This is a genomic window from Dyella sp. Tek66A03, from assembly GCF_052567735.1.
The window spans coordinates 1-56308 of record NZ_CP199584.1; the positions used below are offsets into that span (position 1 = coordinate 1).

The following is a 56308-nucleotide window of genomic DNA, read 5'->3' on the forward strand; positions in this document are numbered from 1 at the left end:
ATGAGTGACCTGTGGCGGCGCTGTCTCGAGCGTCTCGAGGGCGAATTGAACGCCGAAGACCTGCATACCTGGCTGATGCCATTGCAGGCGCGCGACGACACCCATGGTTTGCAGCTGTTCGCGCCCAATCCCTACACCTTGGAAACGGTCCGCGAGCGCTATCTGGCCCGCATCGAGACGGTGATCAGCCAACTCACCGGCCATGAACTGACCGTCCGGCTGGAAGTCGGCTCCAGTTCGCCGCGCGCCAATGCCAGCGGCAAGGTCGCGGCGCCCGCAGCGGCGCCGATCAAGTCCGCAGCCGCAGTGGCGGAACCGCCGGCGCCCAGTTTCAACCACAACCTGGATCCGCATTACACCTTCGAAACCTTTGTCGAGGGTAAGTCCAACCAGTTGGGCAAGGCGGCCGCCATGCAGGTGGCGATGAATCCGGGCCGGGCCTACAACCCGTTGCTGCTGTATGGCGGCACCGGCCTGGGTAAGACGCATCTGATGCACGCGGCCGGTAACCTGATGCGCGAGCAGAACCCCGACTTCAAGGTGCTGTACCTGCGTTCGGAGCAGTTCGTCGGCTCGATGATCGAAGCCCTGCGCACCAAGAGCATGGACGAGTTCAAGCGTCGCTTCCGTTCGGTGGATGCGTTGCTGATCGACGACATCCAGTTCTTCGCCGGCAAGGACACCACGCAGGAAGAGTTTTTCCACACCTTCAACGCGCTATTCGAATCCAAGCAGCAAATCATCCTGACCTGCGACCGCTACCCGAAGGAAGTGGACAAGCTGGAGCCTCGCCTGAAGTCCCGCCTGGGTTGGGGCTTGTCGGTGGCGATCGAGCCGCCGGACTTCGAGACGCGTGCGGCGATCCTGTTGTCGAAAGCGCACGACAAGGGCGTAGCGCTGAGCGAGAACGTGGCGATGCTGCTGGCCAAGCGCATCCGCTCCAACGTGCGCGACCTGGAAGGTGCTCTCAATACGCTGGCGGCGCGTGCCAACTTCTACGGCAAGCCCATCACCATCGATTTTGCCGAGGAAACCCTACGCGACCTGCTGGCCACGCATGCCCAGGCGATAACGGTGCCCAACATCCAGAAGATCGTGGCCGACTACTACCAGGTGCGCCTGCAGGATCTGCTCTCCAAGCGCCGTGTGCGTTCGCTGGCGCGCCCGCGCCAGATCGCCATGTCCCTGTCCAAGGAGCTGACCGAGCACAGCCTGCCCGAAATCGGCGATGCGTTTGGCGGTCGCGACCACACCACGGTGCTGCACGCCTGCCGCACGATCAAGAAGTTATGCGAGACCGACACACGGATGCGCCAGGACTGGGAACAACTGATCCGCATCCTCACCGGTTGAACAGGCGCCTGTGCACAAAGCGCTTGAAAAGTACTGTGGCAAGCTGTGGATAATAGGTGGACGATTTGGTCGATTGAGTTATCCACAATCGACCCACAGTCATCCGGCTCTTTGGAACACATGGTGAAAATCGCCTAACAAGATGATTTTCATAGGTTTTTTTGGTTTTAAAAGTTATCCACGCCGCCTACTACCACTACAGAACTTCTTTTAAAAACAGAAAAGCAGGTTTAGGGGAAGCGCAAATATGCAATTCAGCATTCAACGAGAAGCTCTGCTCAAGCCACTGCAGCAGGTTGTAGGCGTCGTAGAACGACGTCAGACGCTGCCTGTTCTCGCCAACCTGCTAGTCAAAGTCGCCGACGGCAAAGTGTCGATGACGGGTACGGATCTGGAAGTGGAAATGATTGCCACCACGACGGCTGAAAAGCTGGTCGACGGTGAAATCACCATTCCAGCGCGCAAGTTTTTCGACATCGTGCGCGCGCTGCCCGATGGCGCTCACATCGAACTGAAGCTCAACGGCGATCGCGTGGCGATGACCGCAGGACGTAGCCGCTTCACCTTGGCTACGCTGCCCGCCACCGAGTTTCCGACCATTGATGACATAGAGCTGGTTGAGCGGGTCTCGCTGCCGGAAGAAGTGCTGCGCGATCTCATGGAACGCACCGCGTTCGCCATGGCCAACCAGGACGTGCGCTATTACTTGAACGGCATGCTGCTGGATCTTCAAGAGCACACGTTGCGCTGCGTCGCTACCGACGGCCATCGACTGGCGCTGAAGGAAACCAAGCTAGAGAGCTCGGTATCCGTGCGTCGCCAGATCATCATTCCGCGCAAGGGTGTGAATGAGCTGGTGGGTCTGCTCGAAACCGGCGAAGGGCAGGTTGAGCTGGAATTCGGGCGCAATCACCTACGTGTGCGCCGTGGTGAGGTGGTGTTTACCTCGAAGTTGATTGACGGTCGCTTCCCGGACTACGAAGCGGTGATTCCGTTGGGCGCCGACAAACACGCCACTTTGGATCGCGAAGTGTTGCGTGGGGCCCTACAGCGCGCGGCGATTCTGTCCAACGAAAAGTACCGCGGCGTAAAGCTGGAATTGTCGCCAGGCAAGCTCCGCATCGTGGCTCACAACCCGGAGCAGGAAGAGGCCGTGGAAGAGGTCGAAGCCGATACGGTGGTTTCGGACCTGGCCGTAGGCTTCAACGTGGGCTATCTGCTCGATGCCCTGGCGGCGCTGCGCGGCGATCGCGCCCGTTTGAACCTGCGTGACGCCCAATCCAGCTGCCTGGTACAGGAAGACGACAATGACCAGGCTCGTCACGTGATTATGCCGCTGCGGCTCTGATGTCGATCGGTCAGCTGTCGAACAAGTCCGATATGCAGTGCAACGCCGGAGCCGTCGAAAGACGCTCCGGCGTTCTTGCGTTGGGAGTCCGCTGACATGTGGCTGGAATCCCTGCGCATTCGTGGTTTGCGCTGCCTGGACGATGTCACGGTGCCGTTGGCGCCTGGCGTTACGGTATTTGCCGGCCCCAATGGGGCCGGCAAGACGAGCTTGCTCGAGGCGGCCTTTTTGCTTTCGCACGCGCGCTCATTTCGGATTGGGGCACGCGAGGCGCTGCTAAAGCGGGATGCCGACGCACTTTCGATCTTTGCCGAGCTGCGCCATGCGGACGGTCGCTCACGACGCGTGGGTCTGGGGCGTCAGGGCGTCCGGTGGGAAGCGCGGATGGACGGCGAAGGCATCACCTTGAGCGAGTTGGTGGGTGAGTGCGCCGTGGTCTGCTTCGAGCCTGGTTCGCACGCCTTGATTGCTGGCGGCGCCGAGGAACGTCGTCGTTACCTCGATTGGGGCGTGTTCCACGTGGAACATGAATTCATTGTGGCGTGGCGGCGCTATCAGCGGGCGCTCAAGCAGCGAAATGCCTTGCTGAGGTCCAGCCAGGTCATTCCAGAGACTCAATTTCTGCCGTGGGAAGCGGAGCTGGCCGCTGCCGCTACCCTGATCGACAGGCAACGCGAGCTTTATCTGGCGGCGCTTCGACCCCATCTCATGGCAAGCATCGAAGGACTCTTGCCCGAACTGGGCCTGGTGGAACTCCGTTACCGCCGCGGCTGGGCAGATGGGTCCGATCTAGCGGACTTGTTGGCCTCCCAGCGGGGTAGGGACGTTGCCAGGGGGCATACCACCCAAGGCTCCCACCGCGCGGATTGGTCCATCGTTTTTGAGCACGCACCGCTACGGGAGCATTTGTCCCGAGGCCAGGAAAAGTTGACTGCGCTGGCCTGTGTTCTGGCCCAGGCGTCGCTTTACGCCGAGAGGCGCGGTGAATGGCCGGTGGTTTGCCTGGATGACCTCGCTTCCGAGCTGGACAAGGCCCATCAGTTGGCCGTGGTTGATCAGCTGCGTGCCGTCGGGGCTCAAGTGCTGGTCACCGGCACCGAGATTCCGGACGCACTCCAGGATGGTCCAAGACAAGTGTTCCACGTGGAACAAGGGCATCTCAGCCCCCTGCTATAATCTGTCGATTGTGTCCCCAGCCCGGCTTTTATGGCGCCGTACCGGGTGGGATTAGGCGCCCCAGGAAACGGTCACCGAATGAACGCATCCTACGATTCGAGCAACATCAAGGTTTTGAAAGGTCTGGAAGCGGTGCGCAAGCGCCCCGGCATGTACATCGGTGATACCGATGACGGCACTGGCCTGCACCACATGGTGTTCGAAGTCGTCGACAACTCGATCGACGAGGCCCTGGCGGGCTATTGCGACCATGTCACGGTCACCATCCTCGATGATGGCTCGGTCAGCGTCACCGACAACGGTCGCGGCATCCCCGTGGACACGCATCCGGAAGAGGGGCGCTCCACCGCCGAAGTGGTCATGACCGTGCTGCATGCGGGCGGCAAGTTCGACGCGAACTCGTACAAAGTGTCCGGCGGCCTCCACGGTGTCGGCGTCTCCGTGGTGAACGCGCTCAGCTCACACCTGTGGCTGACCATTTTCCGCGACGGCAAGGAGTATCAGCAGGAATACGCCCACGGCGAGCCGCTGTACCCGATCAAGTCGGTAGCCGATTCCAGCAAGCGCGGCACTACCGTGCGCTTCCTGCCTAGCACCGGCACGTTCACCAACGTGGAATTCCACTACGACATCCTGGCCAAGCGCCTGCGCGAGCTGGCCTTCCTCAATTCCGGCGTCACTATCGACCTGACGGATGAACGGGGCGAGGGAAGGCATGACCGTTTCGCCTACGAGGGCGGCATCCGGTCCTTCGTACAGCATCTTGCGCAGCTCAAGACGCCGTTGCACCCGAACGTGATCAGCCTCACCGCGAACCAGGACGGCGTCGCGATCGAGCTGGCGATGCAGTGGACCGACTCCTACCAGGAGACGATGTTCTGCTTTACCAACAACATTCCCCAACGTGACGGCGGCACCCATCTCACCGGTTTCCGCGCTGCACTGACGCGCTCGCTGCAAGGCTATATCGAGAAGGCCGGTCTGGCCAAGAACGCCAAGGTCGCGCTGTCCGGCGACGATATGCGCGAGGGCCTGATCGCCGTGCTTTCGGTGAAAGTGGCCGATCCGAAATTCTCCTCGCAAACCAAGGAAAAGCTGGTTTCTTCCGAGGTGAAAACCGCGGTGGAGCAGGCCGTCAACGAAAAGCTGGGCGAATTCCTGCTGGAACACCCGAGCGAAGCCAAGGCGATTTCCTCCAAGGTGGTCGACGCGGCCCGCGCCCGCGAAGCGGCCCGCAAGGCCCGCGAAATGACCCGCCGCAAGGGTGCGTTGGATATTGCCGGCCTGCCGGGCAAGCTGGCCGACTGCCAGGAAAAGGATCCGGCGCTGTGCGAACTGTTCCTGGTCGAGGGTGACTCCGCCGGTGGTTCGGCCAAGCAGGGCCGCAACCGCAAAACCCAGGCCGTGCTGCCGTTGAAGGGCAAGATCCTCAACGTGGAGAAGGCCCGTTTCGACAAGATGCTGGCCTCCGCCGAAGTCGGTACGCTGATCACCGCGCTGGGCACGGGCATCGGCAAGGAGGAGTACAACCCGGACAAGTTGCGCTACCACCACATAATCATCATGACCGACGCGGACGTGGACGGCTCGCACATCCGCACCCTGTTGCTGACCTTCTTCTACCGCCAGATGCCCGAGTTGATCGAGCGTGGCCACGTGTATATCGGCTTGCCGCCGCTGTACAAGATCAAGCAAGGCAAGCAGGAGATGTACCTGAAGGATGACGCCGCGCTCAACGCCTACCTGGTCTCCAGCGCGGTCGACGGTGCCGAACTCACCTACAGCGCTGACGTCCCATCCATCTCGGGCGAAGCACTCGACAAGCTGCTGCGCGACTACCAGACAGCCCTCGATCAGATCGAGCGACTAGGACATCGTTTCGACGCCACCATGCTCAGGGCGTTGCTCGAGCACGCACCGATCGAGCCGGCATTGTGGACGGATGCCACCGCCATGCAGGGTTGGCTGGCTGGCGTTGAATTACGCCTCGCCGCCAGTGGCCTCGGCAAGCCGCGCTATCGGCTCGCCCTGCGTCCTGCGCTCGAAGACCATCCGGCTGCCGTCGAAGTGATTCGCGACCAGCATGGCTTGAGCCATACCTGGTTGCTGCCGCAGACGTTCTTCGCCAGCGCCGAGTTTCGGCCGCTCCTGCACGCCAGCCAGCAACTTGCCGGTCTGGTGCAGAACGACGCCGTGGTTCGTCGCGGCAATGCTTCCCGCGGCGTGGTGAGTTTCGCCGAGGCGCGCAACTGGTTGCTGGAAGAGGGCAAGAAGGGGCGTGCCATCCAGCGCTTCAAGGGCCTGGGTGAAATGAATCCGGAACAGCTGTGGGAAACCACGGTCAATCCGGAAACGCGCCGCATGCTGCAGGTAGGTATCGAGGATGCGTTCGCGGCCGACCAGATGTTCTCCATGCTGATGGGCGAAGCGGTTGAACCTCGTCGCGAGTTCATCGAAGCCAACGCGCTGAAGGTTGCCAACCTGGATATCTGAACCGACGGTCGGTGGTCGCGTAGCCCCCGGGGCTGCGCGGCGACCGGCCGTTTCTTTCGACGGCGTGTACTAATGCGTTAGTACACTAGACTAAAGTCGAATACGGCGCCGCCGATAGCGGGTTTCCAGGCCAAAAAGTCATGCGCGGCATGGCTTCCGCAGGCGGAAATCACATCCAGACCGTAGCGTATGGCTCAACTTATTGATTTTTAACAATCTTTGTTGTGGCGCTGCGACTTGTTATCTGCTGCCGAGTCAGGTTACGCTCAGCGATCCCCCGCGCCATTGGCGCGTGAACACCTACACTGAGGACTGCTATGAAGCGTGTGACCCTGTTCAAGATGCTCGCCAGTACGGCGCTTGCGCTGGCCGTCGTGAGCAGCCCGGTCATCGCCCGTGACAACAGCCCTGCCAAAGACAAGAAGGAAGCGCTGTACCCGAACGCCACTCGCGCCGAGCCGAAGCTGGACCTCACCAGCGAGAAAGATCAGAAGGCCATCAACGAAGGCCTGGACGCGGTCAACAACCAGGACAAGGACCAGGCCGAGAAGCTGCTGCAGCCGATCGTCGACGGCAGCAAGAGCAAGTACGCCCAGGCGCTCGCGCTGCAGGGCCTGGCCAACGTGCACTACCAGGACGGCGACATCAAAGGCGCCATCGAGCTGCTGAAGCGCGCGCTCGACAACGGTGTGATGCCGAACGACACCTACTTCCAGCTCCAGTACATGCTTGCCCAGTTCTACCTGGCCAGTGAGCAGTACCAGCTCGCGCTGGACACGATCACCAAGTGGCGCGCCGACGGTCACAAGGAAACGGCCGAATCGTATGCGCTCGAGGGCAACGCCTATTACCGCCTCGAGAAGTACCCGGAAGCGATCGCCGCCATCAAGAAGGCTCAGTCGCTGACCGACAAGCCCAATGACAGCTGGAACCAGCTGCTGCTGGCCGCGTATTCGGAATCGGGTCAGACCGACCAGGCCGCCGAGATCGCGCAGAAGCAGATCGCCGCCAACCCGAATGACCCGGCCGCGATGAACAACGCCGTCGCGCTGCTGATGCAGTCGCAGAAGTACCCGGAAGCCATCGCGCTGATGGAGAAGGGCAAGGCCGCCGGCGCGTTCAAGGACGAAAAGCAGTACACCAACCTGGCCAAGCTGTACCTGATGACCGGCCAGCAGAGCGGCGACCAGAAGGGCCCTGCGACCAAGGCTGTGGCAACGCTCGAGGAAGGCATGAGCAAGGGCGTGGTCACGTCCAGCGCGGATAACTACACGCTGCTGGGTACGGCCGCCTATATGGCCGAGGACAACAGCAAGGCGCTCGCCTCGTACCAGAAGGCGATTCCGCTGGCCAAAGACGGCGAAGCGAACATCCGCGCCGGCCAGCTGCTGCTCGAGAGCAACAAGTTCACCGAGGCGAAGAGCCTCATCCAACAGGGCATCGACAAAGGCGTGCAGCACAAGGGCACCGCCTATATGTTGCTGGCCGAAGCGAACCGTGGCTTGAAGGACAAGCCCGGTACGATCGCAGCCATGGAGAAGGCAGCACAGGATCCCGAAACCTCCACCAAGGCCAAGGCCTGGCTGAAGGCTCAGGGAGCTAGCAAGTAAGGCGTGGCGGTATGGCGCTTGCGGGGCAGATGGACGTCTATATCAATGCCTCACAAGATCTATACAAAAGCCATGTGCTGTTGTACCGTTGAAATCTTTCCGTGCTCGCGTCCAGTGGCATTGTCATCCGGTTTTGGATCGATATTGCCGCTAGGAGCCGTGACCACGTCTCACCGATCAATTAGCTTCAGATAGTGACAGATGGCCTCAAGTAACGAAGCAACCGGCTCCGTGCCGTTCAATTGGAGGCGTACCTGGGCGCTGGCAGTTGCCATCGCGCTGCATGCGTTCGCGTTCCTGTTGCTGGTGGCGCCCATGGCCCCACCGAAGCAGGCGCAGAAGGAAAAAGAACGCACTGTCCAGGTGAACTTTATCGAGCCCCCGCCGCCGCCGCCGCCCCCGCCGCCGCCGCCGCCGGAGCCGCCGAAGCAGCCTCCGCCGAAAATCATCAGCCAGGTGAAGCCGCCGCCGACGCCGCCGCCTCCGACACCGCCGCCGGCAGTGGAAGAAGCGTCGAACAATGCGCGACCGTCGGCTCCGCCCGCTCCGCCTGCTCCGCCAGCTCCTCCGGCGGACATCACGGCCAGTCAGGACATCAGCTATAACAGCCGTATTCAGCCCAAGTATCCGCCGCAGGCTATTCGCCAGCGTCACGAGGGCACTGTTACGCTGATGATCCTGGTGGATGTGGACGGAACGCCTAAGGACATCAAGGTGGAATCGTCCAGCGGTTATCGCGAGCTGGATCAGGCCGCGATTGAAACGGCACGCAAGTGGCGCTTCAATCCGAACATCAGGAACGGGCAAAAGACGGAAGGTTACGTCCGTGTTCCGATCAACTTTAATCTCAATACGCTGTAACTTCGGTTACGGTTAATCAGTTCACGCTTGACTTTCCAAGGGTAGCGTTATGTTCCAGCAGACTCCTTCTCCGACCCCGGGCGCGGGTGGCACCACCAACGCCGAAGCCATGAAGTCGATGGGCTTCGACCACCTTATCCACAACTTTGACTTCCTTGGCTGGATCGTCTTCGTTGTGCTGACGGTGATGTCGTTCGCCTCTTGGTACTTCATCATCGCCAACGCGATCCGCAACGCCATGGTTCGCGGCCGCGCTGACAAAGTCATCAGCGGCTTCTGGGCCAATGGCTCGACCCAGGACGCCATCCGTGAGCTGGAAGCTCAGCCCAAGGGCGAACCGTTCTCAAAGATCGCCCTGGACGCCGCCTCTGCGGTCGCCCACCACCAGCAGGCTTCGACCGGCACCGGCCGTCTGGCCGAATCGCTGAGCCGCTCGGAGTTCATCGACCGCGCCCTGCGTCAGGCCGTGGCTCGCGAGAGCCTGCGTCTGGAAGGCGGCTTGACCCTGCTCGCCACGGTCGGTTCCTCGGCACCGTTCATCGGTCTGCTGGGTACCGTGTGGGGCATCTACCACGCCCTGATCTCGATCTCGGCTACCGGTAACGCCTCGATGGAAGCGGTGGCAGGTCCTGTGGGTGAAGCGCTGATCATGACCGCGTTCGGTCTGTTCACCGCCATCCCGGCCGTGCTCGCCTACAACTTCTTCAACCGCTCCAACCGCCTGACCTACGCTCAGTTCGACGAGTTCGCGCACGACCTGCACGACTTCTTCGCCACCGGCGCACGCGTCGAAGGCAAGTGAGGAACTGACCCATGGCAATGACCACTGGAGGCAATGCCGGCGGTCCGATGTCGGAGATCAACGTCACGCCACTCGTTGACGTGATGCTGGTGCTGCTGATCATCTTCATGATCACGGCTCCGCTGATGTCCCATCGAATCACGGTCGCGCTGCCGACTGCCAATCCGAAAGTAGCGACGGATACGGAGCAGGTGCCACCGTTGGACTTGGCCGTGAAGCCGGATGGCTCGATGTATCTCAATGACGTTGAAGTCAATGAGCTAGAGCTAAAGCAGCGCTTTGTGTCTGCGGCGGGTGGTTCGCCGCAGCCGGAATTGCAGATTCGAGCGGATAAGACCACGGAATATAAGCTTGTGAAGAAGGTCCTGGCCGACGCCAAGGAAGCGGGCATGGTCCATGTCGGTTTCATCACGACCGGCAAGGAGTAACAGTCATGGCATTCAGTTCTGGAAGTGGTAAGGGCCCGATGGCTGACATCAACGTCACGCCGCTGGTCGACGTGATGTTGGTGCTGCTGATCATTTTCATGATCACGGCGCCAATGCTTACCCATAAGGTGAAGATCGATCTTCCGCAGCCGAACCCGAACGTGGTTCAGCCGGAAAATCCGCCGGATCCGATCCGTTTGAAGATCGACCAGTCGGGTGCGTTGTACTGGAACGATACGCCGGTTGACGAGCTGGGCCTCAAGGCGCAGATCGCGGTGATCGCTTCGCAGAGCAACCAGCCTGAGCTGCAGATCAATGCGGATGATGGCGTGGCATACGAGCATGTAGCCCGCGTGTTGTCTGACGCGAAAAGCTACGGCTTGACCAAGATTGGTTTTACCGAAGGTCAGTGATTCCGGCAGGAATCACCGTAACACTACCCGGAGAACCCCCGCCTTGTGCGGGGGTTTTCTTTTGGGTTGATGCCTGTAGCGCTGATCGCTATTTGGACGTCTAGACGCCCGCAGTCTGTGGCGCGCTCAGCGCAGTATCTGCAGATACTTTCGCACGGTGGTCGTCAGCCCTTCGTACAGTGCCTCGCCTATCAGCGCGTGTCCGATGGAGACTTCGGCAAGACCAGGAATGGCGGCCTTGAACGTACCCAGATTCGCCTGGCTCAGATCGTGGCCGGCGTTCACGGCAAGTCCGGCATGTTGTGCGCGGCGGGCGGTGTCGGCGCAACGCTCGAGCTCTTCTTGAACCTGGCCCCCGGCAAAAGCGTGCGCGTAAGGACCGGTGTAGATCTCCACGCGTTGCACGCCAATGGCGACGGCCGCTTCGAAGCCGCTGGCGCCGGCGTCGATGAACAGACTCACGCGGCAACCGATATCGCGCAGCTCGGCGACGATCGGGCGCAGCGTCTCGATATCCCGTTCGAGCTCGAAACCATGGTCGGAGGTGATCTGCCCGTCGCTGTCGGGCACCAGGGTGACCTGGGTAGGACGCACCTCGCGAGCGAGGGCGATCAATCCCGGATAGCTGCCACGGGCGCCGGCAAACGGATTGCCTTCGATGTTGTACTCGACGCGGCCGCGAAGCATGCCGGCGAGACTGCGAACATCCTCGGGCCGTACATGACGCTGGTCCGGTCGCGGGTGCACGGTGATGCCGCCGCAGCCTGCATCAATGCAAGTATGCGCGGCGCGCGTGATATCGGGTTCGGTGTCGCCGCGCGAATTGCGCAGCACGGCGATCTTGTTGAGGTTGACGCTAAGCAGGGTCATGGAAGAGACGGTACTTATGGACAGGCCGAGCGAGGGACCACGTTGTCGGCGGGTTGCAAACAGTGCGCCGATCAGCGTGTATCGGCAAGTGTCCACAGCCTGATGCGCCGCGGCTCACCCTGCCACGCGAGTGAGCCGACGTGCTGATGGTCGAGCGCGAGCCGGTGCAACTGCCATTGACCGGCATCGTGGCCTTCAAGGCGCCCCAGCACGGGCGCTTCCGGCAAACCGCCGATGCTTAGCCGGTGCAGGCCAAAGGCCAGGCCACGGCCGAGCGCTTTCAGCACAGCTTCCTTGGCCGTCCATAGTTCAAGGAAGGCTCGGTCGCGTAGCGCGTCGGGCAGGGCTTCCAGGCCAGCCGCCTCCTCCGGACTGAAATAGCGTCGCGCGATAGGCAAGGCGCGCGGATGCGCGCGAAGGCGCTCCAGGTCTACACCTGGAACAATGCCCCTGGCGATCGCTATCAGAGCCTGGTCGTGGCTGTGCGACCAATTGAAGGCGAAAGCGCCGTCATGAAGCGCGGGGGCAAGGAGCGGCCGGCCGTGGGTGGATTCCTCCAGCTCAATGGCTGCCGCCGGAACCCCCAGATAAGCGCCCAGCATGGCAAGCAGCGGCGCCCGCCCCTGATGGTGGTCGTAGGCTAGCCGCCACACGTGTATCTCGTCATCACCCAGCCGCTCTGCTACTTTCGTCGGCGTCTGGCTGTCCGTCGTCATCATTCGTCCATGGTGCCGGGTGTGTGGTGGCACTTACAAGCGCGTCGCCGCCTGCTGTCGCCACGTGCCAAGGCCCATCCTCATGACAGGGATGCCTACATCACGGAGTACCGCGCTTGATCGCCGGCTGGATATTGCTACTGGTTTCGCTGCTCTATGTCGGCCTGCTCTTCGTGGTGGCCTACGTGGGAGACCGGCGGCCGCTGTATCCCCGCCAGCCGCGTTTGCGGCCCTTGGTATACAGCCTCGCGCTCGCCGTGTACTGCTCCTCGTGGACGTTCTATGGTGCGGTCGGTACGGCAGCGCGCGAGGGCCTGAATTATCTGCCGATCTACCTCGGCCCGATCCTGCTGTTCGTGTTTGGCTTCGGTTTGCTGCGCCGCCTGGTGCTGGTGGCACGCCAGCGCAATATCACCTCGATTGCCGACTTCATTGGCGCGCGTTTTGGCAAGTCGCACGGCCTGGCCGCCCTCGTCGCCACCATCGCCGTGATCGCCGTGGTGCCTTACCTCGCGCTGCAGTTCAAGGCGGTAGCGATGTCGTATGCCGTGCTTGGCGGATCGGGCGCGCCACAGTTCGGCGATAGCGCGCTGTGGTGCGCGATCCTGCTGGCGACCTTTGCGATCCTGTTCGGCACGCGCACCATCGATGCCACCGAACATCATCACGGCATGATGCTGGCGATCGCGGTCGAATCGCTGATCAAGCTGCTCGTCTTTATCGCGTTGGCCTGTTATGCGCTGTGGCGCGGCCCTGGGCTGCATGCCACGATCCAGCTGCCACTGCAGCAATTTTCCCAGGGCGTGTCACCGGGTTTTCTTGCCCAGACGCTATTGGCGTTCTGCGCCATGTTCTGTCTCCCCCGCCAGTTCCAGATTGGCGTAGTGGAATGCGAAGACCCGCGCGATCTGACCCGGGCACGCTGGTTGTTTCCGATCTATATGACGATCGTCTGCCTGGCGGTAGTGCCCATCGTTGCCGCAGGCCTGCATCTGCCCCAGGTGCGGACGGGACTGGAAGATGCCTGGGTGCTGAACCTGCCGATCGCGCACGGTGACCGTGGCATGGCGCTGCTGGCTTTCGTAGGTGGATTCTCGGCGGCGACCGGCATGGTCATCGTCTCGTGCGTGGCACTGTCCACCATGATCAGCAACGACCTGATCATGCCGATGTTGCTGCGCATTCATCGCTTCAAGCTCGAACAGCGTGCGGATCTGTCGCAGCTTGTACTCCTCGTGCGGCGCATCGCGATCATCGCGTTGGCGGCCATGGCGTACGTGTATTACCGGGTGGTGGCCGATACGGCGAATCTTGCCGCTACCGGTCTGTTGGCGTTTGCGGCGGTGGCGCAATTCGCGCCGGCGATTGTGGCGGCGTTGTATTGGCGTAGCGCGAGTCGCAAAGGCGTGGCGGTGGGCCTCGCCGCTGGCTTCTTGGTGTGGGTCTACACCTTGCTGATGCCAGCGATGGGGCACCGGGCGCCGTGGCTGGAGACGGGCCCGTTGGGACTCAGCTGGTTGCAGCCGCAGGCCTTGTTCCACCTGAGCGGTTGGGACCCGGTGATGCACGGCACGTTCTGGTCGCTGCTGGTGAACGTGGCCTGCCTGATCTTTGTCTCGCTGCGTTTCCGCCCAAGCCTGGAAGAGCGCCTGCATGCGGCGATGTTTGTCGATCCCTACGCCATCGATAGCCGTGGCGCGGGCGATTGGCGCGGCCGCGTGGCGGTCGGCGACCTGCGTACGATCGCCGAGCGTATTGTCGGCGAGCGCAGCAGCCAGCGTGCCTTTGAGGAATACGCGGAGCGGCGCGGCCGTCCGTTGCAAGCGGGCGAAGCCGCAGATCGCGCGCTGATCCAGTACACCGAACGCCTGCTGGCATCGGCCGTCGGTGCGGCAAGCGCACGTCGCATCCTGATGGGTGCGTTGTCCGGCTCGGGCCTGGATATCGCCGAGGCGATGGCGTTGATGGACGAAGCATCGCAAGAGCTTCGCTTCAATCGTGAGTTGCTCTCCACCACCTTGGAAAACGTGTCCCAAGGCATCAGCGTGGTCGATGCCGGCATGCGCCTGGTCGCGTGGAATCGCCGTTATCTGGAAATGTTCGATTATCCCGATGGCATGGTCTACGTCGGCGTGCCGGTGGCCGACATGATCCACTGGAACGCCGAGCATGGCGAATGCGGTCCCGGTGAAGTCGAAGCGCATGTCGCCAAACGTATCGGCCATATGCACGCCGGCTCGCCGCATCTGTTCCAGCGTGTTCGTCCGGACGGCACCGTGATCGAGATGCGCGGCCGCGCGCTGCCCGGCGGTGGCTACGTCACGACCTATACCGATGTCACCGCTTACAAACATGCGGAGCAGGCGCTGATCGAAGCGAATGAAACGCTGGAGCAACGCGTCGAACAACGCACCGCGGAGCTGAGCGAGGCGCTTTCCGCCACGGCCCACGCACGCCGTGAGGCGGAAACCGCCAACGCCTCGAAGACGCGCTTTCTCGCCGCGGCGAGCCACGATCTGCTGCAACCTCTCAACGCCGCGCGATTGTTCACCTCGGCCCTGCGTCAGCATCCCGGCCTCGATGCCGAGGCCGGACAACTGGCCGAGCGCATTGACGCATCGTTTCGCGCCGCCGAGGATCTGCTCGATGCGTTGCTGGACACCTCGCGTCTCGATGCGGGCAGTTATCGCGCTGACATTGGCAACTTCGCGCTGGCCGACCTGTTTGACTCGCTGAAAGAACAGTTTGCCGTTGTCGCGGAACAGCGCGGTTTGCGGCTACGCGTGGCGCCGACGCGCCTGGCTGTGCGCAGCGATTCGCAACTGCTGCGTCGCGTCCTGCAAAACTTCATTTCCAACGCACTGCGCTATACGCATGAAGGAGGCGTTCTGCTCGGCGCCCGTCGTATGGGTCACGAGGTTCGCATCGAGGTCTGGGATACCGGTCCGGGCATTGCGCCGGGGCAACGCGCGCGGATTTTCGGTGAGTTCCAGCGACTGGATCGACCCTCGCCTTGGGGCGAAAAAGGCCTGGGCCTGGGTTTGTCGATCTGCGACCGCATCGCTGGCATTCTCGATCATCGGCTCGAGCTGGATTCGCGTGAGGGTAAAGGCAGTCGCTTCGCCGTGCGCGTGCCGCGCGTGGAGGCATTCGTGCCACGACGTCGCACGGTCGCGTACCAGGTATCCAGCGAACAATTGCCGTTGACCGTGCTGTGCCTGGACAACGACGCTTCGATTCTCGATGGCATGCGCGCGCTGCTGCAGCGCTGGGGAGTCGACTGCCGTACGGCGCTCGACGTGGCGCAGGCGGAACAGGAATTGCGACGTGGCCGCATCGATCTGATACTCGCCGACTACCATCTGAGCGACGACATGGATGGCCTGCAGGCGCTACAGCATCTGCAGGCCACGATCGGCGAACTGCCGCCGGTGGCGATGATTACGGCGGATGGCAGCAGCGAGCTGAAGCAACGCGCTCGCGTGCTTGGTTATCCGCTGCTGCACAAGCCCGTGCGTCCCGCCGCGCTGCGCGCGCTGCTGAGCGCCCTGGTGCGCCGGCAGACGCCGGCCTGACGGGCGGAACCCGTTCAACAGCTTCGCGTGGACCGCGCCTGGAACGCCTAGCTTTCCTCTTCCTCGGGCATGGGCGGCATGGTCTCCTGGTCCAGAGCGAGATGACTGGCGGCCAGGGCGACCTGGGTGCGGTTGTTGACGCCCAGTTTGCGCATGATGGCGGTCATGTGCGCTTTGACCGTGGCCTCGGAAACGCCCAGGTCGTAAGCGATCTGCTTGTTGAGCAAGCCTTCGGCGATCATCGTGAGCACGCGAAATTGCTGCGGTGTCAGGGTGGCGACGCGCGCGGCTACCGCCGCTTCGTCGGGTTTCAATTCCGCACCACCGGCGAGGAGCTGATGCGGCAACCAGACATCGCCATCGAGCACTTTACGGATGGCGGTGATGATGTCCTCACCTGGTGTGGACTTGGGGATATAGGCCGATGCGCCGTGGGCCACCGCGCGTCGCGCCACCGAAGCGTCCTCGTGCCCGGATACCACGATGGTCGGTAGGCCAGGAAACTGCCCGCGAATGTGCACCAGCGCGGAATAACCGCGCGCGCCAGGCATATGCAGATCCAGCAAGAGCAGTTCAGCGTCAGGGTATTGGTCGATCAGGCCGAGCAGGTTGTACACACTGTCGGCGCTATGCACCCGCGCGTCAGGCACCGCGGCAAGCACGGCGCGTTGCAGTGCGTCGCGGAACAGCGGATGGTCGTCGGCGATCAGTACGTCAGGCATGACATATGGCATCAGGTCTCATTTGATCAACCGTTCATCGACCAGGTTCTTCACCACACCCGGATCGGCCAGCGTGGAGATATCGCCGAGCTGGTCGGGCAGGTTCTCGCCGATCTTGCGCAGAATGCGACGCATGATCTTGCCCGAGCGCGTCTTGGGCAGGCTCGGCGCCCACTGCAGGTAATCCGGCGTGGCGATCGGGCCAATCTCCTTGCGCACCCAGGCGATCAGTTCCTTGCGCAATGCGTCCGTGCCGGTCTCGCCCGCGATCAGCGTGACATACGCATAGATGCCCTGTCCCTTGATCTCGTGCGGACATCCCACCACGGCCGCCTCGGCCACCTTCGGATGCGCGACGAGGGCGCTTTCCACTTCGGCGGTGCCGATGCGGTGGCCGCTTACATTGATGACGTCATCGACGCGGCCGGTGATCCAGTAGTAGCCGTCTTCGTCGCGGCGCACACCGTCACCGGTAAAATAGTTGCCCGGATAGGCGCTGAAATACGTGTCGATGAAGCGCTGGTGATCGCCATAAACCGTGCGCATCTGGCCTGGCCAGGAGTCGGCGATGACCAGGTTACCCTCGGCGGCGCCCTTGAGCACATTGCCGCCGGCGTCGACCACGGCGGGGATGATGCCGAAGAACGGCAAGGTGGCCGAACCCGGCTTGGTGTCGATGGCGCCCGGCAGCGGCGTAATCAAGATGCCGCCGGTTTCGGTCTGCCACCAGGTATCCACGATCGGGCAACGCTCGTCGCCGACGACGCGGTAGTACCACTCCCAGGCTTCCGGGTTGATCGGCTCGCCGACCGAGCCGAGCACGCGCAGCGATGCGCGCGAGGCTTTCTTCACCGGCGCTTCACCCTCGCGCATCAACGCCCGGATCGCGGTGGGCGCGGTGTAGAACAGCGTCACCTTGTGCTTGTCCACCACGTTCCAGAAGCGGCTGGTATCGGGATAGTTCGGTACCCCGTCGAACATCAAGGTGGTCGCGCCATTGGCCAGCGGCCCGTAGACCACGTAGCTGTGGCCGGTAACCCAGCCGACGTCGGCCGTGCACCAGTAGACGTCGTCTTCGCGCAGGTCGAACACCAGTTCATGGGTGTAGCTGGCGTACACCAGATAACCGCCCGAGGTGTGCAGCACACCCTTCGGCTTGCCGGTGGAACCGGAGGTGTAAAGGATGAACAGCGGGTGCTCCGCTTCCACCGGCGTGGGTGGGCAGTCGGCCGACTGACCTTCCATCAGGGTGTGGTAGTAGCGGTCGCGCGGCGACTGCATCGGTACCGCCGAGCCGGTGCGACGCACCACGATGACGGTTTCGACGCTGTTGGTGCCGGGCCGTTCCAGCGCCGCATCGACATTCGTCTTGAGCGGGATGTGCTTGCCGCCACGTAGGCCTTCGTCGGCTGTGATCACCACCTTGGCGGTGGAGTCGGCGATGCGCCCGGCCAGCGAGTCGGGCGAGAAGCCACCAAAGACCACCGAGTGAATGGCGCCGATGCGCGCACAGGCCAACATGGCCACCGCGGCTTCCGGGATCATCGGCAGATAGATGGCGATACGGTCGCCCTTGCCCACGCCCAGGTGCTTTAGCGTATTGGCAAACTTGCACACTTCCTCATGCAGCTGGCGATAACTGATGTGGCGTGAGTCGTTCGGATCGTCGCCCTCGAAGATGATGGCGGTCTTGTCGCCACGCTCGGCCAGGTGGCGGTCCAGGCAGTTGGCCGAGACGTTCAGCTCGCCATCCTCGTACCAGCGGATATGCAGGTTGTTCGGGTCGTAGGAGACGTTCTTGATCCGGGTCGGTGCCTTGCTCCACGCCAGCCGTTCGCCCACCTTGCCCCAGAAGGCCTCCGGATCGCGCACGGATTCGCCGTACATCCGTTCGTAATCCTCCTTGCGAATCCGAGCCTTGGCGGCGAAATCGGGCTTGACGGGGTAGAGCTTGGTCATCGTGGGGCTCCTGCGGCCGGCCGTGCCGACTGCCTTGTCAGTGGTATCCGCCGCTGTCGAGATCGCCGGCGGGAGCGGTCGAGTGTAGCCGTTGCCCGGTGATCGGGACGTGGCGGCAAGGGGTGCTCTGATCTATTTCTTGGGGGTGTCACCGGTTCTGTCTGCGCGCAGATGCGTGCTGCGTCGGCGAAGGCAGGCCGGCTGGACATCATGCCACCCCCATGAAACAGATCAGAGCACCCCTTATGTCGACTTTGGTCGAGGTTCGACCAATGGAGAATAGGCGGCCGCGATGCAGCATGGACATGCTCGGCTTGTCATCGACCTGGGGAGGCACGCCATGACATCACCGACCACCATACGCCGCAGCCGGATCCTGGCGCTGAGCATCGCCTGTGCGATGGGTTTGCCGCTGGGAGTACATGCGCAAAGCACGAGTCACGAGAAGCAGCTTGAACAGCGGGTCAACCAGCTGGAGAAGGAACTGGCCGAACTCAAGGCCATGATCCAGGAGCAGAAGGCGGCCACCACGCAGGCCACCCAGACGGCCCAGGCTGCACAGGCCACGGCTGACCAGGCCAACACCACCGCGACCAAGGTTGCGGCGGCACCCCCCGAGAAGCCGCAATTCACCACGGCGCCGGGCCTTTCGGTGGCCTTGCATGGCTTCATCAGTGCGACGGCGTTTGGGCAGGACCGAACCTTCGTCAACTATGGCAACGGCCAGAACGCCATCATCCCGGCCCCGGCGACAGCCGCCAACAAGGCGCTTGGCTATAACGGTACCCTCAGTGGCGTGGACGTGCGCAACACGCGCTTCTGGCTCGACTTCACCGGCGCCAAGTTCACGGAAAACTGGAACGGAAGCGGCCGTCTGGAAATGGACTTCTTCGGTGGCAACAACGGCACCGGCGCCTATTCCCAGCAGCAGCCGTTGCCGCGCCTGCGCCAGGCGTATATGGATATCACGAATCCGAGTATTGGCAGCACCATCCGCATTGGACAAATGTGGGACCTGTTGTTCCCTCTGGAAAACACCGCGACGTCGTTGTCGCATATCGCCTTCCCGCTCGGCTATGGCGCGGGTGTGATTGGCTGGCGCTATCCCGGGGCGATCTGGATGCAGGATCTCAATCACGGCACCGACGGCGTGAAGTGGCGCGTTGACCTGGCGGTCCTGGAGGGCAATTGGAACGGTCCACAGCCACCGGCGCCGGCAGCCGCCAACAACAACATCAACTTCCTGACCGCCGGCAATGCCAACTTCAGGCCTCAGATCGAGGCACGCCTGCACGCGCAGGGTGGCAACTGGCTGGCCTACTTCACGACGCACTACTCCGAAATCAATCTGCGCGGCGTCGGCAATACGGTCCAGCATCCCATCAGGGACAACCTCAACAGCATTGCCTACGAGCTGGGCGGGCAGTGGAAGCCCGATGTGTGGACCTTCAAGGGATTGATCTATACCGGCCAGGCGCTCGGCCAGTTGTTCGGAGCCATGTCGCAGTTCGGCAACATCAAGGAATCCGGCGGCTTCGTGCAGGTGAGCTACAACTTCACTCCGAAGTGGAGTGTCAACGGCTTCTACGCGGCGGCCCGGCCCAACCAGGATGACGTCGTCCGCTGGGTTACCACCAGTCATACCGCCGGCCAGGCCCTGCTAAGAAACAACCAGTCAGCACTGAGCCTGCAGTACGCCTCCGGCAACTACGAACTCGGCGTCGAATGGCTCTACGACAGCGTGCGCTATCAAGTAGGTTCTGAAGGCCTGCGCGAAAACACCAGCGGCAATCAGGTCAGCCTGAGTGGCTTGTATCGCTTCTGACAACCGTGGCCGCGGCGCAGGGCGTGCCGCGGCCTGATCAACCGGGCAGAGGCCATGGACCAAGCCTCGACCTCACAACGGCGAGGGAGAGCCAGGGCGACCAGGCCGCTCCGGTGACTTGCATCCTGAAATCCTGATCCACCTTTTCGACCGGGCAGTTCACACGAGGGAAACACCATGGCAACGACTGCATACGATGCGCCGGGGGCGCTCAACACCGGTCACCGACGAGTGATCCTGGCCTCAAGCCTGGGCACGGTGTTCGAATGGTACGACTTCTATCTCTATGGCTCGCTCGCCGCGCTCATCGGCAAGCATTTTTTCACCGGCCTCAACGAGACCAGCCAGTTCATCTTCGCGCTGCTCGCCTTCGCCGCTGGTTTCGCGGTACGCCCGTTCGGCGCGATCGTGTTCGGTCGCCTCGGCGACATGATCGGGCGCAAGTACACCTTCCTCATCACCATCATCATCATGGGTTCGTCGACGTTTCTCGTCGGCGTCTTGCCCGGCTACAACACCATTGGTGTCGCCGCTCCGGTCCTGCTGATTGCGCTACGTCTCTTGCAAGGCCTGGCACTGGGTGGCGAGTACGGCGGTGCTGCCACCTATGTCGCGGAGCATGCGCCGCAGGGCAAGCGCGGTCTCTACACCAGCTTCATCCAGATCACCGCGACGTTCGGCCTGTTCCTGTCGTTGCTGGTGATCCTGGGTACGCGGCTTGGCCTGGGCACTGAAACGTTTGAAAGCTGGGGCTGGCGCATTCCGTTCCTGATCTCGGTGTTCTTGCTGATTGTGTCGGTGTATATCCGACTGCAGCTGTCGGAATCGCCGGTATTCCAGCAGATGAAGGCCGAGGGCAAGCAGTCCAAGGCGCCACTGACCGAAGCTTTCGGGCAATGGAAGAACTTGAAGCTGGTGATCCTGGCACTGCTAGGCGCCACGGCGGGCCAGGCGGTGGTCTGGTACACGGGGCAGTTCTATGCGCTGTACTTCCTTACCCAGAGCCTGAAGATCGACGGCACCACGGCGAACCTGCTGATTGCCGCGGCACTCATCATCGGCACGCCGTTCTTCGTGTTCTTCGGTTGGCTGTCCGATCGCATCGGCCGCAAATCCATCGTCCTGGCGGGTTGTCTGCTGGCGGCGCTGACCTACTTTCCGATCTTCAAGGGGCTGACCCACTTCGGCAATCCAGCCATCGAGCAAGCGGCTGCCACCTCGCCCGTCAAGGTCGTGGCCGATCCCAGGGCATGCAGCTTCCAGTTCGATCCGGTCGGCAAGTCCAGGTTCACAAGTTCGTGCGATGTTGCCAAGAGCGCGCTGGCGAAGCGGGGTATCCCGTATTCGAATATCGCGAGTGAACGCGGCAGCGTGGCCGAAGTAAAGATCGGCGACGTCACCCTCAGCTCGTTCGAAGGCGGTGCGTTGGACAGCAAGGCCTTTGCCGAACAGAGCAAGGCATTCGGCGCGCAGCTTGGTGCCGCGCTGAAGGCGGCCGGCTATCCGGAAAAAGCCGATCCAGCACAGACCAACAACGTCATGCTGATCGTGTTGCTGGCGATCCTGGTGTTCTACGTGACCATGGTCTACGGCCCGATCGCGGCGTGGCTGGTGGAAATGTTCCCCACGCGCATCCGCTACACCTCGATGAGTCTGCCGTATCACATCGGCAACGGTTGGTTCGGCGGTTTCGTGCCCACCATTGGCTTCATGCTGGTGGCGTGGAAGGGCGATATCTACTACGGCCTGTGGTACCCGATCATCGTCGCCATCGGCACGTTCTTCATCGGTCTGCTGTTCCTGCGCGAGACCAAGGACGTCGATATCCGTCACTGACAAGATCGTGCAGGCACAAAAAAGGCGCGACGGGATACCGCCGCGCCTTTTTGTTGGCCCGACTCAGGCGCGCTTGAACACGCCAATGATCGCCAGCAGGATGACCGCGCCGATCAACGCGTAAACGATGCTCGTGACCAAGGGGCTTACGAGCACGAAGCTCACGCCGAGGCGGGGCAATAGCCATCCGGCAAGAAACGCGCCGATGATGCCCACCACGATATTGCCGAGCAGCCCGAATCCGAAGCCACGCACGATCAGCCCGGCCAGCCATCCAGCAATCGCACCCACCAGCAGGAAAATCAGCAATCCGGTCATCTTGCTTTCCCTCCAGGTTGTGAAAAAACGGACACCTACGCGATTCAGTATTCGCACGATGGCGTCGTCGGTTTGTGACGCGGTGGTGATCGACCCTGTGTTCGTTCAGCTGATGCGCTTCGCACTCCGTATCGGCCAGGCTCTAAGATGGCCACGCCGTGGGGAAGCGATGCAGAGGGGGCAAGTATGCCGACCGAAAACCTAGGCCTAGGGAAACGCCGGCCACGGCTTCGTCGCCGCTGGCGGCGCATGCTGGGATGGGCGGCACTCCTGCTCGATCACTTGAAGCCCGTCCGCGTATCGCTGCTCGTGCTGGCGATTGCGATCGGTGTGACGGTCGGCGTGGATCAGGCCGCCGAGTTGTTCCTGATCGCCTTGTGGACGGATCCGAGCGAAGCCCGCTACGTGGCCTTGCTGATCACCAGCGCGCTAGCGGGTCTTTCCATCTGGTACGCGGGCCGCAACGCCTACCGCCTGCGCTACCCGCGCTGGCCGGCCTTGCAGGACGAGCGCGCTGCACCCTTGCGCGACTGGCTGCCACGTATGCTCGGCGCCGCCGTACCACTACTGGTGGGGCTTGGCTATGTGCTCGCGCTATTCAAGTTGCCGCACGGGCCATGCGCCGTCACCGGTCATTGCGAGCAGCGTAGCTGGCGCCCGCTTGGCTTGTTGCTGGAGTCCGCGGCGATGGTGGTGTTCTTCATCACGCGCCGTCGTCTGTGGAACGCATGGTCGCGACGCAAGCCTTCACTCGTGACGCTCGCTAGCCGCCCTTCCCACGAACAGCGCGTGTGGCGTCTGCGCGACCTTGGCGTGGTGCCATGCACGTTCTTCGCCGTGGTGGTCCTGCTGAATCTCATCGCCAGCCTGCTGATCGCGCTTCGACCTGAAGCGCTCGATGGCATCGGCCCCGTCGCCATCATGCTGATCGCCCAAGCCTTCCTCTGTTCCACTGGCAGCCTGCTTTGCATGGCTGGCGACCGGCGTGGCGTGCCGTTGCTCAGCATCATGCTGCTGTTGAGCGCTTCACTGCATTGGCTGCACCTCAATGACAACCACAAGGTGCGGCAGTACGCCTCGATGAGCACGCACCAGCAACCCACGCTGGCGCCGCCAGATACGCGCCCCAGTTTTGATGCCTACGCGAATGCGTGGCTGGACGATCGTTGCGCCAACCGCACGCCATGCCCGGTGATCCTGGTATCGGCGGAAGGTGGTGGTATCCGCGGTGCCGCATGGACGGCCATGGTGTTGAGTCGTCTCACTGTCGAGGTCGATGCCGATAAGCCGTCACCCGATGGGCCGCTATTCGCCCGTTACCTGTTTGCAGCCAGCGGCGTATCCGGGGGCAGTCTTGGCTTGGCCACCTATGTGAGCATGCTTCAGCATCCCGCATCGGGCGGCACCGCTGCCTTGGTCTCGCGTGCTCAAGCGATGTTGGGCCACGACTTTCTCGCACCCACGCTGGCCAATGCTTTTTTTATCGATTTCACCCAGCGCTGGTTGCCTGGCGCCTGGTTGGACGACCGCGCTCGCGCGCTGACCCGTTCGTGGGAATCGGCAGCGCGCCAACAAGGGATGGACGCATTCGCGCAGCCTTTTGCGGCGCTCTATCAAGGGCCAGACGGAAACGTCTCGACGCAATGGCCCGCGCTGTTCCTCAACAGTACGACCGTGACCGAAGGGCGGCGCTTCGTGCAGCATCCCTTCCAGCCCATCGCCACGCCGGAACGCCAACCATGGACGGCGGGTTTCGATGGCTCAAGCTGGCTCGATCCACGCGTGCCGCTCAGCGAAGCGGTGCTCAATAGTGCACGCTTCACCTATATCAGCCCTGCGGGAACGCTGGAAACCGCTTCGACCAACCCGCCCATCCCCAACCGACTTCAGCTTGTGGACGGTGCTTACTTCGAAAATTCCGGCACCACGACCTTGCTCGAGCTCATGCGGTTATTGCGGAGCAAGGCCAAGCAGCGCGGGCAATTACTACGTTTCATCGTTATCCACATCAGCAACGATCCGTTGATGACCGACTTTATCGACCAGCATGATCCGCAGCATCCGCTGCCGCTTTATTCCACCATCTGCCCATCGGTGCCCGGACGATTGCGCGATAGCGTGCGTGGCGAAGTGACGGCGCCGCTCGATGCGCTGCTTGCCACCCGGACGGCGCGCGGCGAATACGCACGAGTGCAGTTGCTGCGGGCGCTGACCTTGGATGATGCCGAACCCGTGCGTGGCGACATGCTCTGGCATTTCCGTCTATGCCCAGGCGACTATCCGATACCCATGGGCTGGACGATCTCGGCGCCCGTCTTCAGCGAACTCGGCCATCAGCTCGAGCAGCATTACCCGCTTGGCGCCATGACCAAGGCGCTCGAGCAGCAACTCGCCCCGAACCAACCTTAGCCAGGGTGTCGCGCTGGCTGAGACATCGCCGGAGCAGACTTCACTCATGGACGAATCCTTTCTCCCGCTCAAGACCGTGAAGGGTCGCGGCGCCGCCTCCAACCCGGAAGGTCGCTTCGAATCGATTCGCCATCACGCCGAGGACGACGGTTGGCAGAGCCTGCTGCTGGACGAACAGACGCCTCGCCCCCGCACGGAAGTCACCGAGGAGCGTGCGCGCAGCGTCATCACGCGCAACGACTCGCCGGACATTCATTTCACCCAGGCGTTGAACCCGTATCGGGGTTGCGAGCACGGTTGCATTTACTGCTTTGCACGCCCATCGCACAGCTATATCAATCTGTCGCCCGGTCTCGATTTCGAGACCAAGTTGCGCGCAAAGAGCAATCTGGCCGAGGTGTTGCGGCTTGAATTGTCGCGGCCGAGCTACGTCGTCAGCCCGATCAATATCGGCAGCAATACCGACCCGTACCAGCCGATCGAAAGGCGTTGGCGTTTGACGCGCGCCGCGCTGGAGCTACTCGCCGAATGCCATCACCCATGCACCATCGTCACCAAGAACGCCATGGTTGAACGCGACCTGGACATCCTGGTCCCGATGGCACGCGAACGATTGGTGCAGGTATTTGTATCGGTCAATTCGCTGGACAACCACCTCGCTGCGAAACTGGAACCCCGCGCCAGCGCGCCACATCGGCGCATCAAGGTCATCCGTAGCTTGGCCGACGCCGGCGTTCCCGTAGGCGTGCTGGTGGCGCCGATCATTCCCGCGCTCAATGACCACGATTTGGAAGCCGTGTTGGAGCAGGCCGCCGACGCTGGAGCGCGCTGCGCCGGCTACACCACGCTGCGTTTGCCGTATGAATTAAAGGCCTTGTTTCGCGAGTGGCTGGCGCTGCACGCGCCGCAACGGGCTGCGCACGTGATGAGCCTGGTGCAACAGATGCACGGCGGCCGCGACTACGACAGCGATTTCTCCACGCGGATGCGCGGACAAGGCGTATTCGCCGAGCTTATCCGCCGCCGCTTCGATGTGGCCTGTCGCAAGCACGGCTTCGGCCGGGCGCGTGAGTTGTGGCTGGACACCACGCGCTTCGTGCCACCGCGCAAGCCTTCGCCGCAGGGTCAGTTGTTCTAGCTTTGCTCCCTCTCCCCTCCGGGGAGAGGGTTAGGGTGAGGGGCCAATCTTGCGAAGGAGCAACGTCGAAGCGGGCTTTGTTGAAATTCTTCCGCGAGCACCCGCCCCTCACCTCAGTCCTCTCCTCGCTCCTCAGAGCCGGGACCATCCATGGCCCCTCCCCGCGTGCCCCAGAGGGGGGAGGAAGCAGATGCTTAGCCCGACGCCGGCAAATACTTCTCGAACCACATCAAGGCACGCTGCAGCACATCACGCTGATGGTCCGGATCGACAAAGTGATGGCCTTCGTTCGGATAGACCACCAGCGATGTCGGTACCCCTTGCGCACGCAAGGCATGCCAGTACTCAAACGACTGGGGCGCCGGACATTCCGCGTCGCGATCACCCACCACGATCAAGGTGGGCGTCTTCACCTGCTTGATGAAGTTGATGGCCGAGCTTTTCGCATAGGCTTCCGGATCGTCGTAAACGGACGCGCCGAAGAACGGCACCATCCACTGGTCGATCAGGTTCTGGCCGTAGTAGCTCTGCCAGTTGGCGATGCCGGCACCGGCCACCACCGCGCGAAAGCGCTGGGTCTGGGTCGGGATGAACATGCTCATGAAGCCGCCATAGCTCCAGCCGGTGAGGCCCAGGCGCTTGTCATCCACCGGCAGCTTCTTCTCGATGGTGTCGATGCCGGCCAGGATGTCGCGCAGGTCGCCGTGGCCGAAGTCCTTGCGATTGGCCTGCACGTAGGCTTCGCCCTGGCCGAAGCTGCCGCGGGGATTTGGCATGAAGACGAAATAGCCGAGCGCGGAGAACGGGGAGCCGCCAAAGCCCACGCCGGGCCAGTGCGGGATCACCGCACTCGAGGGCCCGCCATGCACGGTGACGATCATCGGGTACGACTTCTTCGGGTCGAAGTTCGCCGGATACAGCAGCCAGCCCTGCACATGGCGACCCTCGTTATCCCACTCCACCGACTCGGCCTTGCCCCAACCGGGTTTCAGGCTAGCGTTGATGGTGGTTACTGCAGCGGAAGCGGTTTCATCCAGGCCGCCAGCGTGCACTTCGGGCGCGCTGGTGTAGGAGCTCTGCACAAACGCGACGCGCGTGTGGTCGCCGGACAGGGAAAGCGCCATCTCCGCGCTGCCGTCGCTGATATCGGCAGGCAGCGTGAACAACGTGCGGCCTTGGCTGGCCTGGTCTGCGGTCACCGCGTACTCGGCGACCTGGCTCTGGCCGTTGCTGACCTGGGCCACGAGCAGTTGTTGTGGGCTGGTCCAGGCCAGCCACGCCGGCGTGACATGGATGCCTGGGGTGAGATTGATCGGTTCGCCGCCGCTGGATGGCACTGCGTAGATATCACCGCCAGTGGCGCCCTGGTCGCTCATCAGGCCGCCGATAAAGGCGATCCGTTCGCCATCGGGTGACCACCGCGGCAGCGCCATCTGCAAGCCGTGCAACGAACCCTTGGTGGTCGATGGGTCGAGCACCAGTCGAGCGGCAGCACCGGGCTGCGCGTTTTGCACATAGAGCTTGGCGAGCCACCAGTTGTTGTCGCCCGGCGGCGGCGCAGCGGTATAGGTAATGCGCTTGCCGTCCGGCGACCAGGCAAATTCATAGGCATAGGTTTCGGCCGGGGTCAGCAACTGCACGGCACCGCCCGCCGCCTCGACCGCAGCCACGCGCTGCACTTCCATCCCGTCCACGCCGATCTCGCCGGCCGCCGGCTTGGCGGCGAACACGGCGCTGGCGCGACGCGTGCCGTTGGGGACATAGAGGAAGCCAAGCGTCTTGCCGTCCGCCGACCAGCTCAGGCCTTGTGCCACGCCGGTCAGCGCCGCCAGCTTCTTCGGTGCGGCCTTGGCCTGAGTGTCGACGAGGAACAATTCCTTCTGCTTGCCGCCGCTGGCGCAATCGGAAAGAAACGCGAGGTGATGCGAGTCCGGCGCCCAGGCGACATCGCTCTGGTTACACGCACCAGGCTTGTCGGTGCCGATGCGATGCGCATCGCTGCCGTCCGCCTTGGCGACTTCGACGCTGTCCTTGCCTTGCGTGCGCACCACCCAGGCCAGCTGGCTGCCATCGGGCGACAGCTGCACGGCGTCGATCTGGCGAACCTTGGCCAACTCGCCAAGCAGCTCTTCGATGCGCGGATCGACATTGGCAGGCGCGGCGAAGGCGGCAGGTACAAAGGCCGCTGCGATGAAAGGCAGCAGCAGGCGAGCGGGGCGGGTCATGACGAAACCTTGTGGCGCGGAAAGCTTGCACGCTATCAGGCCCGACGGTCACTCGCTAGCAAGACCATCCTAGTGAGCGGCGATCGCCGGCGCCGTTGGGGCGATGGGTTGCCGCGATGCCTGCAACGCCGCGATTTTCGCCTTGATGATCGGCATGGCCGCGAGCGCGGCGCGCTCGCCTTCAAGGATGGCCTGGTTCTTCTGCTCGAAATCCGCCGCTCCGATCTGGCCGACCTTGGGACGGATCACAATGTCGGCACGCGCCAGCTCCTGCTCGCCGAGCTTCTGGCCCATGATGCTGATCGACTGACCGACGATATTGATCATCCCCTGCGGGTTGGTACCCGGGGCCTTGGTCGAGATATCCACGGCAATCACCACGTCAGCGCCGAGCTGGCGCGCTGCGTCCACCGGCACCGGACTCACCACGCCGCCGTCGACATAGTGCTTGCCGTTGATCTCCACCGGCTCGAACACGCCCGGGATGCTGCTCGACGCACGCACCGCCTGGCCGGTGTTGCCGCGCACGAACACCGTGCGCTGTCCGGTTTCCAGCTGGGTCGATACCGCCGCAAACGGGATCTTCATCTGGTCCAGTGGGCGATTGGCGACCAGCTGGTTCACGTAGTCCTGCAGTTTCTGGCCCTGCACGACGCCGCCGGAGAACAGGCGCACGTCGCGGAGGTGGGTCTCGTCCAGCGAGAACGCCGTCTCCTGCAGCTGGAATGGATCCATGCCGCTCGCATACAGCGCACCGACCACGCTGCCGGCGCTGGTGCCGGCCACCACGTCAGCATGGATGCCGTTGGCCTCCAGCATCTTGATCACGCCGATATGCGCAAAGCCCTTGGCCGCACCGCCACCCAGCGCCAGCCCGATGCGCAGCTTCACCACCGGCGGCGGCAGCGGTGCGGGCGGTGGCGTGGGCTTGGTGTTGCCGAAGCAGGCGCACAGCACCAGGCTGGCGATCAGGGGCAGGACAGGGCGGAAGCAGCGCGTGGGGGGCATGTGGGCGGTGGGCTAGAAAGGGGGTGTCACCGCCGCGTTGCGCGCAGCAGTGACTGGCGTGCGAGTGTAAGGCCGCCGCAGGGCAATGCGATGTCCGGTTTGGGCGCGCCGTTGGGCACCGCTCAGCTGCCAGGTTGGCAGCAATGATCAGTTCGCCGCCGCCGCGCCTCGCCCAGCGTCAAACGCTGTCTTGAAACGCGGCCAGAACTCCGTGCCCCAATGTTTCAGCTTCTCCACATAGACCAGTTTCTCGGGAAAGCGCGTGATGGTGCCGGGTTGCCAATCGGTGTCCGCCGCCGTTGCCACGGTGCTGGAAGTTATGTGGTCGGTCTCGGGGTTGAACATATAGCGAACCTCCAGAAGCCCCCAGGTTTCTGCTCGGGTGAGGCGTAGCGTCATCATGTCTTGCGGAAAGCTCACGCCCTTGGCAGCCAGATCCCCGGCGGCCGCTCGGTCGAGCTGATCTAATTTCTTTGTCCGGTCTGCCCATGACTCCAGAGGGGACAAAAACATAGGAACCATGATCCAGCAGGACTGGTGGCCCGATGGCGAGACAGCCTCGGCGGCTACGTAATTGTTGCCCTCCGAATGATCCATGCATCCCTTGAGGGCAGGAAATCCCGCGCCAGGATCCGACAGACTCCGAGCAGTCGTGACACGTATGGCGCCCATCAGCCGGCGATTCTTGACCTGACCCAGGTACAGCATTTCTCCCTTGGCAGTGGGTGTCTTGAATCGGAGATTTGCCAGCAACAGCCAGTCGCCGGGTGGAAGCGGCACGTCGAAGCCATCGACGCGCAGTGAGCCATTGAAGCGATGGCCGGTGATCGCGTTGTCGAGGCCCTCCTTGGTAGGAATGGCGCTGGGTGTCGCGAGCGAAAGGCTCGCTGTCTGCACGTTTGGGCTCACCAATTTCGGCGTCGGCGGCAGTGGCGGCGCCTTGACCTCGGCGGGCGGCTGGACCGGGGCCTGTGGCGTCGGAGTGGCAGCCACGCTGGGTGAGGGCGCAGGGAGGCTCGGCTTGGGTTGCGGTGTGTAGGACGCTTGAGTGTTCGACGAGGCCGCTGGTGCCGGCGTTCGATTGGCGGGAGCAAACAACAGGAACAGCAACGCCAGCAGCGCCGCCGACAGTCCGGTGAAGCGCCATAGCGGCGCCTTCTTCCACAGTCGTCGGAAGGTTCGATGGGCCGACTCGGCGACATTGGCGTTCACGCAGCTGGCCTCGCCACAACCCGCCCGCCGACGGCGACAAGCGACACCTCGCTATGACCTTTCTGCTTGGCTTCGATAAGCGTGTCTGCGATCGACTCTTCGGCCAGACGCACCAGGTCGCGCGCCGAAGCGGCCGAGCCGAGCTTGCCCTGACGTCGCATCATGTCCAGCAAAAGCTCAGGGTCGATGCCACCCAGTGCCACGTCGAGACCATAACCTTTGATCATCGATTCGATTTCAAGCGCAGTCACACGCGCCACGTCCAGGCCAGACAGCGATCGGAAGATGAAGATGCGGTCCAGGCGGTTGATGATCTCGGCAGCGAAACCCGATTCGCGCAGAGCATTGGTCGACGTGCGCCGAAGTTCTTCGGCATCGTTCGCGTGTCGCTCGATGAGCGAATGAAGCGTATCGGTCGCGGCATTCGTGGTCAGGATGAAGATCGATTGCGTGGTCGAAATCTGTTTGCCATCCGAGGCCTCGGTGACAAAGCCATCGTTCCATGCGGTGAGAAAGTTCTTCTGCACATCCGCATGGGCTTTTTCTATCTCGTCGAGCAACACGACGGCATCGGGAGCATCACGCAGGCCAGCGGTGAGTTTTCCATAGGCGTCCGAACCGACGTAGCCTTTGGCGGAGCCGAACAACTGAGTCGCCCCGTGGCCGCCGCTGGCGAACTGCGTCATGTCGAAATGCAGCAACTTGCGCTGCAGGGAGTTACTCAAACACTTGGCCAGATAGGTCTTGCCGGTACCCGGCGGCCCAGCCAGCAGAAACACGCCGACGGGTTTGCCACGTTGCTTGAGCGCAAGGCGGCGACGGATCTGCGCGGCCATGTCTTCGCAGACCGCGTCCTGACCGATTACCTTGCTTTTGAGCGTTTGCGCCAGCTGTTCAGCATCAATGAAAACGGCGTCTGGCTGATCATTGAGCCTGGCTTCGAGTGCCGTGCGATTGGTCAAACGGTCGAGAATATCCATGAAATAGCTTCCTTCACCCGAATCAGGTTGCACCAGTCGCTGGCGCTCGTTGAAAAATCCCATGAAAAAAACCAGCCACAGTGCGATCGACAAACCCATCGCCCACCACGCATAGGTGTGCAGGTAGGTGGCGGTCTTGCCGAGATAGCCATCGAAGGCGTGACCGCTGGGCGCATGCTGAAGCCAGAACTGCGCGACCGCGATCATGGCGATCACCAGGAAGGCCACCGGCATCAGCCGGGTGGCCAGCGAAGTAAGCCAGCGCATCAATCCACCCTCACTCTCAGACCCAGTACCTGTCCCTCGCTCATCACGGGGAACACAGCGCGAGCACCGCCCGATGCAAACCCAACGGTGATGCCGCCGCCGTCGCCATCCTTCACGCCGGTCACCCGGATGACGCCGTCAGCAGGCATCGGCACGGCAAAAGTATCGCCACGCTTGGTCAGCCTGACTGTGCGGGAATAGCCGTGGCTGTCGATACGGACTACGTCGCCATCCTCGGCATCGGTATCCCACAGGTAAATCCAGACCAGCCGCAGGCGCTGGGCTTGTGCTTCAGGCTTCGCGACGGGGGCCGGCGCCGGTTGCTGCTGGGAAACGGCGGACGGAGCGGGAGCTTGCGTTGCCAGCGCCGACGGCCCGCTCAGGTCGGCCTTGAGGGATGCGAGCGCCGCTGGACTGAGCTGCATGTCCTGTAGCGCGCGATTGATATCACCCGGGGTGACCACCGACAGTGGCAGCGGATCGAGCGCGCGGAACGCTTCAAGGCGGGCTTGCGCGTTCAACAGACTGACGTCGTCGTGCGGTTGTGCGATCCCGTTGGATAGTGCGTAGGACGCAGCCGCTACAGCACCGGCCAGCAGCAATGTCGCCAATCCCGACTTTGCGATCACCGGTAGCGAATGCGAATGTCGCTTCCCAATACTTGCAGGCGGATTCGACCGCTGCGCCTTGCTCTTTTCGTCCGCCATGCAACCCCTGCGATGCGTGATTGAACTTGTGATTCAGAGCAGGAAGCAGGCCGCCGGGCAATCGTTCGAGGCGGCTGCCTCCATACGGCTCATTGTTTCGTGGCGGGCCCCTGCAAGTATGGCTTCGGATTTACCTTGGCCGCGTCAATGGTGAGACCAGGAATGATATTGGTCACCTTGACGAGGCTGATCTGTTGGATGACACCCACGAAACCGGGGCTCAGCTTCGGATCGTTGGCCTTCGCGCGCAGGTTCTGTGCTTCGAACGTGAAGCGAGCGTTGATCGTCCAAAGACCTTCGTTGATGCCGAGTTGCCTGATGAGAGAGGTGATGATCTCTTCATGGCTGAACTCGAATCGGGTTACATCGACCATTGTTTGTCACTCAGCAAGGCGGAAATTGCGGCATCAATGATGCGGGTACTGACCGTGATAGCGCACCAGGGACAACTCGCACGGCGATGATCTTGCTTAGTAGACGTCCTCAGGGCAAATCATAAATTCTCTTCGAAGAAGGCTTCGAAGTGAGCGTATTTTCTTGCTGGTATGATGCCGGGGAAATCGATGCTCACGGTTACATCAAGGGTGGCCGTGGAATTGCCTTCATCCCAACCTTTGCTGGGATGAAGGCAAGGCAAGCCTTGCTGCGACTAAACGGCCGCGTCCGCCTCGACGTGGTAATGCGTCGCCACTTCCACTTCCTTCTTCGAACCGAGGAACACCGGCACGCGCTGGTGCAGGCCGGTCGGCTGCAGGCCCATGATGGGTTCGCGGCCGGTGGTGGCGGCGCCGCCGGCTTGTTCGATGATGAAGGCCATCGGGTTGGCTTCGTACATCAGGCGCAGCTTGCCGCCCTTGGACTTGATCTTGGCGTCCAGCGGATAGAAGAACACGCCGCCGCGGGTGATGATGCGATGCACATCGGCCACCATCGAGGCCACCCAGCGCATATTGAAGTCCTTGCCGCGCGGGCCGTCCGTGCCGGCCAGCAGCTCGCCGATATAGCGCTGCATCGGCGCTTCCCAGTGGCGCTGGTTGGACATGTTGATGGCGAACTCAGCGGTCTCTTCCGGTATGCGGATATCGCGGCGGCTGAGGGTGAAGCTGCCGACTTCGCGGTCCAGCGTGAACTCATGCGTGCCATGACCGAAGGTCAGCACCAGCACGGTGGCCGGGCCATAAACCACGTAGCCAGCGGCCAACTGAGTGGTACCCGGCTGCAGGAAGTGCTCGGCCTTGGGTTCGGTGACGTCGTCCGGGCAACGCAGCACCGAGAAGATGGTGCCGACCGAGATGTTCACGTCGATATTGGAGCTGCCGTCCAGGGGATCGAACAGCAACAGGTGATGACCCTTCGGGTACATGTCAGGGATCGGCTGCGGATCTTCCATTTCCTCCGACGCGCAGGCGGCGAGCTGGCCGCCCCAGGCGTTCGCTTCCAGCAGGATTTCGTTGGAGATCACATCCAGCTTCTTCTGCGCCTCGCCCTGGATGTTGCCGGTGCCGGCCTCGCCCAGCACGCCACCCAGCGCGCCCTTGTTGGTGGCCACGGCGATGCGCTTGCAGGCGCGCGCGACGACCTCGATCAGCAGGGAAAGCTCGGCGTTCATGCGGCCGGCGCGACGTTCCTCGATAAGGAACTGGATGAGCGAGATGGACTTCATGACAAACCCGGGGAAAAAAGTGTGTCCATTGTCCCGGCTCGGGCCGGGCGGCGCCAGCGGCTTGCCTGACTGCCGATTCATGCTGATCGGGGCAGGCTGCTGACAACACGTTGGCAGTAGGGGGTCACCAGACTGGTGTTCGTCAAAAGGAGGGATTCTCAATGCGCGACACAGTGTATTTCCTGGCATTCGATGGCTATGCCGACTGGCACGCGGCACAAGCCCTGTGCGAAATCCGCCGCCCGGGCGAATGGCGGTTGCAGACGGTGGGGTTCTCGTTGCAGCCCGTGCTGTCGATGGGTGGCTTGCGGGTGCTACCCGAACTCACCCTGGATGAGATGGAGCTGGATCGGGCGGCCTTGCTGATCGTGCCCGGTGGCTATGCGTGGGAGCGCGGGCAGGGCGCAGAGGCGGTGGAAGCCACGCGGCGCATCTATACCGCCGGCGCCCCGGTGGCTGCTGTCGATAGCGGTGTATTGGTGCTGGCACGGGCCGGCCTGCTGGATGCCTGCCGTCATACCGGCAGCTGGCCCGGCCACATCGGTACCCATGTGCCCGCTTACAGCGGCGCCGAGCAGTACGACGCCGGCGTGCTGGCGGTCAGCGACGGCGGTGTGATCACCGCCAGCCAGGTGGGCAGCGTGGAGTTTGCGCGTGAGGTGATCCGCACGCTGGATCTGTACAGCCCCAGCGATCGCGAGCACTGGTTCCGTTTGTTCAAGCATGCCCTGCCGCCGCCGTGGTGCGCGGGCGACCTTGCCACCGCCGCGGCCGTGGCTGCCTGAGGAGGATGTCATGCCATTCCCGATCGGACGGATTCTTATGGCTTACCGGCCGTTGTATTTGCGTGGCTTGCTGATGGACGGCCAGTACCGCTTGCCGGCACGCCCGGAGCCTGCAGCGGCCGTCGAAACAGAGCGCAGCAGTACCGAGGTCGAGGCCAAGCGAATGCCTGCCACACCCCAAAAACCGCTACACGGAGCTACCACATGATCAGGACTTATATGGGCAGCTGCCATTGCGGTGCCGTGCGCTACGAGGCGGAGCTGGACCTGGCTGCCGACACCGGCCGTTGCAACTGTTCCATGTGCGGCAAGCTGCGGTATTGGGGCGTCACCGTGAAGCCCGAGGCGTTTCGTCTGGTCGTCGGCGAGGACGCGCTTGTCGACTATCAGTTCAACACCTTCAGCGGCCATAGCCTGTTCTGTCGCCATTGCGGCGTGCACGCCTTCCATCGGGGCTATCTGAAGGAGATCGGTGGTGACTACGTCTCCATCAATCTGGCTTGTCTGGACGATGCCGAGGACGAGGTGCTGGCTGCCGCGCCGCTCCGTTATTTCGATGGCCGCAATGACAACTGGTGGTCGACACCAGCGGTTACGCAGCATCTGTGACTCGCCCTGGCGACGGCGCCTGCTGGCCGTCGCCCTCCGCAGCAACGAGGTAGCCATCATGACCACGCCACGAGTCACCTTCTATCACGCACCCAATAGCCGTTCCGGTGGAACGCGCGCGCTGCTCGAAGAACTGGGTGTCGAATACGACATGCACGTGCTGAACTTCAGCAAGAACGAGCAGCGTCAGGCCGAATACATGGCCGTCAATCCGATGGGCAAGGTGCCGGCGATCTGGCACCGGGGTGAACTGGTCACCGAGCAGCCGGCGGTGTTCATCTACCTCGCCGATCTGTATGCGGCGAAGGGACTCGCACCGGGCCTCGACGATCCCTTGCGTGGGCCGTATCTGCGCTGGATGGTGTTCTACGGCTCGTGCTTCGAGCCCGCCGTGGTCGACCGTTCGATGCAGCGCGAGCCGCCGAAGCCGTCAACCTGTCCTTACGGTGATTTCGACACCATGTACAACACCTTGGTGTCGCAGCTCGAACGCGGCCCCTACATGCTGGGCGAACGCTTCAGTGCACTGGATGTGCTGTGGGGTAATGCGCTGCATTGGATGACCATGTTCAGGCTGGCGCCGGAGCTGCCGGTGGTCCGCGCCTATATCGACCGGGTCATCACGCGCCCCGCCATGCAACGCGCTGCGTCGAAAGACGCTGAGCTGGCCGCTGCACTGGCGGCCTGAGCGGTGCCTTCCCTCCGGGGCGGCGATTCCCGCCGGGGCCGCCGTTCCAGGTCATAGCCCCATGTCCTTCGCAAACCATGACTCACGGCGCTGGCCCGCCGCCCGCCGCTCGGCCATCATGCGCCGATGCGTCGCGCCGACCGGCTCTTCCTCATCATTCATGCCCTGCGTGGCCGCCGCACTGCGCTGCAGGCGCGCCAGCTGGCGGGCACGCTGGGGGTGTCGCTACGCACGGTCTACCGTGACGTGGCTGACCTGCAGCTCTCGGGCGTTCCCATCGAAGGTGAGGCCGGCGTGGGCTACGTCCTGCGCAAGGGCTCGGATATCCCTCCGCTGATGTTCACCGCCGACGAGCTCGAATCGCTGGTGGTCGGCACGCGCTTCGTGCGCGCCTTCGCCGGGAAGAAGCTGGCGGAAAGCGCCCAGGCCGCCTTGCTGAAAATCGAGGCGGTGCTGCCTCCCGACTTGCGCGAACGGGCAGGACGCACGCGCATTTATGCGCCGATCTGGCGCGACCAGAGCAAGACCGATTTCGCCGCGCTGATCGATCGGCTCAATGCGGCGATCTGTGACGGTCAGGTGCTGCGCCTTGAGTACAGCGACGAGGCCGGCCGCACCAGCACCCGCGAGGTCGAGCCACTGTGCCTGGCGTTCTGGGGCGGTGCCTGGACACTCGGCAGCTGGTGCCGGCTCCGCGTCGGCTTCCGTAACTTTCGCCCGGACCGCATTGCCCAATGCACCATCACCGGAGAGCGCTTCGGTGAGGCGGAAGGCCGCAATCTCGATGCGTATCTGCATGCCATGCGTGGCTACTACGAAGGCATGGAATAGGCGCAAATCCTTGCGTGGATGGGACACGCAGCGCCTGCGTCGATTCAGTTACCCTCGGCGTGACCTCTTGCCAAAGGAGCCGCCGATGTCCACGCCCCACGTGCCTCATCCCTTGCTATCGGTGGCGCCCGACAAGCTACGCCCCACCCAGATCACAGTGGGCAAGGCTGAAGTCGCCGAGAAGCGCGACATCTGGCGCAACCTCGGCAAGAAGAAGCGCAAAGAGCTGATCGCAGCGCACTGGTTTCCCGGCGTGGTCGGACCCAAGGGCAAGATCTATATCGTGGATCACCATCACCTCGGCCTCGCCCTGTTGGAAGAGGGCGTGAAAACCGTGCCGGTGATGGTGCAAAGGGATTTTTCCTGGCTGGAGCCCGATGTGTTCTGGCGCACCATGGAATTCAACCGCTGGGCGCATCCGTACGACCAGCACAGCAACCGCATGAGTTACGAGGACATCCCGGCCAGCCTGGACAAGCTCGCCGACGATCCGTACCGCACACTGGCGGCCCGCGCGCGGGAAGCCGACGGCTACTCCAAAGACGCCATGCCCTACGCGGAATTCCTGTGGGCGGATTTCTACCGCCGCCAGTTGCAGCTGCCAGGGGGCAAGGTCAGCGCCAAGGTGATGCAGCAGGCTTTGTTGCTGGCGCATGGGCACGCGGCGGCCTATTTGCCGGGTTGGGCCGGCGCCAGCGAATGAGCGCCGTTCTGAAAGTCGCACCGACAGGCAGCACGACAGGTACCGACATCCTGGCCGGACTGTCCATTGCCGGCTTGCTGTTGCCTGAGGCCGTCGCGTATTCCGGCATTGCCGGCCTGCCACCCCAGGCGGGCGTCATCGCCTTGTTTGTCGGTCTGGCCTGCTATGGCCTGCTCGGACGCAGTCGCTTCGCCATCGTATCGGCCACCTCGTCCTCGGCGGCGGTGTTGGCGGCCGGCACCTTGGCCATGGCGGGCAGCGGCCAGGTATCGCGAGCGGCCATAGCGGCCACCCTGGTGTTGCTTACCGGTGGTTGCTTCCTGATCGCCAGCATCGCCCGCCTGGGCGGACTCTCACATCTCATCGCACGGCCTGTGCTGCGCGGCTACACCTTCGGGCTTGCCTGCGTGATCGCGCTGAAGCAGCTGCCGCACCTGATCGGTGTGCCGGAACTACACGGCGATTTCGTGCCCTTGCTGTTGGTCCGACTGTTGCGCGATTCGGCCGGGCTGCACCTGGTGACCTTGGGCTGTGGCGTCGTGGCGCTGGCCCTGCTGTTCGCCGGCGAATGGTTTCGGCGCGTGCCGGGCAGCCTGGTGGTGATCGTGCTGGGCGTGGCGGCATCGGGCTGGCTGGCGCAGCGAGGCGTGCCATTGACCGGTGAAATTCAGCTGGCGCCGCAATGGGCGTGGCCGACCTGGCCAAGCAGTGGACAGTGGTTACCCAGCGTGGAACTGGCGGCGGCGCTGCTGCTGATTCTCTACGCCGAGTCGTACAGCTCGATCCGCGGCTTCGCCCTCAAGCATGGCGACAAGGTGGACACGAACCGCGATCTCGCCGTGCTGGGCCTGGCGAATGCGATTTCCGGCCTGCTGCACGGCATGCCGGTAGGTGCGGGCTACTCAGGCACCTCGGCCAACGAGGCCGCAGGTGCCCGTTCGCGCCTCTCCGGCCTGGTGGCGGCAGCCTGCGTGCTGTTGATGGTTTGCCTGCTGCTGCGCTGGATCGAGCGGATTCCCCAGCCGGTGCTGGCCGCCATCGTGATTCACGCGGTAAGCAAATCGATGCGGCTGTCGACCTTCGCACCGTATTTTCGCTGGCACCGGGACCGCCTGGTGGCGCTGGCCGCGGTGCTGGCGGTGCTGTCGCTGGGCATCCTCAACGGCCTGCTGTTCGCCATCGCCTTCAGCCTGATCATGCTGTTGCGCCAGCTGGCGACGCCTCGTTTGAGCGTGTTGGGTCGATTAGGAAATGGCCACGATTTCGTGGACATCGAGCAGCATCCGGAAGCCGTCCAAGCGCCGGACATGTTGATCGTGCGGCCGGAGGAGCCGCTGTTCTTCGTCAATGCCGAGGCGGTGCTCGCACAGGCGCGGCATCGTGTCGAAGCACGTCAGGGTCTGCAGCGGGTGATCCTGAGCCTGGAGGAGTGCCCGGACCTCGACGGCACCGCGCTCGAAGCGGTGAGCGATTTTGCTGCGTGGCTCAGCGCTCGTGGCATCGAGCTGCGCGTGGCACGATTGAAGAACGCCGCCCGCGACGCACTCTCGCGTCTGGCGATACCCCAGCTTTCGCCACAGGCGCTGGACTACTGGAGCGTGGAGGATGCAGTTTCGGCAATCTCATCCACCTCATCCTCGGCCAAGGGAAACCCTTAGTGAACAAGGCAATGCGCATGACCTGGCTGGCTGCAGCCGCTCTCACGCTGACTGCACCGGTCTGGGCCGATCAGAACACCACTGATAAGAGCACCACTGATCAGGGCACCGCTGATCAGAGCACCGACGCCCGCTTCAGGCAGATCTATGAGCAGGAATGGGCCTGGCGCAATGGGCAATCCGGCATCAGCACCTCGGGCGAGGCGCAGCCCAATGGTTCGCGCCTGGACAACGTGGACGCGGCCAACCAGCAGAAGCGGCTCGACTACTGGCAGAAAGTGCTGACCAGCCTCGATGGCATCGACTCAAAGCACCTGACGGCCGAAGAACAGGTCAATTACGCGGTCTACCGCGCGCAAATCCAGAACCTGCTCGCCGCCCAGCAGTTCAAGCAGTGGCAGATGCCGTTCAACAGCGACTCGGCGTTCTGGAGCGAGCTTAGCTATGTGCTCGAGGGCGACAACCTGCGTACGGCGAAGGACTATCGCCGTTACCTCGATCGCCTCGGCCAGGTCCCGTCTTATTTCCAGCAGCAGATCGCCAACATGCGCGATGGCCTGGCACGCGGCTTCACCGTGCCTCGCGCGGTACTGGACGGCCGTGACGTATCGATTGCCTCCGTCGCCGAGCTGAAAGATCCCGCCCAGAGCAGCTTCTACAAGCCGTTCGAAAAGATGCCGGCCTCGATCGCGCCTGCCGATGCGGCGAAGATGCAGGAAGAAGCGCGCCAAGCCGTCGCCAGCAAGGTGATTCCCGCCTACGGCAACCTGCTGACCTTCTTCCGCAAGGAATACATGCCCAAGGCGCGTACCACGCTGGCGGCGGAAGCCATGCCCGATGGCAAGGCCTGGTATCGCCAGCAGATCATCGAATACACCACGCTCGACCTCAGCCCCGATGCAATCCATCAGATCGGCCTCGACCAGGTGGCGAAGATCCACGCCGAGATGGTCAAGACGATGCAGGAGACCGGCTTCAAGGGCAGCTTCGCCGACTTCCTGCATTTCCTGCGCACCGATCCGCAGTTCTACGCCAAGACGCCTGACGAACTGCTGATGCGCACCGCCTGGGTGGCCAAGCAGGTCGACGCGCAGCTGGGCAGGGAATTCGGCCGCCTGCCGCGCCAGCGCTTCGCCATCGTGCCGGTGTCGCCCGACATCGCGCCGTACTACACCTCCGGGCGTGGCGGCGCGAACAGCTACCTGGTCAACACCTACGACCTGCCATCCCGGCCGCTCTACAACATGCCGGCCTTGACCCTGCACGAGTCGGCGCCGGGCCATTCGCTGCAGCTGGCCCTGGCGGCCGAGCAGAAAGGCCAGCCAGCGTTCCGTCGCGAGGGCTACATCTCCGCCTACGGCGAGGGTTGGGGGCTTTATTCCGAGTATCTCGGCAACGAGATGGGCATCTACAAGACGCCGTATGACCGCTTTGGCTATCTCACCTACCAGATGTGGCGTGCGGCCCGTCTGGTGGTCGATACCGGCATCCACCATCTGGGCTGGACGCGCCAGCAATCCATCGACTTCATGACGCAGAACACCGCGCTGTCCGACCGCGAGATCGCCAACGAAGTGGACCGCTACATCAGCTGGCCGGGTCAGGCGCTGTCGTACGAGCTGGGTTACCTGAAGATCCTCGAATTGCGTCAGAAAGCCGAGCAGGCGCTAGGCAGCAAGTTCGACATCCGTCACTTCCACGACACGGTGCTGCAGATCGGCTCGGTACCCCTGCCCGTACTGGAACAGCGCATCGATCGCTTCATCGCCGACGGCGGCCCGGAGCCGGATTTCAGCGGCGATTGCGCCAAGGAAACCAAGGCCCCGTAACCCTTCCTTACTCCCTCTCCCCTTTCGGGGAGAGGGCTGGGGTGAGGGGCCAATCTTGCGGAAGCGTCGTTTCAGAGAGAGCTCTCTAGTGAGCTCCAGAGCCGGCCGCACTTGCAACCAACCCAGTCATTCCAGCGTGGAAAGCAAGCAAGATCACGGCCCCGCCGCATCCGCCTTGCCGCTCTCCGCAAACCGCTGCAAGCGCTGCAGTTGCTCCATCATCACACCATCGACGTCCGGCGCGAGCTTGTCCAGGCCGCTATTGCTGGCGCCATTGACGCGATATTCGAATTGCAGCGTCGTGCCATCCGGCGCCGGCTTGAGCACGAAGGTCATCACACCTTGCACCGCCATGTTCTGCAGCGGACCCAGCGCGGTATCCAGCCGCAGCAGATGGTTCGGGCTGGCCCAGATCACGCGGCCGTGCGCGACGCTTTGATCATTCCAACGCTCGCAGAAGCAACCACCGGCCTCGGCCTGGATACTCAGGTGTGCGGCATCGCCGGAGTAGGTGTGTTTGCCGTTCCACCAATGCCCGATATCGATAAGCGCGGCATAGAGCTTGGCCGGCGCCACGTGCACCGTGCGCGTGTTTTGCGACAGGAAGTGGTCGGGGCCAGCTTCCTTCACTTCGGCATGGGTGGTGCAGGAGAGCCCCATAAGCAGGGCCACGATGACGCTGGTGCGCATGGCGATTCCTCCCTCGCAAGTGCGCGGAGTATGCGACCAGGCTGGGGCCCATGGCATGGGTCGGATGGTTGATGGGGCGTCGACCTCGACGGTTGGCAAAGATGCACCAGTAAAGTACAATTGGCCTTGACTTCACTGGGAGAGTCAAGCCATGGCAGCTCATCTCCAGCCTGAAACGATTCCTGGCGCCGATCTGGGCGGCCCCGCGCTGCGGGCATTCTTCAACCTTGCCGAACGCTGGAACCTGCGCATGGCCGATCAGCGGCGCCTGCTAGGTGATCCGCCGGAGTCCACGTTCTACAAGTGGAAGCGCTTGCAGAGCGGTACGCTCAGCCGCGACGTACTCGAACGCATCAGCTATCTGCTAGGCATCTTCAAGAACCTGCAGATCCTGTTTCCCGATCCGCAGCAGGCCGACAGCTGGGTTCATCGCGCCAACCAGGCGACTTTGTTCGGGGGACAGTCCGCCTTGCAGCGCATGTTGTCGGGCAATGTCGCCGACCTCTACGTGGTTCGCCAATACCTGGATGCCCAGCGCGGCTGGAACTGAACCCGCTTACCTTCCTGGCCGCCCGGTGATGGCGTGCTGCGGGGCACGTCGCAGCCGGCGATACGCCGGCCCTGCATACTCATCCCTCCAGCAGATCGCCCGGGGCACGACACGTCATGGCCGACCATCCCCCGCTCAAACGCATCCGCTGGAACCAGGCCTATCGCATTGTGCCCAGTCGGTTTCCGCCGGTGGGCGTGTTCGATCGCATTGCCGAGCCCGGCGATCTCGATGCGCTCTACGCGATTGAGGCGATGACCAATCCGCGCCTGCGCGACGAGCTGGGCGAGCTGCGCCTGGTGCCCCCGGAACGACGCGTCAGCGGACCCGGTACGACGCCGGTGATGGCCGCGTTCACCCACCTCAATCCCGAGGGGAGCCGCTTTTCCGACGGCAGTTGGGGCGTGTTCTACGCCGCGCACAGCGTGGCCACCGCGGTCGAGGAAACGGTGTATCACCGCGAGCGCTTCCTTGCCGCCACTGCTGAAGCGGCATGCGATATCGAAATGCGCTGCTATCGCACCAGCATCCAGACCAGGTTGCACGATTTGCGTGGCGGCTGGAGCGCCGAACACGATCCGGATAGCTACGCTGCCGGCATAACCCTGGCGCGGCGGTTACGCGGTGAAGGCTCCGATGGTCTCGTCTACGACAGCGTGCGTCATCGAGGCGGTGAATGCGTGGCGGTGTTCTATCCGGACCGCGTTGCGCCGTGCGTGCAGGCGCAACACCTGATGTACCGCTGGGATGGCAAGCGCATCGCCCAGGTACTTACCGTCGACGAGTGGAAGCGCGGTTGATGGCGACCACTCCTGAAAAAAGAACGGGCCTCCCGTAAGGGAGGCCCGTCTGGCATCCATGCCATCAAGCGTAGGCGATCAGAAGCGATAGCCGAGGCTGATGCCGTAGACCATCGGATTGATGGTGGCGGTGCCCACCTTGGTGCCGCCCACCTTGACGTCGCTCTTGATGTTGATCCAGCGCACGTCAGCGGTGACGATCCACTTGGGATTGATGGTGACGTCGATACCTGCATGCGCAGCCACGCCCCAGCTGTTGGCGATGCTGACGCTGGCGCCTTGCAAGGCACCGGCACCCTTGGTGTCGAAGAAGTTCGTGTAGTTCACGCCCAGGCCAAGGAACGGCGACCAGGTGCTTTGCGGCATGAAGTGGTAATTCAACCCGACCGTGGGCGGCAGTTGCTTGGTCTGCGCGACCTTGCCGATACCCGACAGCCGTACATCGTGCTCGAACGGCCACGCGGCGAGCACGTCCACCCCTAGGTTTGGCGTGATCATGTACTCGAGGCTGGCCGATGGACGGACGCTGCTGTCGACGCTGGCCTTGAGGCCGGCGAGGGTGCCGTTGTTGCTCTTGGGATCGACCACGTGGGCGCCGAAGCGTACGACCCAGTTGTCATTGGTATCTGCGTGAGCGGCAGGTGCGGCGATGGCACCCAAGGCAGTGGCGATGAACAGGGGAAGTAGTGCTTTCATGGGAGTTTTCCGCTCTTTTGTCTATCGGGACGAGGCCATGGTCGTTAGGATCCCATTGAGCGGTTTTGACCTAGGTCATGCCGACCTGGGGCATACGGACGCAGTTGGCGTGGCGCCAAAACGAAGCGGCCCGCTGACAAGGCGGGCCGCTCTGAAACGTTCTATCCGTCTAGCGATCAGGTATCGGCGTTGGTCGCCCAACCTTCACGGTTGCCGCGCGTGAATACGCGGTCGGTGTCCAGGACATCGCCAGCCGCGTGGGCGGACTGTTCCCGCAGCGTGGCGTAGATCGGCGTGAAGTCCGGACGCGTGGCTTCGAACAGCTGCTCGAAGCTGTCGATCACGAAATAGGTCTGCTGGTAGGTATCGATGCGGTAGCGCGTGCTCATCACGCGATCCAGCCCGAAACCGATGCGATTGGGCGAGGGCGAGTCCAGCGAGTAGATCGATTCGCCCTTGGAGCTGACGATGCCGGCACCGTAGATGCGCATGCCGTCCCTGGTGTTGATCAGGCCGAATTCCACCGTGTACCAGTACAACCGCGTGAGGTTCATCAGCGCCTCGGGGCCGATCGCGAACGCCTTCATGCCACCGCGCCCGTAGGCCTGCATGTAGTCGGCGAAGACCGGGTTGAGCAACAACGGCACATGCCCAAACAGGTCGTGGAACAGGTCCGGTTCGCTGAGGTAGTCGAGCTGGTCGGGCTTGCGGATCCACCAGCTGACGGGGAAGCGGCGATGTGCCAGGTGGTCGAAGAACACCTCGTCCGGCAACAGGCCCTCCACCGCCACCAGTTCCCAGCCCGTGGTCGCACCGAGCACCTTGTTCAGGTCGGCGAACTTGGGGATACCCCCATCGCCGAGGCCGAAGCGGGCCACGCCATCCATGAATTCCTGGCAGGCACGCCCTGGCAGCAGGTCGCGCTGGCGCTGGTACAAGGTGTCCCAGACCTCATGGTCGGTGGGGGAATAGTCGGCCCAGGGCTGCTCGACCACACCGGTGGCGTAAACCGGCACATAGCCCCGGTCGGTCTGATGGTGTTCGACGCGGCGCGGCGTGGTGTTCATGGAGGGCTCCGGATGGCGCAGGCCAGCATGTCACTGGGGATGCCACAGCATATGGCCGATGGCGCACACGATGATTGTTTTATTGCTTTGATTCAGATCATGTGCGCAATAATCAGTGCATCTAGTCAGATACGGCGGAATTTTATTGCCATGACGACCCTGGATCGTACTGATTTGCGCATCCTGGCCGTACTGCAAGGCGAAGGGCGCATTACCAATGCCGAGCTGGCTGAACGCGTCAGCCTGTCGCCTTCCGCCTGCCTGCGCCGGCTGCAGCGCCTGGAAGCGGAGGGCATCCTCACCGGTTACACCGCCCAGGTGGACCCGCAGGCGATCGGCCTGGGCCTGCAGGCCTTCGTGCGCGTCCAGCTCACCAAGCATGAGAGTGCGGCGGTGGAGCACTTCGTAGGGCTGGTCAATGGCTGGGACGAAGTGGTGGCCTGTTATGCGCTGACCGGCGATATGGACTATCTGCTGCACGTCTACGTGACCGATCTTCAGGACTTTTCGCGCTTCCTGCTCGACCGTTTGCTGAACGCCGCGGGGGTGGCCGACGTCAATTCGAGTTTCGTCCTTCGTACCGTCAAGCGTTCGGCCGCTTTGCCCTTGGCCCAACTTGAACGTTGAAGGCGGAGGATTCGGGATGCTCTGATCAATTCAACGAGGGTGGCATGATGTCCAGAAAGCCCGCGGGGTGTGGGGCGCGGCGCCGCGCAGGCTGGCTGCCTGGGCAAGCCGCGCACCGCGGCCTGCGGGCTTTCCGGACATCACCCGAAGGGCCGGCTCTGTCTGCCCGCAGCTGCGCGCCGCGCCGTCTCGGCAGGCGGCCAGCCTGCCTTCGCCGACGCAACACGCATCTGCGGGCAGACAGAGCCGGTGACACCCTCGTTGAATTGATCAGAGCATCCCTAAGTCGCAGGGGCTTCAACTAACGCTAAACTAACCAGACTGATGAACACCGACACTGTTTCCGCCCCGGACCGCCGCGACTTGATACGACCCCTGCGTTACGCCTGGCGCGTACCGTTGTTGTTTTTGCACGCGATTCTTGGCGTCCTGCTGTGCGCGTTTGTCCTGAGTTTGGGCCGCAACGCCGTGATGAAGAACGGCCGCGAGCCGTTCCCGCACCGCACCATCCGTTGGTGGTCCACGTCGCTCTTGCGCATTTTCGGCCTGCGTTCGGTGCGTGTGGGCAAACCGCTCGCCGATCCGGTGCTGTTTGTGGCCAACCACACCTCCTGGCTCGACATCGAGTTGTTGCACAGCCAGCGCGCGGCCTGCTTCGTCGCCAAGGCGGAGATCGCCCGCTGGCCGCTGGTGGGCTGGATGGCCGCCGCTGGCGGCACCATCTTCCACCGTCGCGGCAGCAATCATTCGCTGGCGGCGGTCATGCAGGTGATGGTGGACCGTTTGCGGGGCGGGCGCTCGGTGGCGGTATTTCCGGAGGGCGGCACCGGCCACAACGGCGTACTGCGGGTGTTCCACGCGCGTATTTTCCAGGCCGCACTGGATGCCGACGTTCCCGTACAGCCCGTGGCGCTGCGTTTTGCGCGTGACGGTCGACGGGTGGTCGAAGCCGGTTTCCGCGAGCATGAGAATTTCCTGCAGAACTTCCTGCGTTTGCTCGGCGACGCGCCGCTCGATGTCGAGGTGCATTTCCTCGAACCCGTACCGGGCACGCCGGATGCACGTCGCCGCATGGCCGAACTGTCGCGCGAGCGCATCGCGCTGGCACTGGAAGACAAGCCGACCCACGACAGCCGCGCATGAGTCTGCCGAAAGGAAAGGATTTCCAGCCACCGTGGCCGCTACGCAGCGGCCACATCCAGACCATGCTGTCCTCGAGCGGCGTGCGCCGGGTGCTGTTGCCCAAGGCTGCGCAGACCGTCTTGGACGGTGCCGAGCCGGTACTGGTCGACGGTGGTGATGGGGTAAGACTCACGGGTGCCTACACCGCGCAGAAGACGCCGTCCCCGTCGCGCGGCCTCGCGGTGCTGTTCCACGGCTGGGAAGGCAGCGTCGACTCCACCTACGTGTTGCAGACGGGCAGCCGCTTGCTGGCGGACGGGTGGGATGTCTTCCGGCTCAACTTTCGCGATCACGGCGATAGCCACAATCTCAACGAAGCGCTGTTTCATTCGTGTCGCATCGACGAGGTGGTCTATGCGCTGCTGGATATCGCGCAGCGCTACCCGAACCGGCCGATGGCGCTTGCGGGCTTCTCGCTCGGTGGCAATTTCGCGCTGCGCGCGGCCTTGCGCGCACCGGCCGTGGGCCTGCCGTTGAGTTACGCGCTGGCGGTGTGTCCCATCATCGATCCCAGCGAAGGCCTGTTTTCGCTGGAGGAAGCCGCGCCATGGTTCTACCAGGCGTACTTCATGCACAAGTGGCGGCGCTCCTTGCAGGCCAAGCAAGCGGCGTTTCCGCATCAGGAATATTTCGAGCTCGCCGAGTTGAAGCAGAGCCTGCGTGGGCTGACGGCTTCGCTGGTGTCGCGGCACACGGATTTCGGTTCGCTCGAAGCCTATTTGGACGGCTATTCGGTGGCTGGCCAGGCGCTTGCCGGCCTGCACGTGCCGGCAACCATCCTCACCGCGCGCGACGATCCGGTGATTCCGGTCGACGCGTTCGAGAAGTTGCAGCTATCGGCCAACGTCGAGCTGGATATCTCGGACTACGGCGGGCACTGTGGGTTTATCCGCGGCTGGGACATGACCAGTTTCACCGACGAATACATCGCCGCGCGGTTCAACGCGATCGCGGCGGCCTGAGCACGGCCAGCTACTGACGTCTTGTTGCCGGAGCATCGTTGACACCCGCTAGGGTGGGTACGACGATGCTCCGTCATGCGCCGAAGGAAGATCGGTATGGGCGCCTTGTTCCGCGAATCGCCAGAGGACACGGTTATGAGCAGGCATGCCAAAGGGACGTTCGACGTAACGATGTCGCCGCAAACCGATCAGGAAGGCGTCGGCGATCCCGGCATCGGGCGCCTGGCGCTGGTCAAGCACTACCGTGGCGACCTGGACGGCTCCGGCAAGGGCCAGATGCTTGCCGTCGGCACGCCGATCGATGGTTCCGCCGGCTATGTAGCCATGGAATGCATCAGCGCGAACCTGCACGGCCGCAGCGGCAGTTTCGCGTTGCAGCACACGGGTACGATGCATCGTGGAACGCCGGAGCTTTCGATCTCGGTGGTACCGGACTCGGGCACCGGGGCGCTGAGCGGGATCAGCGGCAAGCTCGAGATCGCGATCGCCAACGGCGTGCACTCCTACGATTTCGAGTACTCGCTACCCGACCTAGCCTGAGCCATGACAGCCCGGCACAAGCCGACGGAGTCTCATCCATGCGTAAGCTGATCGTTGCCTTGCTTGGCCTCTTGGCGGCTCCCGCGATCCTTGCCGCCCCGTCCCTGGACAAGCTCACCCTGCCCAAGGGCTTCCACATCGCGGTGTATTCGGACCAGGTACCGAATGCGCGGGAAATCGCCCTGGGCGCCAAGGGCACGGTGTTCGTAGGTTCGAACGATGCGGGCAAGGTCTATGCCCTCACCGACAGCAAGGGCGATGGTCACGCCGACAAAGTGCGCGTGATTGCCAGTGGCCTGCAGTTGCCGGTCGGCGTGGCATTCAAGAACGGCGACCTGTACATCTCGGCAGTCAGCAAGATCCTGGTGCTGCGCGACATCGAGAATCACCTCGATGATCCGCCGACACCGCAGGTCGTCTACGACAAATTTCCCACCGACAGGCATCATGGCTGGAAATTCATCGCCTTTGGCCCCGACAACAAGCTCTACGTGCCGATCGGCGCGCCATGCAACATCTGCGACAAAGGCCATGACTACGCCAAGCTCACGCGCATGAATGCCGATGGCAGCGGTCTTGAGGATGTCGCCTATGGCATTCGCAATACGGTGGGCTTCACCTGGCGACCGGGTTCGGGGCAACTGTGGTTCACCGACAATGGTCGCGACCTGATGGGCGATGACATGCCCAGTGACGAACTCAACAAGCTGAGTCGCGTTGGCGAGCATTTCGGCTATCCGTATTGCCACCAGGGCGACACGCTCGACCCGGAGTTCGGCCAGGGCAAGAACTGCAAGGACTACACGCCACCCGTACTGAAGCTGGGCGCGCACGTGGCCTCCTTGGGTCTTCGTTTCTATGAGGGCAAGCCGTTCCCGCCCAGCTACAAGGGCGCGTTGTTTATCGCCGAACACGGTTCGTGGAACCGTACGAAGAAATCCGGCTATCGCGTGATGACGGTGCGTCTCAACGGCGATAAGGTGGTGTCTTATGAGCCGCTGATCGAAGGGTTCCAAGAGGACGAAAAGGCGTGGGGCCGCCCGGTCGACGTACAGCCGTTGCCGGATGGCAGCCTGCTGGTGAGCGACGACCTTGCCGGCGCGGTCTATCGGGTGACCTACCAAACGCCCTAGGGCAGCGCCGCCAGGGCGGTGATGCATGAATCCAGATTAACGTTTCAGGAGAACAGCCTTGCAACTTCGCAGTGACAATTTCGAACGCGGCCAGCCGATTCCGCCCAAACTCGCCTTTGCCAAGCGCGCCGCGCCAGTGGCGCTATCGGACAACCTGAGCCCTCATCTGGCCTGGAAGGAGGCGCCGCTGACCGCGCGCTCGTTCGTGCTCACCTGCATCGATGTCGATGTGCCGAGCAAGCCCGATGACGTCAACCAGGAGGGCCGTAGCGTGCCGGCGGACTTGCCGCGGGTAGAGTTTGTGCATTGGCTGATGGCGAACATCCCGGTCGAATGCGGCGAGTTGGCGGAAGGCGCGTGCAGCGAAGGCATCGTGGCGCGCGGCAAGCGTGCTCCCTACGGTCCGCCAGGTAGCGTGCAAGGCATCAATGACTACACCGGATGGTTCGCGGGTGATCCGGACATGCGTGGTGAATACCTCGGTTACGACGGCCCCTGCCCGCCGTGGAACGATTCGCTGGTGCATCACTATCACTTCCGCCTTTATGCCCTCGACGTGGAACATCTCAAGCTTGCCGATGGCTTCACCATCGCCGAGCTGCGTGCGGCGATGGACGGCCATGTGCTGGCCGAGGCGGAGCTGATGGGCAGCTATTCGCTCAATCCGGCGCTGGACTGATCGCCTGGCAAAAAACATGAACGGCGCCCAACGTGATGACCGCATGGCGCTCTCTTCACGCCCGCAAGGCATGCGCTGTGGGTGAATGATTAAGGGGCGGTCGGCAGCCCCGTCACGAGGAACGCACCATGCTCCACTACGCCCTGGTTTTTCTGGTCATCGCCATCATCGCGGCTTTGTTCGGGTTCACCGGCATTGCTGGTACCGCTGCCGGTATCGCGAAGATCCTGTTCATCATTTTCCTGATCCTCGCGGTTATCGCGTTCTTTCGCCGCGCCAGCTGAGCGGCAGCGCGCCGGGTCCAGGCGGACCCCGGCGCGCGCCCGGCTCGCACCCTTGGTTCCATTAAACCACCGCCTTACCGGAGAACGTCATGAACAAGCAGGTCCAGGCGCCTGAGGAAAGCAGCACCGCCGAGCGTATCGAGGAGCGCGCCGAGCGCGTCAAGCAGGCGACCTCCAGTGCCGTGGCGAGTACCAAGGAAGCCGTCGAACGCGCCGCCGATCACGTCGAAGAGAGCTTGCACCACGCCACCGACAAAGCGGCCGATGCCGCCACGCGCGCCAATGCCAAGGCCGGAGAATACCGTGAGCGCGGCCGCGAGGCCTATGACGGGGCAGTGGATCGCGCCGACGAATGGCTCGAGAAGGCCCGCGACTACGTACGGGAGAAACCGGTGCAATCGGTGGCCATCGCCCTTGGCGCTGGCTGGCTGCTAGGCCGCATACTGCGTCGCTAATACCCGGCAAGCCGACGAGGGCAGCGGATGGACCAGACCGGACGCGATGACGCGCCCGCCACACCCGACGAGGCGCCGCCAGCGCCACCGCCGCCTGGCTTGCTGGACGATCTTGGCCGGCTGGGGCGCGCCTTTCGCAAGCTGTTCGGCGCGCAGCTGGACTTGCTGGTCGCGGAGCTCGGGCTGGCGCGCAGCGCCGTTCACTGGATCCTGGCGGCGGCCCTGGTGGCGACGGTGGCCGGCGTGGGCCTGGGCCTCACCATGCTCTGCCTGCTCGGCTGGTTGCTGGCGCAGTGGTTCGATTCCTGGGCCTGGGCGCTGGTGGCGCTCGCCCTGTTCGAACTGGCCTTCCTGCTGGGGGCAATCCTGCTGTTTCGCCGCTGCATGCACTGGATGAGCCTGCCCGCGACGCGGGGTGAATGGAATGCGATGATGCGCGACGCCCTGCGTCGTCCCGATCCACAGGGTGAGTCCCGCCCGGAGGACGCACCATGACCATCTTTGAACAGCTGCACGCCGTTCGCGCGGCGCAGGCGCGATCGCAGGAGGCACGCCAGGAACTGGCTGTTCCTGCCCAGGCGCTGTTGTCGCGTGGGCAGCGCTATCCACTTACCACCGTGGGCGTGGCAGCTGGTGCCGGCTTCGTCCTGGGTCAGCTCAATGTGCACCCTTTGCGTGTACCCGGACTGGGAGCGTTGCTCAGTGGCACGGTGGCCGAACTGGTTGCCCAGGCGGCGCGGCTGATCGCCGAATTCTCCCAAGGCGGCTTCGACCCCTCATGAGTCGATCCGAGCCGCCCACCGCGCCCGCCACCTCGAGTGACGTGGCAGGTACGCCGATACCTGGCGTACCGATGATGTCGTATCAGGAGCCACGCGTGGTCGCGCATCGCCTGCTGCGCGCGCGCAATGCACGTCGTCATTTGCGCGGCATTCGTGTCGCACTCAATCTGCTCTTGCTGCTGGCCTTGATGTACACGATTACGCTGACCAAGGGCCTGTTGATTCCCTTGGTGCTGGCGGCCTTTATCGGCTTGGCGCTGAACCCGATTGTCGCCAGTGGTGCGCGCCTGGGGTTGCCCCGTTGGCTTTGCGCCAGCGTGTTGATGATCGGGCTGATCGCCGGCATCGGTAGCGGCCTTGGCAAGCTCACGCAGCCGGCACTGGGTTGGTTCCACGAAGCGCCCGCCGCGATCCGCAGCTTTTTGCCGAAACTCAAGACCTTTATCCAGCCACTGGAGGCGGCTAATCGTGCCACCCAGAGCCTGGTGGCCGGACAGAATTCGCGTACGCCCCCGGCTTCCCAGGGCTCGTTGGCGATCAATGCGTGGGACGTCGTGGCCAGTACACCGAAGGTGTTGGCGGCGATACTCACCGTGGTACTGCTGGTGTTTTTCTTCCTCGTGTATGGCGACATGCTGCTGCGCCGGCTGGTGGAAGCGGCGCCCAGCTTCGGCTACAAGCGACACGCGGTGCGCATCGTGCGCAGCATCCAGACCGAAGTCTCGCGTTACATCCTTACCACCACGCTTATCAACGTGATGCTGGGGACGATCACCGCGGGCATGCTATGGCTTTATCACATGCCCGATCCGTTGTTGTGGGGCGCCGTAGCGACGTTGGCCAATTTCATTCCCTATGTCGGCGCGATCACCACGACGACGGTGCTCGCCTTGGTCGGTCTGATGAACTTCAACGATGCGGGTCCTGCGCTGCTGCCGGCGCTGACCTTTGCCGGCATCACGGCCTTTGAAGGCAATCTGATCACGCCGATGATCCAGGGGCGCCGCATGCGTCTCAGCCCCATCGCCATCTTGTTGTGGCTGCTGATCTGGGGCTGGCTGTGGGGCATACCCGGTGCCCTGCTCGCCGTGCCGATGCTGACCAGCACCAAGCTGGTGGCCGAACGCATCCGCGGCTGGCGCTGGTTTGCCTTGATGGTGCAACGCTGACGCGCTTAGGAGGTCAGGTGAGTGCCAAACTTCTGATCAGGCCGGTACGCGAACAGGACTACGACGCCTGGAAGCCGCTATGGGACGGCTATAACGCGTTCTACGGGCGCAGCGGATCGACCGCATTACCAGAGGCGATCACGCTCTCGACCTGGGCGCGCTTTCTCGATGCCGACGAACCCGTGCATGCATGGGTTGCCGAGCGCGACGGTCAGCTGCTTGGCCTGACGCACTACCTGTTCCACCGCAGCACGACCAGCCTGGGCAACAGTTGCTACCTGCAGGACCTGTTCACCGTGGCAGCGGCGCGCGGCATGGGGGTCGGGCGCGCGCTGATCGAGGCGGTCTATGCACAGGCCGCGCAAGCCGGCGCGGCGCGCGTCTACTGGCAAACCCACGAGACCAACGCGACCGCCATGCAGCTCTATGACAAGCTGGCAGACAGGTCCGGTTTTATCGTGTATCGCAAAATGCTTTGATCATGGCGCCCGCGCAGGACGTCACCAATCGATGCGCACGCGATCACGAAAGAAGCCGCCGTTGATCGCGGGCCGGGAGGGAAGCGTCGCCGCCCACACGATGCCAGCGGCGCCTTCGGCGACGGGGCGGCCGCCATGGCCACCCATATCGGTGGCGACCCAGCCGGGGCAGACAGCGTTGACCAGGATGCCGCTGCCGCTCAGCTCCGTCGCCAGCATCCGCGTGTGGCTGTTCAAGGCCGCCTTGGAGACGCGATAGGCCGGGCAGCTGGCGCACTCGCTCTCGATGGCGCCGCAGCCGCTGGACACGTTGACGATGCGGCCGTAGCCGTGACGTCGCATCAGCGGCAGCATCGCCTCGGTCAGCTGCCACGCGCCGAGCAGGTTGATCTCCAACGCCTGCCGCACGATATCCATATCGACGGAGGACGCCTCGTTGCCGGCATCGAAATACGCGCCGGCGTTGTTCACCAGGATATCCAGACGCCCGTAATCGCGTTCGATACGTGTAGCGAGCGCGAGCACATCGGCGGGCGAGGTCACATCCAGCGGCGCCACGAAAACGAAGCCACCTTCGCTACGCAGCTGCCGTGCCGCTTTTTCGCCCGCGGATGCGTCGCGCGAACCCAGCAGCACAGTCACGCCGCTAGCTGCCAGTTGCCGCGTCACCTCGAGTCCCAGGCCGCGGTTGGCACCGCTGACCAGGGCAACGCGCTGCGCCAGTTCCGGTTCGATCAGCGTGGAACGCCGCCGCGCCAACCCGGTGGGAAACGCCATGGTGTTCATGGAGCGGTGGCCAGCTGATCGCAACGCTCGTTGGCGCAAGCCTGCCAGCCACCACCCAAGGCCTTGTACACCGAGACGGCGCGCAGATTGATCGAGGCCTGCGCGTCGGCCAACGCATCCTCCGCCGCCAGCTGGGTGCGCTCGGCGTCCAGCAACTGCAGGAAGTCCGCGGCGCCTTCGTTGTAACGGACGCGGGCCAGGTCGGCCGCGCGTCGGCTCTGCGCGACCTGGTCAATCAACTTCTGTACACGGTCGCGCTGCAGGTTGTAGCTGACCAGGGCGTTGTCCACGTCCTCGAGCGCCTGCAACACAGTCCGCTGATAGTTCGCCAATGCCGCATCGGCGCGCGCCTCGCTGGCCCTGACGTTGGAGCGTACGCGCTGCACGTTGAGCCCGGACCAGGAGATGCTCGGTGCCAGCGTCCAGGCGCGCGAGGAAGGCCCGCCAAAATCGTTGCTGCGACCGGCCAGGAAGCCCAGAAACCCGCCCAGGGTGATGTGCGGGTAGTAGTCGGCCTTGGCGACACCGATGCGCGCATTGGCCGCGGCCAGGTCGCGCTCCGCGATGCGGATATCCGGGCGGCGGGTGAGCACGTCGCCCGCGTTGCCAATAGGCAGGGCGACGTCGATGGGTGCGAACTTCTGCGGCGAAAGGTCGATGTCCAACTCACCCGGTCGCTCACCGAGCAAGACGGCCAAATGCGATGTATCGGTCTGTGCCAGCGTCTGCAATACCGGCAACTGCGCTTCCACCGAACTGAGTCGCGCGCTGGCGCTGGCCACGTCCTGTTCCGAACCCGTGCCGATATCGGAACGGGCGCGGATCAAGCGCAGCGACTCGCGCTGGTTCTCGATATCGCGGTTCGCCACATCGATGCGCAGCTGGGCGCCTCGCAGGTCGAAGTAGAAACGCGCCACTTCGGCGAACAGCGTCACCTGTGCATCCTGCAACGAGGCCTCGCTGGCGCCGGCATCCGCGCGCGCCGCCTCCACCGAGCGACGCACACCGCCAAACAGATCGATCTCCCAGCTGGCATCGAAGCCCGCCTGGTAGCTCGTGATGGTCGTGCGCTGGTCGGTGAAGCCCGGTTGCTGGGCGCGGCTGCGCGAATAGTTCGCCACCGTTTCCACATCGGGAATCTGCTGCGACTTGGCGACCCCGAGCAAGGCACGCGATTCACGCAGGCGGGCGTACGCAATCTTCAGATCCGGGCTGTTCTGCGCGGCGCGCTGAATCAGCGCGTCGAGCGTCGGATCGTTGAACTGCTTCCACCAGTTGGCCTGGAAACCCTCGGTCGATTCCTGCTGGCCATTCACACCATGCACGGCAACCGGCTTTTCCACCGGCGCGTGATAGTCAGGCCCGACGCTGGCGCAGCCGGCCAGGATCAACGAGGCGGCAAGTGCGGTGAGCATTTTCATCAGTGATTCTCCAAAGCAGGTGCCGGCAGGCTCGCGTGAGCGGCCTTGCGGGCACGGCGGCGTTCGCTCATGCGTTCGCTCCAGCCGCGCACCAGCACGTAGAACAGCGGGGTGAAGATCAGGCCGAAGAAGGTAACGCCCAGCATGCCGGCGAACACCGCCACACCCATCGCATGACGCATTTCCGCACCCGCGCCGTGCGAGGTGACCAGCGGCACCACGCCCATGATGAAAGCGAACGAGGTCATCAGGATCGGGCGCAGGCGCAGGCGAGCGGCCTCCAGCACGGCCTGGGTGCGATCCATGCCTTCGATGATCTGCGCTTCGCGGGCGAACTCCACGATCAGGATCGCGTTCTTGCACGCCAGGCCCACCAAGACGATCAGACCGATCTGGGTGAAGATGTTGTTGTCGCCACCTGACAACCACACACCGGAGATGGCAGACAGCAGCACCATCGGCACGATCAGGATCACCGCCAGCGGCAGCAGCAGGCTTTCGTACAGCGACGCCAGCACCAGGAACACCAGCAGCACGCACAACGGGAACACCAGGATCGCGGTGTTGCCGGCGAGGATCTGCTGATAGGTCAGCTCGGTCCACTCAAACGTCATGCCGTTGGGCAGGTTCTCGCGGGCCAGCTTCTCCATGGCGGCCTGCGCCTGGCCGCTGCTGAAGCCGGGTGCCGCACCGCCATTGATCTCGGCGGTTGGGTAGCCGTTGTAATGCTGCACACGATCCGGACCCACGCTCTGGCGAATGGTCACGAACGAGCCCAACGGAATCGCTTCGCCACTGGCACTACGCGTCTTCAGGCGCAGGATGTCCTCCGGTTCATGACGGAAGCTCGGTTCGGCGGACAAGTTCACCTGGTAGGTGCGACCAAAGCGGTTGAAGTCGTTGACGTAGAGCGAGCCGAGGTAGGCCTGCATGGTCTGGTAGACATCGGCCAGGTCCACGCCCTCGGCCTTGGCCTTCTCGCGATCCAC

Annotated in this window: 54 protein-coding genes (1 of these 54 cut by a window edge); 36 read left to right on the forward strand and 18 right to left on the reverse strand. The window is 63.2% G+C overall.

What is annotated here, in order from left to right:
* The 9 genes from dnaA to ACT01B_RS00045 all read left to right on the forward strand — a co-directional run bounded on the left by dnaA (position 1) and on the right by ACT01B_RS00045 (position 10484).
* The gene (gene dnaA, locus ACT01B_RS00005) at positions 1-1353 is read left to right on the forward strand and encodes a chromosomal replication initiator protein DnaA (protein ID WP_445145360.1); all 1353 of its coding nucleotides are present in this window, start codon (positions 1-3) and stop codon (positions 1351-1353) included.
* 247 nt (positions 1354-1600) lie between these two features.
* Positions 1601-2701: a DNA polymerase III subunit beta gene (dnaN, locus tag ACT01B_RS00010; protein ID WP_445145361.1), complete on the forward strand. Its 1101-nt coding sequence runs from the start codon at positions 1601-1603 to the stop codon at positions 2699-2701.
* Positions 2702-2797: 96 nt separating this feature from the next.
* Positions 2798-3877: a DNA replication/repair protein RecF gene (gene recF / locus ACT01B_RS00015; RefSeq protein WP_445145362.1), complete on the forward strand. Its 1080-nt coding sequence runs from the start codon at positions 2798-2800 to the stop codon at positions 3875-3877.
* A 78-nt stretch (positions 3878-3955) separates the two neighbouring features.
* Positions 3956-6370 (forward strand): DNA topoisomerase (ATP-hydrolyzing) subunit B, encoded by a 2415-nt coding sequence (gene gyrB / locus ACT01B_RS00020; protein WP_445145363.1) that lies wholly within the window; start codon positions 3956-3958, stop codon positions 6368-6370.
* Positions 6371-6687: 317 nt separating this feature from the next.
* A complete protein-coding gene (locus ACT01B_RS00025) occupies positions 6688-7980 on the forward strand; it encodes a tetratricopeptide repeat protein (RefSeq protein WP_445145364.1) in 1293 nt (430 codons plus the stop codon).
* 201 nt (positions 7981-8181) lie between these two features.
* A complete protein-coding gene (locus ACT01B_RS00030) occupies positions 8182-8841 on the forward strand; it encodes an energy transducer TonB (protein WP_445145365.1) in 660 nt (219 codons plus the stop codon).
* Between the two features lie 49 nt (positions 8842-8890).
* Positions 8891-9643 (forward strand): MotA/TolQ/ExbB proton channel family protein, encoded by a 753-nt coding sequence (locus ACT01B_RS00035; RefSeq protein ID WP_445145366.1) that lies wholly within the window; start codon positions 8891-8893, stop codon positions 9641-9643.
* An 11-nt stretch (positions 9644-9654) separates the two neighbouring features.
* On the forward strand, positions 9655-10071 hold the full coding sequence (locus ACT01B_RS00040; protein WP_445145367.1) for an ExbD/TolR family protein: 417 nt from the start codon (positions 9655-9657) through the stop codon (positions 10069-10071).
* A 5-nt stretch (positions 10072-10076) separates the two neighbouring features.
* Positions 10077-10484: an ExbD/TolR family protein gene (locus ACT01B_RS00045; protein ID WP_445145368.1), complete on the forward strand. Its 408-nt coding sequence runs from the start codon at positions 10077-10079 to the stop codon at positions 10482-10484.
* Between the two features lie 126 nt (positions 10485-10610).
* Here ACT01B_RS00045 and ACT01B_RS00050 read toward each other — a convergent pair whose 3' ends face one another.
* Positions 10611-11354, reverse strand: coding sequence for a pyridoxine 5'-phosphate synthase (locus tag ACT01B_RS00050; protein WP_445145369.1), 744 nt, complete (start codon positions 11352-11354; stop codon positions 10611-10613).
* Positions 11355-11425: 71 nt separating this feature from the next.
* Positions 11426-12073: a 4'-phosphopantetheinyl transferase family protein gene (locus ACT01B_RS00055; RefSeq protein WP_445145370.1), complete on the reverse strand. Its 648-nt coding sequence runs from the start codon at positions 12071-12073 to the stop codon at positions 11426-11428.
* Positions 12074-12186: 113 nt separating this feature from the next.
* Here ACT01B_RS00055 and ACT01B_RS00060 point away from each other — a divergent pair, with 113 nt between their 5' ends.
* Positions 12187-15645, forward strand: a complete 3459-nt coding sequence (locus ACT01B_RS00060; RefSeq protein ID WP_445145371.1) for a hybrid sensor histidine kinase/response regulator — start codon at positions 12187-12189, stop codon at positions 15643-15645.
* 47 nt (positions 15646-15692) lie between these two features.
* On the opposite strand, the gene ACT01B_RS00065 is transcribed toward ACT01B_RS00060, so the two are convergent.
* Positions 15693-16367 (reverse strand): response regulator transcription factor, encoded by a 675-nt coding sequence (locus ACT01B_RS00065; protein ID WP_445147548.1) that lies wholly within the window; start codon positions 16365-16367, stop codon positions 15693-15695.
* 18 nt (positions 16368-16385) lie between these two features.
* Positions 16386-18326, reverse strand: coding sequence for an acetate--CoA ligase (gene acs, locus ACT01B_RS00070; RefSeq protein WP_445145372.1), 1941 nt, complete (start codon positions 18324-18326; stop codon positions 16386-16388).
* A 340-nt stretch (positions 18327-18666) separates the two neighbouring features.
* Between acs and ACT01B_RS00075 the strand changes: the two genes are divergently transcribed.
* Positions 18667-20151, forward strand: coding sequence for a hypothetical protein (locus tag ACT01B_RS00075; RefSeq protein WP_445145373.1), 1485 nt, complete (start codon positions 18667-18669; stop codon positions 20149-20151).
* A gap of 177 nt (positions 20152-20328) precedes the next feature.
* A complete protein-coding gene (locus ACT01B_RS00080; RefSeq protein WP_445145374.1) occupies positions 20329-21987 on the forward strand; it encodes an MFS transporter in 1659 nt (552 codons plus the stop codon).
* A gap of 63 nt (positions 21988-22050) precedes the next feature.
* Here ACT01B_RS00080 and ACT01B_RS00085 read toward each other — a convergent pair whose 3' ends face one another.
* Positions 22051-22305 (reverse strand): GlsB/YeaQ/YmgE family stress response membrane protein, encoded by a 255-nt coding sequence (locus ACT01B_RS00085; RefSeq protein WP_445145375.1) that lies wholly within the window; start codon positions 22303-22305, stop codon positions 22051-22053.
* Positions 22306-22491: 186 nt separating this feature from the next.
* On the opposite strand from ACT01B_RS00085, the gene ACT01B_RS00090 reads away from it, so the two are divergent.
* Positions 22492-24714 carry a hypothetical protein gene (locus ACT01B_RS00090; protein WP_445145376.1) on the forward strand — a complete coding sequence of 741 codons (2223 nt, stop codon included), beginning with the start codon at positions 22492-22494 and terminating at the stop codon, positions 24712-24714.
* A 46-nt stretch (positions 24715-24760) separates the two neighbouring features.
* Positions 24761-25852 (forward strand): PA0069 family radical SAM protein, encoded by a 1092-nt coding sequence (locus ACT01B_RS00095; protein WP_445145377.1) that lies wholly within the window; start codon positions 24761-24763, stop codon positions 25850-25852.
* Between the two features lie 194 nt (positions 25853-26046).
* On the opposite strand, the gene ACT01B_RS00100 is transcribed toward ACT01B_RS00095, so the two are convergent.
* The 7 genes from ACT01B_RS00100 to ACT01B_RS00130 form a co-directional block, all read right to left on the reverse strand.
* Positions 26047-28077 carry a S9 family peptidase gene (locus ACT01B_RS00100; protein WP_445145378.1) on the reverse strand — a complete coding sequence of 677 codons (2031 nt, stop codon included), beginning with the start codon at positions 28075-28077 and terminating at the stop codon, positions 26047-26049.
* A 69-nt stretch (positions 28078-28146) separates the two neighbouring features.
* The gene (locus ACT01B_RS00105; protein ID WP_445145379.1) at positions 28147-29085 is read right to left on the reverse strand and encodes a patatin-like phospholipase family protein; all 939 of its coding nucleotides are present in this window, start codon (positions 29083-29085) and stop codon (positions 28147-28149) included.
* Between the two features lie 147 nt (positions 29086-29232).
* Entirely contained in the window at positions 29233-30297 is a 1065-nt protein-coding gene (locus tag ACT01B_RS00110) for a hypothetical protein (RefSeq protein ID WP_445145380.1), read from the reverse strand.
* Positions 30294-31544, reverse strand: coding sequence for an AAA family ATPase (locus ACT01B_RS00115; RefSeq protein WP_445145381.1), 1251 nt, complete (start codon positions 31542-31544; stop codon positions 30294-30296). The genes ACT01B_RS00110 and ACT01B_RS00115 overlap by 4 nt, the downstream gene beginning before the upstream one ends.
* Positions 31544-32251, reverse strand: a complete 708-nt coding sequence (locus tag ACT01B_RS00120; protein WP_445145382.1) for a hypothetical protein — start codon at positions 32249-32251, stop codon at positions 31544-31546. Before ACT01B_RS00120 ends, ACT01B_RS00115 begins: the two co-directional genes overlap by 1 nt.
* 89 nt (positions 32252-32340) lie before the next feature.
* Positions 32341-32625 carry a hypothetical protein gene (locus tag ACT01B_RS00125; protein WP_445145383.1) on the reverse strand — a complete coding sequence of 95 codons (285 nt, stop codon included), beginning with the start codon at positions 32623-32625 and terminating at the stop codon, positions 32341-32343.
* A gap of 275 nt (positions 32626-32900) precedes the next feature.
* Positions 32901-33914, reverse strand: coding sequence for a class 1 fructose-bisphosphatase (locus ACT01B_RS00130; RefSeq protein WP_445145384.1), 1014 nt, complete (start codon positions 33912-33914; stop codon positions 32901-32903).
* A gap of 161 nt (positions 33915-34075) precedes the next feature.
* Between ACT01B_RS00130 and ACT01B_RS00135 the strand changes: the two genes are divergently transcribed.
* The 8 genes from ACT01B_RS00135 to ACT01B_RS00170 all read left to right on the forward strand — a co-directional run bounded on the left by ACT01B_RS00135 (position 34076) and on the right by ACT01B_RS00170 (position 41017).
* A complete protein-coding gene (locus tag ACT01B_RS00135; protein WP_445145385.1) occupies positions 34076-34699 on the forward strand; it encodes a DJ-1/PfpI family protein in 624 nt (207 codons plus the stop codon).
* Positions 34700-34709: 10 nt separating this feature from the next.
* Positions 34710-34907 carry a hypothetical protein gene (locus ACT01B_RS00140; protein ID WP_445145386.1) on the forward strand — a complete coding sequence of 66 codons (198 nt, stop codon included), beginning with the start codon at positions 34710-34712 and terminating at the stop codon, positions 34905-34907.
* The gene (locus ACT01B_RS00145) at positions 34904-35308 is read left to right on the forward strand and encodes a GFA family protein (protein ID WP_445145387.1); all 405 of its coding nucleotides are present in this window, start codon (positions 34904-34906) and stop codon (positions 35306-35308) included. Before ACT01B_RS00140 ends, ACT01B_RS00145 begins: the two co-directional genes overlap by 4 nt.
* Positions 35309-35366: 58 nt before the next feature.
* A complete protein-coding gene (locus ACT01B_RS00150; RefSeq protein ID WP_445145388.1) occupies positions 35367-35996 on the forward strand; it encodes a glutathione S-transferase family protein in 630 nt (209 codons plus the stop codon).
* Between the two features lie 126 nt (positions 35997-36122).
* Positions 36123-36827, forward strand: coding sequence for a helix-turn-helix transcriptional regulator (locus ACT01B_RS00155; protein ID WP_445145389.1), 705 nt, complete (start codon positions 36123-36125; stop codon positions 36825-36827).
* Positions 36828-36912: 85 nt separating this feature from the next.
* Entirely contained in the window at positions 36913-37530 is a 618-nt protein-coding gene (locus ACT01B_RS00160; protein WP_445145390.1) for a ParB-like protein, read from the forward strand.
* The gene (locus ACT01B_RS00165; RefSeq protein WP_445145391.1) at positions 37527-39188 is read left to right on the forward strand and encodes a SulP family inorganic anion transporter; all 1662 of its coding nucleotides are present in this window, start codon (positions 37527-37529) and stop codon (positions 39186-39188) included. The genes ACT01B_RS00160 and ACT01B_RS00165 overlap by 4 nt, the downstream gene beginning before the upstream one ends.
* A 17-nt stretch (positions 39189-39205) precedes the next feature.
* Entirely contained in the window at positions 39206-41017 is a 1812-nt protein-coding gene (locus ACT01B_RS00170) for a DUF885 domain-containing protein (protein WP_445147549.1), read from the forward strand.
* A gap of 153 nt (positions 41018-41170) precedes the next feature.
* On the opposite strand, the gene ACT01B_RS00175 is transcribed toward ACT01B_RS00170, so the two are convergent.
* Positions 41171-41707, reverse strand: a complete 537-nt coding sequence (locus ACT01B_RS00175) for a hypothetical protein (RefSeq protein WP_445145392.1) — start codon at positions 41705-41707, stop codon at positions 41171-41173.
* A gap of 151 nt (positions 41708-41858) precedes the next feature.
* On the opposite strand from ACT01B_RS00175, the gene ACT01B_RS00180 reads away from it, so the two are divergent.
* Together ACT01B_RS00180 and ACT01B_RS00185 are read left to right on the forward strand one after the other, a co-directional pair.
* The gene (locus ACT01B_RS00180; protein ID WP_445145393.1) at positions 41859-42257 is read left to right on the forward strand and encodes an MbcA/ParS/Xre antitoxin family protein; all 399 of its coding nucleotides are present in this window, start codon (positions 41859-41861) and stop codon (positions 42255-42257) included.
* A gap of 116 nt (positions 42258-42373) precedes the next feature.
* A complete protein-coding gene (locus ACT01B_RS00185; protein WP_445145394.1) occupies positions 42374-43057 on the forward strand; it encodes an RES family NAD+ phosphorylase in 684 nt (227 codons plus the stop codon).
* 78 nt (positions 43058-43135) lie between these two features.
* Here ACT01B_RS00185 and ACT01B_RS00190 read toward each other — a convergent pair whose 3' ends face one another.
* Both ACT01B_RS00190 and phhA read right to left on the reverse strand, forming a co-directional pair.
* Positions 43136-43753, reverse strand: coding sequence for an OmpW/AlkL family protein (locus ACT01B_RS00190; protein WP_445145395.1), 618 nt, complete (start codon positions 43751-43753; stop codon positions 43136-43138).
* Positions 43754-43929: 176 nt separating this feature from the next.
* A complete protein-coding gene (gene phhA, locus ACT01B_RS00195) occupies positions 43930-44820 on the reverse strand; it encodes a phenylalanine 4-monooxygenase (protein ID WP_445145396.1) in 891 nt (296 codons plus the stop codon).
* A 150-nt stretch (positions 44821-44970) separates the two neighbouring features.
* Here phhA and ACT01B_RS00200 point away from each other — a divergent pair, with 150 nt between their 5' ends.
* The 12 genes from ACT01B_RS00200 (at position 44971) to ACT01B_RS00255 (ending at position 53112) form a co-directional block, all read left to right on the forward strand.
* Positions 44971-45447, forward strand: coding sequence for an Lrp/AsnC family transcriptional regulator (locus tag ACT01B_RS00200; protein WP_445145397.1), 477 nt, complete (start codon positions 44971-44973; stop codon positions 45445-45447).
* A gap of 324 nt (positions 45448-45771) precedes the next feature.
* Positions 45772-46590, forward strand: a complete 819-nt coding sequence (locus ACT01B_RS00205; RefSeq protein ID WP_445145398.1) for a lysophospholipid acyltransferase family protein — start codon at positions 45772-45774, stop codon at positions 46588-46590.
* The gene (locus tag ACT01B_RS00210) at positions 46587-47591 is read left to right on the forward strand and encodes a YheT family hydrolase (RefSeq protein ID WP_445145399.1); all 1005 of its coding nucleotides are present in this window, start codon (positions 46587-46589) and stop codon (positions 47589-47591) included. Before ACT01B_RS00205 ends, ACT01B_RS00210 begins: the two co-directional genes overlap by 4 nt.
* A gap of 135 nt (positions 47592-47726) precedes the next feature.
* Positions 47727-48131 (forward strand): DUF3224 domain-containing protein, encoded by a 405-nt coding sequence (locus ACT01B_RS00215; RefSeq protein WP_445145400.1) that lies wholly within the window; start codon positions 47727-47729, stop codon positions 48129-48131.
* A gap of 38 nt (positions 48132-48169) precedes the next feature.
* Positions 48170-49264 (forward strand): PQQ-dependent sugar dehydrogenase, encoded by a 1095-nt coding sequence (locus ACT01B_RS00220; RefSeq protein ID WP_445145401.1) that lies wholly within the window; start codon positions 48170-48172, stop codon positions 49262-49264.
* A 58-nt stretch (positions 49265-49322) separates the two neighbouring features.
* Entirely contained in the window at positions 49323-49943 is a 621-nt protein-coding gene (locus ACT01B_RS00225; RefSeq protein WP_445145402.1) for a YbhB/YbcL family Raf kinase inhibitor-like protein, read from the forward strand.
* Between the two features lie 128 nt (positions 49944-50071).
* A complete protein-coding gene (locus ACT01B_RS00230) occupies positions 50072-50227 on the forward strand; it encodes a DUF1328 domain-containing protein (RefSeq protein WP_114240942.1) in 156 nt (51 codons plus the stop codon).
* Positions 50228-50316: 89 nt separating this feature from the next.
* Positions 50317-50682 (forward strand): DUF883 family protein, encoded by a 366-nt coding sequence (locus tag ACT01B_RS00235; RefSeq protein WP_445145403.1) that lies wholly within the window; start codon positions 50317-50319, stop codon positions 50680-50682.
* Between the two features lie 27 nt (positions 50683-50709).
* Positions 50710-51177 (forward strand): ABC transporter ATP-binding protein, encoded by a 468-nt coding sequence (locus ACT01B_RS00240; protein ID WP_445145404.1) that lies wholly within the window; start codon positions 50710-50712, stop codon positions 51175-51177.
* Positions 51174-51464 carry a hypothetical protein gene (locus ACT01B_RS00245; RefSeq protein ID WP_445145405.1) on the forward strand — a complete coding sequence of 97 codons (291 nt, stop codon included), beginning with the start codon at positions 51174-51176 and terminating at the stop codon, positions 51462-51464. The genes ACT01B_RS00240 and ACT01B_RS00245 overlap by 4 nt, the downstream gene beginning before the upstream one ends.
* Positions 51461-52633: an AI-2E family transporter gene (locus ACT01B_RS00250; RefSeq protein WP_445145406.1), complete on the forward strand. Its 1173-nt coding sequence runs from the start codon at positions 51461-51463 to the stop codon at positions 52631-52633. The genes ACT01B_RS00245 and ACT01B_RS00250 overlap by 4 nt, the downstream gene beginning before the upstream one ends.
* A 17-nt stretch (positions 52634-52650) precedes the next feature.
* Positions 52651-53112, forward strand: coding sequence for a GNAT family N-acetyltransferase (locus ACT01B_RS00255; protein WP_445145407.1), 462 nt, complete (start codon positions 52651-52653; stop codon positions 53110-53112).
* A gap of 21 nt (positions 53113-53133) precedes the next feature.
* On the opposite strand, the gene ACT01B_RS00260 is transcribed toward ACT01B_RS00255, so the two are convergent.
* The 3 genes in view from ACT01B_RS00260 to ACT01B_RS00270 are tightly spaced (each overlapping or abutting the next) and all read right to left on the reverse strand, a layout consistent with a single transcriptional unit that may run on beyond the window.
* Entirely contained in the window at positions 53134-53898 is a 765-nt protein-coding gene (locus tag ACT01B_RS00260) for an SDR family oxidoreductase (protein WP_445145408.1), read from the reverse strand.
* Positions 53895-55319 carry an efflux transporter outer membrane subunit gene (locus ACT01B_RS00265; protein ID WP_445145409.1) on the reverse strand — a complete coding sequence of 475 codons (1425 nt, stop codon included), beginning with the start codon at positions 55317-55319 and terminating at the stop codon, positions 53895-53897. The genes ACT01B_RS00260 and ACT01B_RS00265 overlap by 4 nt, the downstream gene beginning before the upstream one ends.
* On the reverse strand, positions 55319-56308 hold the final stretch of the coding sequence (locus ACT01B_RS00270; RefSeq protein ID WP_445145410.1) for an efflux RND transporter permease subunit. Its footprint extends 2211 nt past the window's final position; only the last 990 of its 3201 coding nucleotides appear in the window; the start codon falls outside the window, past its right edge — the gene reads right to left on this strand; its stop codon occupies positions 55319-55321. Before ACT01B_RS00270 ends, ACT01B_RS00265 begins: the two co-directional genes overlap by 1 nt.

What these genes read in the sequence shown, in the direction of transcription:
- dnaA (WP_445145360.1), top strand. Translation starts at nt 1, where the DNA reads ATGAGTGACCTGTGGCGGCGCTGTCTCGAGCGTCTCGAGGGCGAATTG.
- dnaN (WP_445145361.1), top strand. Translation starts at nt 1,601, where the DNA reads ATGCAATTCAGCATTCAACGAGAAGCTCTGCTCAAGCCACTGCAGCAG.
- recF (WP_445145362.1), top strand. Translation starts at nt 2,798, where the DNA reads ATGTGGCTGGAATCCCTGCGCATTCGTGGTTTGCGCTGCCTGGACGAT.
- gyrB (WP_445145363.1), top strand. Translation starts at nt 3,956, where the DNA reads ATGAACGCATCCTACGATTCGAGCAACATCAAGGTTTTGAAAGGTCTG.
- ACT01B_RS00025 (WP_445145364.1), top strand. Translation starts at nt 6,688, where the DNA reads ATGAAGCGTGTGACCCTGTTCAAGATGCTCGCCAGTACGGCGCTTGCG.
- ACT01B_RS00030 (WP_445145365.1), top strand. Translation starts at nt 8,182, where the DNA reads ATGGCCTCAAGTAACGAAGCAACCGGCTCCGTGCCGTTCAATTGGAGG.
- ACT01B_RS00035 (WP_445145366.1), top strand. Translation starts at nt 8,891, where the DNA reads ATGTTCCAGCAGACTCCTTCTCCGACCCCGGGCGCGGGTGGCACCACC.
- ACT01B_RS00040 (WP_445145367.1), top strand. Translation starts at nt 9,655, where the DNA reads ATGGCAATGACCACTGGAGGCAATGCCGGCGGTCCGATGTCGGAGATC.
- ACT01B_RS00045 (WP_445145368.1), top strand. Translation starts at nt 10,077, where the DNA reads ATGGCATTCAGTTCTGGAAGTGGTAAGGGCCCGATGGCTGACATCAAC.
- ACT01B_RS00050 (WP_445145369.1), bottom strand. Translation starts at nt 11,354, where the DNA reads ATGACCCTGCTTAGCGTCAACCTCAACAAGATCGCCGTGCTGCGCAAT.
- ACT01B_RS00055 (WP_445145370.1), bottom strand. Translation starts at nt 12,073, where the DNA reads ATGATGACGACGGACAGCCAGACGCCGACGAAAGTAGCAGAGCGGCTG.
- ACT01B_RS00065 (WP_445147548.1), bottom strand. Translation starts at nt 16,367, where the DNA reads ATGCCTGACGTACTGATCGCCGACGACCATCCGCTGTTCCGCGACGCA.
- acs (WP_445145372.1), bottom strand. Translation starts at nt 18,326, where the DNA reads ATGACCAAGCTCTACCCCGTCAAGCCCGATTTCGCCGCCAAGGCTCGG.
- ACT01B_RS00075 (WP_445145373.1), top strand. Translation starts at nt 18,667, where the DNA reads ATGACATCACCGACCACCATACGCCGCAGCCGGATCCTGGCGCTGAGC.
- ACT01B_RS00080 (WP_445145374.1), top strand. Translation starts at nt 20,329, where the DNA reads ATGGCAACGACTGCATACGATGCGCCGGGGGCGCTCAACACCGGTCAC.
- ACT01B_RS00085 (WP_445145375.1), bottom strand. Translation starts at nt 22,305, where the DNA reads ATGACCGGATTGCTGATTTTCCTGCTGGTGGGTGCGATTGCTGGATGG.
- ACT01B_RS00090 (WP_445145376.1), top strand. Translation starts at nt 22,492, where the DNA reads ATGCCGACCGAAAACCTAGGCCTAGGGAAACGCCGGCCACGGCTTCGT.
- ACT01B_RS00095 (WP_445145377.1), top strand. Translation starts at nt 24,761, where the DNA reads ATGGACGAATCCTTTCTCCCGCTCAAGACCGTGAAGGGTCGCGGCGCC.
- ACT01B_RS00100 (WP_445145378.1), bottom strand. Translation starts at nt 28,077, where the DNA reads ATGACCCGCCCCGCTCGCCTGCTGCTGCCTTTCATCGCAGCGGCCTTT.
- ACT01B_RS00105 (WP_445145379.1), bottom strand. Translation starts at nt 29,085, where the DNA reads ATGCCCCCCACGCGCTGCTTCCGCCCTGTCCTGCCCCTGATCGCCAGC.
- ACT01B_RS00115 (WP_445145381.1), bottom strand. Translation starts at nt 31,544, where the DNA reads ATGCGCTGGCTTACTTCGCTGGCCACCCGGCTGATGCCGGTGGCCTTC.
- ACT01B_RS00120 (WP_445145382.1), bottom strand. Translation starts at nt 32,251, where the DNA reads ATGGCGGACGAAAAGAGCAAGGCGCAGCGGTCGAATCCGCCTGCAAGT.
- ACT01B_RS00125 (WP_445145383.1), bottom strand. Translation starts at nt 32,625, where the DNA reads ATGGTCGATGTAACCCGATTCGAGTTCAGCCATGAAGAGATCATCACC.
- ACT01B_RS00130 (WP_445145384.1), bottom strand. Translation starts at nt 33,914, where the DNA reads ATGAAGTCCATCTCGCTCATCCAGTTCCTTATCGAGGAACGTCGCGCC.
- ACT01B_RS00135 (WP_445145385.1), top strand. Translation starts at nt 34,076, where the DNA reads ATGCGCGACACAGTGTATTTCCTGGCATTCGATGGCTATGCCGACTGG.
- ACT01B_RS00140 (WP_445145386.1), top strand. Translation starts at nt 34,710, where the DNA reads ATGCCATTCCCGATCGGACGGATTCTTATGGCTTACCGGCCGTTGTAT.
- ACT01B_RS00145 (WP_445145387.1), top strand. Translation starts at nt 34,904, where the DNA reads ATGATCAGGACTTATATGGGCAGCTGCCATTGCGGTGCCGTGCGCTAC.
- ACT01B_RS00150 (WP_445145388.1), top strand. Translation starts at nt 35,367, where the DNA reads ATGACCACGCCACGAGTCACCTTCTATCACGCACCCAATAGCCGTTCC.
- ACT01B_RS00155 (WP_445145389.1), top strand. Translation starts at nt 36,123, where the DNA reads ATGCGTCGCGCCGACCGGCTCTTCCTCATCATTCATGCCCTGCGTGGC.
- ACT01B_RS00160 (WP_445145390.1), top strand. Translation starts at nt 36,913, where the DNA reads ATGTCCACGCCCCACGTGCCTCATCCCTTGCTATCGGTGGCGCCCGAC.
- ACT01B_RS00165 (WP_445145391.1), top strand. Translation starts at nt 37,527, where the DNA reads ATGAGCGCCGTTCTGAAAGTCGCACCGACAGGCAGCACGACAGGTACC.
- ACT01B_RS00170 (WP_445147549.1), top strand. Translation starts at nt 39,206, where the DNA reads ATGACCTGGCTGGCTGCAGCCGCTCTCACGCTGACTGCACCGGTCTGG.
- ACT01B_RS00175 (WP_445145392.1), bottom strand. Translation starts at nt 41,707, where the DNA reads ATGCGCACCAGCGTCATCGTGGCCCTGCTTATGGGGCTCTCCTGCACC.
- ACT01B_RS00180 (WP_445145393.1), top strand. Translation starts at nt 41,859, where the DNA reads ATGGCAGCTCATCTCCAGCCTGAAACGATTCCTGGCGCCGATCTGGGC.
- ACT01B_RS00185 (WP_445145394.1), top strand. Translation starts at nt 42,374, where the DNA reads ATGGCCGACCATCCCCCGCTCAAACGCATCCGCTGGAACCAGGCCTAT.
- ACT01B_RS00190 (WP_445145395.1), bottom strand. Translation starts at nt 43,753, where the DNA reads ATGAAAGCACTACTTCCCCTGTTCATCGCCACTGCCTTGGGTGCCATC.
- phhA (WP_445145396.1), bottom strand. Translation starts at nt 44,820, where the DNA reads ATGAACACCACGCCGCGCCGCGTCGAACACCATCAGACCGACCGGGGC.
- ACT01B_RS00200 (WP_445145397.1), top strand. Translation starts at nt 44,971, where the DNA reads ATGACGACCCTGGATCGTACTGATTTGCGCATCCTGGCCGTACTGCAA.
- ACT01B_RS00205 (WP_445145398.1), top strand. Translation starts at nt 45,772, where the DNA reads ATGAACACCGACACTGTTTCCGCCCCGGACCGCCGCGACTTGATACGA.
- ACT01B_RS00210 (WP_445145399.1), top strand. Translation starts at nt 46,587, where the DNA reads ATGAGTCTGCCGAAAGGAAAGGATTTCCAGCCACCGTGGCCGCTACGC.
- ACT01B_RS00215 (WP_445145400.1), top strand. Translation starts at nt 47,727, where the DNA reads ATGAGCAGGCATGCCAAAGGGACGTTCGACGTAACGATGTCGCCGCAA.
- ACT01B_RS00220 (WP_445145401.1), top strand. Translation starts at nt 48,170, where the DNA reads ATGCGTAAGCTGATCGTTGCCTTGCTTGGCCTCTTGGCGGCTCCCGCG.
- ACT01B_RS00230 (WP_114240942.1), top strand. Translation starts at nt 50,072, where the DNA reads ATGCTCCACTACGCCCTGGTTTTTCTGGTCATCGCCATCATCGCGGCT.
- ACT01B_RS00235 (WP_445145403.1), top strand. Translation starts at nt 50,317, where the DNA reads ATGAACAAGCAGGTCCAGGCGCCTGAGGAAAGCAGCACCGCCGAGCGT.
- ACT01B_RS00240 (WP_445145404.1), top strand. Translation starts at nt 50,710, where the DNA reads ATGGACCAGACCGGACGCGATGACGCGCCCGCCACACCCGACGAGGCG.
- ACT01B_RS00245 (WP_445145405.1), top strand. Translation starts at nt 51,174, where the DNA reads ATGACCATCTTTGAACAGCTGCACGCCGTTCGCGCGGCGCAGGCGCGA.
- ACT01B_RS00250 (WP_445145406.1), top strand. Translation starts at nt 51,461, where the DNA reads ATGAGTCGATCCGAGCCGCCCACCGCGCCCGCCACCTCGAGTGACGTG.
- ACT01B_RS00260 (WP_445145408.1), bottom strand. Translation starts at nt 53,898, where the DNA reads ATGAACACCATGGCGTTTCCCACCGGGTTGGCGCGGCGGCGTTCCACG.
- ACT01B_RS00265 (WP_445145409.1), bottom strand. Translation starts at nt 55,319, where the DNA reads ATGAAAATGCTCACCGCACTTGCCGCCTCGTTGATCCTGGCCGGCTGC.